Here is a 57,091-nt window from a genome sequence, read left to right as displayed (position 1 = left end):
CCGGATCATCAGGGCCGACCCCGATTCCACAGGAACTTCAGGAAGCGCCTGACCATTCTCGGTGAAATAGCGCTCGAAGCTATCGCGCAGCGGCGTGCCGCGCGGCGCAAGACAGAAAGGATAGCTTGCCATCTGGGCCGGCGTCGGCTTGCCGTTGCTGAGCGGATGGCCCTTGCGAGCAAAGATGGCGGGGGCATCGTCGAATAGAGGGCGCTGAACCAGGTCTTCCTCGATCAGCGGATCGCGCAGGGCGCCAACGATGACATCCAGCGAGCCATTGCGCAGGGGGTCGACCAGCTCGGCGCGGGACCCCTCGACGATCGTAAGCTTCACCTGAGGGCGGCGAGAGAGAAACCGCGCCACTGCCGCGGGCAGCACCCGGGCGCGCGAAAGCGGCATCGCTCCGATCGCGATCCGCCGGGTTTCGTAGCCCCGCAGCGCCTCCACTTCCGACAGGCCCGCCTCAAGTTCCACGCGGGCTAGGCGAAACTCCCGGGCGAGCTGATTCCCCGCCTCGGTCGGTATGACGAACTTGCCCCGTCGCACCACGAGCGGCCTGCGCAGTGCCAGCGCCAGATCGTTCACCGCGCGATGGATCGAGGGCAGCGACAATCCGGTCTCCTGCCCTGCCCCGGCATAACTTCCCGTCTCGGCCAGCGCGAGCAATGCACGCAAGCGCGACATCGTCACGTGCGGGCTCTGGATATGAGCAAGCGCAGCAAAGATGCGCGGGGTCAGCACATCGCCGGCGCGAGTCGGAATCATGCCGTCGTGCCGACGCTCGAACAGTGGCAGGCCAAGCATGGCCTCCAGGCGACTCAACGCCTGCGTTATGGCTGGCTGGCTGAGATTTACAGCCGCCGCTGCTGCATTGACTGTCCCGAGTTCCGCGATTTTCGCCACGGCGCGCAGGTGTCGAAGGTTGAGACTCCATATTTCCATTCAGACACTCTTAGCCAAAACCAATCGCTCGTCCAAAGTTTCTCTTTCCCTCTAGGCCAGGGGTCATTCATCTGTGCAGGGAAGCAGAGGAGTAGATTCATGACCGGTATTGTCGTCCAGAACATCGAACGCGCGGCCCCCGAGGTGATCGACGGCCTGGCCCAGTGCGGCGTCGCCACTGTTCACGAAGCGCAGGGACGCACCGGCCTTCTCGCCAGCTACATGCGCCCGATCTACGCAGGCGCCCGCATCGCCGGTTCGGCGGTAACGATCAGCGCCCCTCCGGGTGACAACTGGATGGTCCACGTCGCCATCGAACAGCTCAAGGAAGGCGACATCCTTCTGCTGGCCCCGACCAGCCCCTGCGAAGACGGCTATTTTGGAGACCTGCTGGCCACCAGCGCCATGGCGCGCGGCTGCCGCGGCCTCGTCATCGACGCAGGCGTGCGTGACGTGCGCGACCTTACCGAGATGGGTTTTCCGGTCTGGTCGAAGGCAGTCTACGCGCAGGGCACGGTCAAGAACACGCTCGGCTCGGTCAACGTCCCTGTCGTTTGCGCCAACGCGGCCGTGCAGCCGGGCGACGTGATCGTCGCCGACGATGACGGCGTCGTCGTCGTGCCGCGCGAAAAGGCCGCTGAAGTTCTCGAAAAGGCCCGTGCACGCGAAGCCAACGAAGGCGAAAAGCGTGAGAAGCTCGCCGCAGGCGTCCTCGGCCTCGACATGTACAAAATGCGCGAGCGCCTCGAGAAGGAAGGCCTCAAGTATGTCTGACGTCCAATCCAGCGTACCCGTCATGTGGATGCGCGGGGGGACATCCAAGGGCGGCTACTTCCTCAAGGATGACCTGCCCACAGATACGGCTGCGCGCGATGCATTCCTCCTCGGCGTCATGGGCTCACCCGATCCGCGCCAGATCGACGGCATGGGCGGCGCCGACCCTCTGACCAGCAAGGTCGCCGTCGTCAGCAAGTCCACCCGCGAAGGGATCGACGTCGATTACCTGTTCCTGCAGGTCTTCGTCGACCAGGCCATCGTCAGCGATGCGCAGAACTGCGGCAACATCCTCGCCGGGATCGGCCCCTTCGCGATCGAACGCGGCCTCGTCGATGCCAGCGGCGATGAAACCCGCGTTGCGATCTACATGGAAAACACCGGCCAGGTCGCCGTTGCCACCGTGCAGACGCCGGGCGGCCAGGTCTCCTACGCCGGAGACGCGGCGATTGACGGTGTGCCCGGCACCCACGCCCCCGTCCCGCTCGAATTTCGCGACACTGCCGGATCTTCGTGCGGCGCGCTCCTGCCCAGCGGCAATGCCGTCGACGTCGTCAACGGCGTGCCCGTAACGCTGATCGACAACGGCATGCCCTGCGTGGTGATGAAGGCTGAGGACGTCGGCATCACCGGCTACGAGGACCGCGACAGCCTCGATGCCAATACCGAGCTGAAAGCGAAGATCGAGGCGATCCGGCTTGCCGTGGGCGAGACGATGAACCTTGGCGACGTCAAGGAAAAGTCGGTCCCCAAGATGATGCTGGTTGCGCGTCCGAAGAACGGCGGCGCGATCACGGTTCGCAGTTTCATCCCGCACCGTGCCCACGCCACGATCGGTGTCCTGGGCGCGGTCTCGGTCGCCACCGCCTGCCTCATCGAAGGCTCGCCTGCGGCAGAGCTGGCCGAAATCCCTGAGGGTCTCCGCAAGACGCTCTCGGTCGAACACCCGACCGGTGAGATGTCCTGCGTCCTCGAAACCGACGAGGGTGGCAACGTCAAGACCGCTGCTCTCCTTCGAACTGCCCGCAAGCTGATGGACGGGATTGTCTATGTCTGATCGTATCGTTTCCTGGCACGGCGCGCCGAGCAAGCCTGGCTATACACCGCCGGCAGGCGCCGTCGACGCGCATTGCCACGTCTTTGGCCCGATGGCGCAGTTCCCGTTCAGCGCCAAGGCGAAATACCTTCCCGAAGATGCCGGGCCCGACAAGCTCTTTGCCCTGCGCGATCACCTCGGTTTCACGCGCAACGTGATCGTCCAGGCGAGCTGCCACGGCACGGACAATGCCGCCACGCTCGATGCCATTGCCAAGTCGCAGGGCAAGGCGCGCGGCGTTGCCGTCGTCGATCCGGCAATTTCCGAAGCCGATCTTGCCGCGCTGCACGAAGGCGGCATTCGCGGCATTCGGTTTAACTTCCTCAAGCGCCTCGTCGACGATGCGCCCAAGGACAAGTTCCTCGAAGTGGCCCGCCGCCTACCAAAGGGCTGGCACGTTGTAATCTACTTCGAGGCCGACATCCTCGAGGAACTGCGCCCGTTCATGAACGCGATCCCGGTCCCCCTCGTCGTCGACCACATGGGCCGTCCCGACGTGACCCAGGGGCCGGACGGAGCCGACATGAAGGCATTCCGCACTTTCCTTGAGAGCCGGAACGACATCTGGTTCAAGCCGACCTGTCCAGATCGCCTCGACGCGATCAAGGAAGGTGGCAAGGGCGACCCCTGGGACGCCTTCGCCCATGCCGTCGCGCCGCTGGTCGCCGACTATCAGGACCGCGTGATCTGGGGCACCGACTGGCCGCACCCGAACATGCAGGACGAGATCCCCGACGATGGCCACATCGTCGACATGATCCCGCGCATCGCGCCTACCGAAGAGCTGCAGCGCAAGCTCCTCGTCTCCAACCCGATGCGCCTCTACTGGCCCGAAGAACTGTAAGGCACCAGTATAACCGAGACAGACAGGCCCCGTCGGAGCGATCCGCCGGGGCCTTTCGTTTGATCGTCAACCGACGGTAAGCCGAAGCGCTTTCGGGCTTCGGAAGTTGGACGACGAAGTCCAGGCCAGCGTCTCGTCAAAGCGGCTGAAATCGGGGATTGCCGTCAGCAGTTCCTCAAAGGCAGCCTGCGTTGCAACGCGGGCGAGCATGGAGCCAAGGCACGAGTGAACCCCGCCGCCAAAACCCAGATGCCGCTTGGGCCGGCGCTCGATGTCATAGGTGTCCGGATTGACGAACATGCGCTCGTCACGGTTCGCCGAACCGTAGCACAGGATAACCGCATCGCCGGCCTTCATCGTCTGCCCATGCAGTTCGACGTCGCAGGTCAGCGTGCGCTTGAACCGCTGTGCCGAAGTGTTGAAGCGAAGCGATTCCTCCATTGCGTCAGCGATCAGCGACGGGTCGGCTACGAGGGCATGGCGGGCCTCGGGATAATCGGCAAGATTAAGCGCGAACATGCCGAAGAAACCGGAAAGCGACTCGATTCCCGCCATGATAAGCGTCGTCACCGTCAGCTGGACTTCCTTGTCGAGCAGCTTTTCGCCGTCGATTTCGGCTGTTATGAAATTCGACAGGAGATCGTCGCCAGGGCTCTTTTTGCGTTCGTGCACAAGGTCTTGCGCATAATCGGCCATCCACTCGAAAGCGGCGAGGTGTTCCGGCGCCTTTTGGCGCGTCACCGGGTCGGTCTGGACCATCAGCACTGCATTGCGCCGAACTTCATCGGCATTGTCCAACGGCAGGGCGAACAAGTGGAAGAGCAGGTCGACCGTTACTTTCGAGCCGAACTCGCCCACGAAGTCGAAGCTGTCGCAGCCATCCAGTGCCGCAAGATGCATCCGCGCCGAAGCCTTGGCAGGCGCGATCAGGTGATCGAGCGCCCGTTTGGTCACGGCTGACTGGATCAGACCGCGCAGACGGTCATGCCGCGGCGGATCGGAGCTACCCAGGGTCGACCCCGCGCGTCCCGGGAACTCGTCGACCAGATTGCCCTTTGCCGAACTGTAGACCCGCCAGTTGGACAAGGCGGCAAGGATATCATCGTAGCGCGAAAGCACCCATTTCCCGGCCTGCTCGCTCCAGAAGCAGGGATATTTGTCGCGCAGGACCTTGTAGGCCGGAAACGGGTCTGCATCGATGGCGGGCGAATAGGGATCGAATGTGAAACCCGGATTTTCAAGAACGGCCATATGCCTCTGCCTTCCCCTCAGTGTCAGACCGTTTCCAACAACATAGTCGCTGCGGCGGTATTGGAAATGGGAATGTGATAATTGCGATGGGCCTCATGGGCTCTGTCACCCAGCGCCCCGCGTGCGGCGATCCAGTTGAGGATTTCGACGCCCTGAGTTCCTGCCAGGCGCACGATGTCGCGCACGCTGTCCCGGGTGAGCGCGTCGGGATCGGCGGCAAGGTTGTCCATGCAGAAGCGATCGTATTCGGGGTTCATGAAGCCTGCACGCTCACCATCGAGCTGATGCGAGAGGCCGCCCGTACCTATGACCACGATCTTCTCGTCACCCTGCCAGTTCGCCAATGCCTTGTGGACGCTCCGTCCCAGCGCAAGGCAGCGCTTCGCTGACGGAAGCGGGAATTGCACCGTATTGATCGCAATCGGCACCAGCTTGACCGGCCAGGCATCGGCATCGGGCCAGGCCAGCTCGAAAGGTAGCGACAGCGCATGATCGACCAGCATCGTTTGGCAGGTCGTCACATCGAATTCGTCATCGACCAGCTGTTCGATGACATGCCAGCTGAGGTCGGGATTGCCGGAAAAGGCCTTGTAAACGGGCAGGCCCCAGCCTTCGTCCTCATTGCGGTATTCCCTCGCAGCGCCGACCGCGAATGTCGGCATCTTGTCGAGGAAGAAGTTGAGCCCGTGGTCGTTGTAGAAGCACACGGCCACATCGGGCTTCGTCTCGGCGAGCCACTCACGCACCGGCGGGAAGCCATCGAAGAAAGGCTTCCAGTATGGCGTTTCCTGGTCGCCGCGCACGATTGCCCCGCCAATCGATGGGACATGGCTCGTGAAGTATCCGCCCATGATCTTTGCCATGACCTTATTTCCTTTCCTGCAAAGGCTGCGCCTGGTCGAGCAGCATCTGCTTGAAGGCCTCGACCGTCATTCCTGTCTGCTGAGCGCCCACGTCCTGCACGTTGAAGCCGAATATTCCCGCAAGCTTGGCGAGATAGTAAATGTTCCCGCCCGCCTCGATCATCGCCAGTACATTGCGCGCGGCGACTGCCTCGCGCTGCTGCGGGGTCAGACCGAAACGATCGCAGTAACCGTCTTCATCTTCGAGGAAAGCAGCGCGGTTGCTGGCGTCATTAAACGAATAGCACATGGCGTTGAGCTGGTAGCCCCTGCCTGCAGCCTTGCCATCGAAAAGAGGCGTGCCCGGTATTGGCGCCTTGCTGCTTTCGCCAGAGCCAGCGAGTTTCCTCGTCCCATACATACCCTGCAACTCCATCAGACACTTTCGCGGTAGGGAGAGCTTGGCGCACCTTGGAGCCCGGCATATTGACCTGGATCAAGCAACCGGGGCGGCGACGTCAATGCTGCGTCATTGCGATGACAATTAGCTTAAAATTATATCATGAAAGGGAAGCATCGCCTCCTCCAACGAAAAAGGGGAGGCTCTCGCCTCCCCTTCGTCAATCCTCCGGTTGCGACCCAAAGGAGCTGCAGGATATGCCTTCAGACAGGCAGGCCCACGTAGTTCTCCGCAATCGATCGCTGGGCAGCTTCGCTCGAAGCGATGTAGTCGAGTTCGGCTACCTGCATACGGCGCTCGAACGGGCCATCTTCCGGGAAGCGATGCATGAGCCGCGTAAGAGACCAGCTGAAACGTTCCGACTTCCAGACGCGCGCGAGTGCCTTTTCCGAATAGCCTGAAATCGCGTCATTGTCGTTAGACTTGAAGAAGCCGAGCAGCGCTTCTGCCGCGTAATGGACGTCGCTGGCAGCCAGGTTCAGTCCCTTGGCGCCGGTGGGCGGAACGATGTGCGCGGCATCGCCGCACAGCAACAGACTTTCATGGCGCATGGGCTCGAATACGAAGGAGCGCAGCGGCGCGATCGACTTCTCGAGCGAAGGGCCGCGAACGATGTGGGCCGCCGCATCGGGACCGAGGCGGATCGCCAGTTCGTCCCAGACGCGATCGTCCGACCAGTCCTCGACCTTCTCGGTCAGGGGAACGTCGATGTAATAGCGGCTGCGCGTGTTGCTGCGCATCGAGGCTAGAGCAAAGCCGCGCTCGTGATTGGCGTAGATCAGCTCATGATTGCACGGGGGCACGTCGGCCAGGATACCGAGCCAACCGAAAGGATAGACACGCTCGAAGCTCTGTCCTGCCGAGGCCGGGATAGCCTGGCGCGAGGGGCCATGGAAACCGTCGCAGCCAACGATGAAACGCGCGTCGATCCGGTGTTCGCTGCCATCGCGATTGTAGGTCACAAACGGCGCGTCGCTATCGATATCGTGAAGCGCGACGTCGGCGGCCTCGTAAATCACTTCCAGCCCGCGCGGTTCGGATGCTTCCATCAGGTCGCGCGTCAACTCGGTCTGGCCGTAAACCATCACCTGCTTGCCGGTCAGCCGGGCGATATCGATGTGAATCAGTCGCTGACCGTCTGCGAGGTTGAAGCCGTCGTGCGGAAGACCCTCAGCCTTCATGCGCGCATCGAGGCCGAGGCGCTCCATGAGGCCGACAGTAACTTGCTCCAGCACGCCGGCACGGATGCGCGACAGCACGTAGGGGCCCGACTGCCGTTCGAGCACGACACAGTCGACGCCCTCGGCCTTGAGAAGATGACCCAGCAGCAGACCTGCGGGGCCCGCACCGATGATTGCAACCTGTTTACGCATGTGCCTTCGTCCTCAACCGGCGCACTCTGGCAAGGTGCGTCCAATACCTGCTGCAAGATGATCGATGCGGGGCTCGACAGGAAGGCACGGCGGGACCAATATGCCGGTACTTTCAGGACAGCCTTCATGCCCCCCAGCCCGATTCCCAACTTCCTGCTCTATGGTGAAGACACAGCCGAAACTCCGCCCGATTTCGCACATATCGAGACCATCGCGGCGCGAAGTGCCCTGTACGACTGGGAAATCGCGCCGCATCGTCACCTTCACAGCGTACAGGCATTGCTGGTATCGCAGGGACAGGTCGAGTTTCGCTGCGACGATCAGATACGGACATTAGTGGCGCCCTGTTTCATGGTCGTGCCGATCGGCAGCGTGCACGGCTTCCGATTCACGCCGGAAACCTCCGGCCATGTCCTGTCATTATCGCCCGGCTTCATTGCCCGCGCCGGCGATTCAGCCGATCCGATGCTGCGCATCCTTACTCGCGGTGCCAGCGGCACGATACCTGTCCCGGATGTGAAACGCGTCGACTGGCTCTGTCATGAGATGCTCGCAATCCAGTCCGACTGGCGCACGCCGCAGCCACTGTTCCTTGCGCTTGCAGAGGCGCTCGTGCGTTCATTACCGGCCGAGATCGAGGAAGCCGATGCGCTGCCGGCCGAAGACGAACGGCTTTCCGGCTTTCGCCAATTGGTCGAGCTCCACTTGCGCGAACACAGGAGCCTTGGCTGGTACGCCGAGCGCCTCGGTATCACCGGGAAGACCCTGACGCGCATATGCCGCAAGAGACTGGACTGCACGCCGGTCGAGCTGATCCACGCGCGCCTGGTTCTGGAAGCGCAGCGGCTGCTCTTCTTCAGCAATGCCAGCATTGTCGAAGTGGCCGACGAACTCGGCTTTTCCGATCCGTCCTATTTCTCCCGCTTCTACCGGCGCATGACCGGCAGGCGACCGCTGGCGGACAAGTCAGGCGGTCGCAGTGGACAAATCGACGAAGGCGCCGGCTAAAGCGCGTTACGCATGGCGATGGCGCCAAGAACTTTCGCACTTGGCTTTGGCGTGCGTTCGAAGGTCTTGCGATCGACCGAACACAGGCCGAACTTGGGCTTGTAGCCGAAGATCCACTCGAAGTTGTCCAGCAGCGACCAATGGACATAACCGAGCACTGGCACCCCTTCGTCCATCGCCAGCTTCAGGCCCTCGAGCGCGGCCGGGATAAAGCGGGCGCGCAGGGTATCGTCATTCGTGCCGACACCGTGCTCCGAAACGAGGATCGGTCGGCCCGTCGCCTCATGGACATAGCGCACGGCGCCGGCAAGCGAAGGCGCCCAGACTTCGGTTCCGGACCAGTTGCGTTCGCTATCCGCAGGCGCCGGCAGCCTGCCCTTCTCGCCCCAGATAGCCCGTTCATAATTCTGGACGCCAACGAAGTCGTCCGACTTGGCGAGTTCCAGCCATTTGCCGTAGGTTTCCAGACGGATGCGATCGCGCATGGATTGCTTTCCCGCGGCCTGGTCGTCGATGACCGAAAGGGTGAGACCGACAGGTAAGTCGGACACCGCGGCCTTGATGGCCATGCGCGCAGCCTTGTGACCCGCGTCAAGACCCGCCTCGATCGCAACGATATCTTCCTGCGCTGCGACATTGGCGCATACGAAGCGCTCGACGCCAAGCCGACTTGCGGCCGCCTTCAGCGTCGCGCTTTGCAGGTCCCAGACCTGAGCCGGCAAGATCGGGCGCAGGATCGAGAGAATGTTGGGCTCGTTCAGCGTCATTGCCATGGCAATGTCCGCGCCGATGGCGCGGGCGACCTTGTCACAATAGCGAGCGAACAGCTGCGGCGCATCCGGGTTCATCCAGCCTCCCTGGGCGCTGAACCATCGCGGAGCGGTAAAATGATTGAACGTCACGAGCGGCTTGAGCCCCCGCTCGTGGCAACCTGCGACGATAGCCTTGTAGTGATCGAGCATGGCCTGGGAGAAAAGGCCCTTTTCAGGCTCGATGCGCGCCCACTCGATGCCGAAGCGGTAGCTTGTGAGTCCAAGGCCTTTGACGATATCAAGATCCGTGTTCCACAGCTCGAGGCTGTTGCAGGCATCGCCGGAAGGCTCGGCGAAGATGGTCGGATGCTGGTTCTCGATAAACCACAGGTCACTGGCGGTATTGTTGCCTTCAATCTGATGCGGCGCCGTGGCGGCTCCCCAAAGAAAGGCTTCGGGGAAGCGGGAATTCACCGGGCGCGCAGAGCGGGCAAAGGCCGGCGCCGCACTGAGCATGGCACCAGCGGCAAGCAGACTGCGGCGGTCGAGGGCTGGAATTTTCGGCAAGGTCTGTTCCTCAGGCAATGTCAGCGAAAAATGCGAGCATTTCATCGGCCAGACGCCGGTCCGACGTCCCGATATGCATGGCCAGCGAGTAGTGATTATGGGCGCTTGCATAGTGGCTGCGCGGCAGCCTGCCGTGGCGCTCCAAACGTTCCTGCAAAAGCCCTGCCCATTCGGCCTGGAAACGTGGCGGGTCGAATTGCGCGCAGGCGATGAGCAGAGGCAGGTCGGTCGCGGCTAAAGCCCCCCGGGGCATACGCTGCGCATAAGCTGCCTGCGGCCCGTAATAGAGCTCATCACGCTCATCGAGCGAGGTGTAGCCATAGAGACCTGACAGGAGCACTGCACCGCGCACCAGCGACGCATGATTGCCGCGCAGCTTCACGAAGCCCGCCAGATGGACTGAGCCCGCAGATGTTCCGACAAGCAGAATTCGCTGTGAATCGCCGCCGAACCGGGTGGAATTGGCACGCAGCCAATCGACTGCTGCAGCCACATCCTCAGCCCCAGAAGGCCACATGTGCGCAGGCGCGAGGCGATAGTTCATCACCGCGCCGAGCATTCCGTTCATGGCAGCCCAGCGCCCGACATGGGCATTCGCCCAGCCGCTCTGCCCGCCCTTGTCGCCAAGCACGAAGCCCCCTCCATGGACGAATAGCACGACAGGCTTGAGCGGTGCCTCCGATATCGGGCCTTCGCGGTAGAGATCGAGGCGCTGACGCGGGTCGGGACCGTAGGCGCAATCGACAGCGACGGGCGCAAGCGCTTGTGCAATCTGTTCCTGCTCGGCACCGAACAGGCTTCGACATTGCGCGACCACCTGGGGCCCCATGGCATGACCGAGTTGCGCGATGGCAGCTGAAATCGAACTCACGTTCAAACCCTTTCCCCGACCCGATACCGCTTCAGCAATGTGCGCAAGGCAATGGTCGTCCCGGCAACACCAAGAGCGCCACCGTAGGCCAGCTTGATGGGCAGGGCGACAAACCACTCGATTTCCTTCCACGGCCCCGCAAGGCATACCGCGGCAAGCATCGCGGCACTGGTAATGCCAATTGCAAAGACAAGCGCCGCGGTGCGGCCGAGCCCGGTGGAGGTTGCCTGAAGCAGGCCTGACCTCTTCAATCGCGCCAATAGAAGCAGCGAAGGAACGATGGCGGACATCAGCGCGATCGCACTGGCCTGCGCGAAGAAATCGAGAGCAAAATTGTCCGGCCTGCCCATTTGCAGGGCGCGGCGCTCACTTCCGAAAACGAGCAAAAAGAATAGGCCGCTGAGCACGATATTGATCAGGGCGCTGATACGCTGCTCGCGCTTGATCTCGCGGTCCAATTCCAGCGAAGGTTCGTTTGAAGGTTTCAAGGCCTGCATCCGACGTCGAATGTCTGCAGGTCCAGTGCAAGGTCGACGGGACCACCATAGCCTACGGCTATCCCCTGGCGAATGCCCGACTCCGAAAGGGCAAGCGGTCCGGGTGGAATTGCGAAGTGCGTCAACACGACACGGCTCACTTTCGCGCTTCCTGCCATTGCACCGATGGCTTCGGGCTTGAGATGGTGGGTCGATAGATGCTCCTCCATGCCTTTGAGCATTTCAGGCGTGGCATCCTTTCGGCGCTCATGGATTTCCTGGAGCAGGCGATCGAGATCGATGACTTCGCTCACCAGCATGTCGGTGCGATCGGCCAGATTGGTCACGGCATCGCTGGGACCGGTATCGCCGGTGTAAGTGACGCTGCGCTGGCCAAGGACAAAACGAAAGCTCAGCGAAACATTATGGGGATCAGGCTTGCCACCATGATCGAAATGACTGTTCGCCGCGGCCCTGACCGAGGCTCCCGCTCCGAGATCGAGGCTCTGCCCATCTGCAATTTCAACAACGCGAACCGCATCGGCCGGTGAAGGCGGCAAAGTTCCGAGCCCGAAACCGATCTGTGCCGGCGTCGCCAGCGACGCAACGATCCCATCGACAATCGCGCGCGTACCCACCGGACCATAGACCGTCAGGACACCCGGATACTGGTTCATCCAGCGCAAGCCGATGACTGCCCCCAAGCCGCCGACATGGTCCCAGTGCGGATGGGAGATGAAGACGGCATCGATCGCGCCCAGCCCCACGCCGATGCGAGCCAGTTGGTCGACGGTACCATCGCCCGCATCGACGAGAATGCGCTGCCTGCCGATGGTCAGCAGGTTGGCCGGCTCCGAGCGTTCCGCCGTCGGCACCGGACCACCCGCTGTCCCCAGAGTCGTCCAGCGCAAGGCAGGGCATGCGCCTTGGGCCTGGGCCACGCTAGAACCGGCCATCAGCGCGACCGCTGCCATTGAAATCCATGCCATTCGGCTCTGTGCCTGCATCATGACCCTTCCGCTTGCTTTGGGGCCGGAAACTGATGAGGGCCGGTCCGCTGGAGCGATCCCGGCCCCAACCTTCAGAACTTCATCTGTGCCGAGACGCCGAGTGTACGACGTCCTTCACGGGTCATCCAGTTTACGTAGGCCCCCGCATCGGCGAACGGAAGAGCAATGATGGCCGAGTGGAAGCGCTGGTCGAGCAGATTGCGCGCGAAGACGCCGACCCGCCAATTGCCGTCCGGATGGCCGATCCCCGCGTTAAGGCCGATGGTGCCATAGCCGTTCTGGTAAGCGAACTTCTCGACCACGGCATATTGCACGCGGCTGCGGTAATAGAAGTTCGCAGACCAGTCGAACTGGAGCGTGTCACTGATGGGCAGGCGCACGTCAGCCCCGAAAGTGGCGCTGTACTTGGGCGCACCCGAGAGCGGCTCGCCCTTTGCCTGGACAAGGCTGGTCACCCCATCGTCGGCGAGATAGCAGCTATAGCCGGCCTTCACGACGTTCGGGCACGCGGTCACGTAGTCGGTGAACTTGGTGTCCGAATAAGTGAAGCCGCCATTGAAGGAGAGTTCCGGGGCGACGCGCCAGGATGCATCGACCTCGAAGCCCTTGGCCGTGAAACCACCCGCATTCTCGGTAATGAACTCGACGCCATTGAAGACCGAAGTCTGCAGGTTCCTGTACTTGTCGAAGAACAGGTTGGCGTTGAAGGTCACCGCGCGATCGAACAGCTGCGACTTCAGGCCGATCGTGATATCGCGAACCGTCTGCGGCTTGACGCTTGTCCTGGTTCCGGTGAGCCCCGAGAAGGTCACCGTCGGCCCCAGGTATCCGCGGGCAATCGTACCGAACAGCATGACGTCCGGATTGATCTTGAACTCTCCACCGAAGCGACCGGACCAGTCACCCTTCCTGGTACTGCCGCGCAGTTCGTCTGTTGCGGCATAAGGCGTAACGAAACCTGGAACGGCATAGTCGAAGTCCACCGAGAAGGGCGGATAGCTTGGATCGATGATCGAGAAGTACGAAGCCTTGACCCAGTCGTACTGGTAACGAAGTCCGCCGATCACCGCGAACCGGTCGCTTACGTGATATTTGCCGTCGAAGAATGCGGCCAGCGAGTCAGACCGGGTCTGCGTATTGCCCTGACCGCTCGAAATGTCGACGATCGGGGTCGCAGCAAGGCCATCGAGATCGATCGGCGTAAACGGGTAGGCAGGCCGCAGCTGTGCCCGGTTGAAGTCGTTGTCGTCACCCACCTTGCGCCGCGAGGCATAAACGCCCCCGGTGAATTCCAGCGCGCTGCCGGCCGGCGAACTGATGCGCAACTCCTGCGAGAGGAACGTCTGGTCTACGCCGGTCGGCTGCGCCGTGAAGATGGGCATGCTGGTCGCGTCGATGGCGAATTGCTGCGGCCCCTCGTCGAGACGACGCCATGCCGTCACGGAAGTCAGGCTGTAATCGCCGAGCCCCAGATTGATCTCGAGCGAAGCGCCGTAGTTCTGCTCGGAGCTATACCCGCCGTAGTCCTCTACCGACTTGCTGTTGTCGTAGCCGGGGGTTACGCCGAGCGCGGAAAGGCTGGCAAAGCGCGCGGCCATGAGCGGATTGAACGCGACATCATCCGGCAGGCGATTGAGGGTCCAGAGCTGGCCGGGCCCGGTGCGCTTGATCTTCGAATAATCGCCGATGAGGTAGATCGAAAAGTCGTCGCTGCCTTCGAGCAGAAACTTGGCCCGCGCACCGTAGCTTTCCTCGCCGCCCCACTTCTTGTCGAGGTAGACGTTCTTGATGAAGCCATCGTTTGAGCGGTAGAAGCCAAAGACCGCCAGTGCGGAATTCTGCGAGACCGGCAGATTGACGCTGCCATTCACGTTCCATTCGTTGAGCTCTCCGTAGCTGACGAAGGCCTTGCCCGAAAATGCCGTGGGATCGGGCCGCTTGGTGGTGATATTGATCACGCCCGACGATGCATTCTTGCCGAACTGCGTGCCTTGTGGCCCCTTGAGGACCTCAACGCGCTCAAGGTCGCCCAGCGAGTTGATCGGGTTTCCGAAAGGAATGACGACGTTATCGACGACGGTACCCACGTTCTGCTCCGAAGAGCTGGAGAAGCCCCCGGCGCTGCCTACGCCGCGCAGGCGGAACCCGGAATCATTGGGCGAAGTGCCGAACTGCACGCCGGAGAACTGGTACTGGATATCGGTGAGTTTCTGGAAACCGCTTTCCGCGAGTTGGTCGCCGGTAACGGCAGAAACAGCGATCGGCACATCCTGCAGGCGCTCGGCGCGGCGTGACGCCGTCACGATGATGTCACCGCCGGTCACACCCATATCGTCTGCCTGTGCCTCCTGGGCCATTGCCGGCACGCTCAGAACGCTCATGGCAATGCCTGAGAGGAGCATAACTTTCCTGTAGTCCATAAATGGAACTCCCTATAAATTATTGTTATTATGTCATAATGTCGTGATTCAGGCTTCGTCGGCGACCGGATTGGTGAGGGTACCGATCACGCCGATGGAGACCTCGACGGTGTCCCCGCCTTTCATGTAGAGCGGCGGCTTGCGCTTATCGCCGACACCGCCCGGGGTGCCGCTGGCGATAACATCCCCGGGCTGCAGCTCGGTAAAGGTCGAGCAGTACTCGATGACCGTGGCGATATCCCAGATCATGTCGGAAATCGGCTGGTCCTGAACCAGTTCGCCATTGAGCCGGGTCTGGACGCGCTGCGCGCCAAGGTCTTCGATCTGCGCAGCCGGAACCATCGCAGGGCCGAAGGCGCCGGTCGCGGGCCAGTTCTTGCCGGGCGTGAACTGAATGTTGTGTCGCTGCCAGTCGCGCACCGAGGCATCGTTGAAAATCGAATAACCGGCGACATGGCTCAGTGCATCCTCGCGCGCAATGCGGCGCCCGCCCTTGCCGATGATCACGGCCAGTTCACCCTCATAATCGAAGCGTTCGCTTTCGGGAGGACGCACCAAGGGCGCGTTTGCGGCAACCAGGGTATCGGCCCAGCGCGTGAAGATCGCCGGGTGTTCCTTCTGCTCGCGGCCGGTTTCGGCCACATGCGTCGCATAGTTCAATCCGACGCACAGGATCTTGCCCGGGTTGGGAATGACGGGCAGGAGCTTGACGGCGGTGTAATCGAATTCGCCGGAAACGCCCAGCTCGGCAAGATCGCCGTCAATCCAATCCTTGATCCATGCCGCCGTGCCCGGTGCACCGAGGTCGAGAACCCTGTCGCCTTGAAGGCGGCCAAAACTGGTCGTACCGTCGGGCCGTTCAAAACTGATATACGTGATCATTCGTTGTTCTCCCCTGCCGATGAGGTCCGCGGCGCCTGCGTTCCTGCTGGAAAGGGCCAGGCAGGTCGCGCCGAAAACCAGCGTGCGGCGGTTAATTTCCAAGCGGAGCGGCATCCCAGTCGCGGCGGAAGCGGAACCGCTCCTCGGCTGCGCGAAGACCGCCGAAGTCCTTGTCCGAGATGCCCCACTGGTCGATGCGGTTGGGCGGCCAGGTCCAGTCCTCGGGCGTGCCGACCTTGTAGTCATCGGGCACTTTTTCGACGGCGGTCGAAAACTCGATCACCGGACCGAAAGGCGCGATGTAATAGGCATAGACGTTCGCACCCGGTCCATGACGACCCGGTCCCCACGCCGGAGCGAGCTTGCTGTCGCGCAGTCGCCCGATGCCGCGCATGACCGCATCGATGTCAGCCATCTCGAAAGCGATGTGATTGAGCGAGCTGAAGCCTGCCCGGGCAAAGGCCGTCGAATGGTGGCTGTCGTTGCAACGCACGAAGACCATGCCCTTGGTCCGGTCCGATACGCGAAAGCCCAGCACATCCTCGACCGCGTGGCCAGTCGCTTCGGCATCGGCCGAATTGAAGACGACATGGGTGAGTTTGACGGGAAGGTCCCCGCCGTCGATCGGCTCCACTTCGGCGGAATCGACCAGGAAACGCAGGATCTCGCCTTCCGGCAATTCGACGAGAATTCCCTCGCCTTCGCCCGGGTCCTCGCTTCGGCTGGGCCGAGCCGGCCATCCGGTCTCGGCCACGCGTTTCTTGAGATCGCCGAGTTCATCGCCCGAGCACACGAAAGTGGTCGAGCGCACGAATTCTTCTTCCGACTTTTCAAAGGCAACGAGATAGGGAAACGAACCTGACCCACGCAGGTAATGCGTATCGCCGCGCACCTCTGCCGGGGCCATCCCCCAGATTTCGATCATGAATGCGGCGGCGCCGGACGGATCGGGCAGCGCCAGTTCGATGCTACGCAGTTTCACGAGATCGTCTCCCTGGAAAGTCCTGCTGCGGCTATGCCGGCATGGGCGCATTCGGCGTCGCATTCGCCGGTATCTCCGCTGATTCCGACTGCGCCGATCGCCATGCCAAGCGCATTGCGGATGACGACGCCGCCGGGCGAAAAGGCGATCTGCCCGCCGACAACATCGCTCACGCTGTGGAAGAACACCGGGTTGCTCCTGGCGCGTTCTGCAAGCACCGAGGTGTCGGCGTCCATGCCGATGGCGCCGCTCGCCTTGGCCCGCGCGATGTCGAAGCGAAACAGACTGGCCTTGTCTTCGCGAGCGAAAGCGACCGGATGCGCGCCTGCATCGAGGACGATAACCGCCAGCGGCTTCGCCTTGCGTCGCCGAGCCTCGGCGAGTGCACCGGCCATGATGGCCTGTGCCAGTTCAAGCGTCAGGGTCATGCGGTCAATTCCTGTTCTGCAAATAGCATCTGCCGCCGGGCAGCAAGCAAGGCTGCGAAGTCCCCAGTGGCTGTGCCGAACACATAGTGATCGGGTCTCACGAGGACCGCATCGACCCGTCGCGCATCAAGCCAGGACAGGATGGCCCCATTGTCGGGAAGATCGGCGGCGGCGAACACCGCAAGGCCCGGCTCTTCAACGACGAAGGGAACGCCGCGCACGAACAGGCGCCAACCCTGACCGGTAAATTCGTCCAACTTGCCGCCGTCCTCCAGGATCGGTTGCACGAAGCGTTCGCCCGCACCGGTCGTGCCCGTCAAGACAGCCCCGCGCTCAATCGCCGGGATCAGGTCGTGAGCGGTCTCTCCCTTGCGCTGCCTCGCCTTCTCGCGGATTTCGGCATCGCGTGCGGCCGCCCTTTCGCGGTCGAGCTCGCAGATGTAGCGCCCGGCATCGACTGCCGCGCCGATCACGGCGCGCACATGGGGGTCGCGCTCTTGCTGATAGGTATCGAGAAGGGCCGGATCGGCGCCGCGATTGACAATCGCATCCATTTTCCAGGCCAGGTTGGCGACATCGCGCAGCCCATGGCACATGCCTTGACCGAAGAACGGCGGCGTCTGGTGGGCCGCATCGCCGGCAAGGAAGACGGCCCCCATTTTCCACTGCTCGGCCACGAGGCCGTGGAAACGATAAGTCGCCGCACGCACGATGCGGTGAGGGACATCTGCCATCCACGCACCGACAAGCTCGCCGACTTTCTCCGGCTGCATCATCGCCGCATCGTCTTCGCCCGGCAGCAGCATGAATTCCCATCGGCGATGATTGCGCCTTCCGGGAACGACCGTCGCCGGACGGTCGGGATCGCACATCATCACCGAAAGGCGTTGCAGATCCGCATCGGCAGGAACGCCCGTGATTTCGGGGAACGTGACCGGGCCCTCGACTTCGGCGTCCACGACAAGCCAGGGTTCCTCGAACTTGAGGTCGTCAAGTCTAACGCCGAGCGCCTTGCGCACTGCGCTGCGCGAACCGTCGGTGCCGATTACCCAGCGCGACGTCACTTCCTCGATCTTGCCATGCAGTTCATAGAAAACGGTGACGGCGTCGCCGTTCTGGACCAGGTCGGTGAAGGTAGCGCCCAGCTTCATCTCCACATTTTTCAGGGCTGCAAAGCCATCCCGCAGATGCGCTTCAAGCTCGGGCTGGTAGAAGAAGTAATCGTTGGCCCATCCGAACGGGCGCGGCTTGCCGACCGTGCCCATGTAGCGGATCACGCCATGGTCGGCACCGACATGCAGGTGACCGTCAGTCGCCACCATGTCATTTTCGACACGGTCGATAACACCTGCAGACTGGAAGAGGCGCATCATCTCGTGGTCGAGATGGACTGCGCGCGGCAGCGGATAGTGCTCCAGTTCCTTCTCGAGCACGAGGACAGACAATCCCGCGCGGCCGAGAAGGTTCGCTGCCAGTGCGCCCACCGGGCCGCACCCCACGATAACGACATCAATGATCATGGGTTCAGCCAACTGCTTCCAGGTTGGCAGGTGCCTTGTAGAGGACACCGCCCTTCATGATCATCGCAAGGCGATCCTTGTCCTGAAGGATCGCGACATCCTGCGTCGGATCGCCATCCACAAGCAGGAGGTCGGCAAGATACCCTTCGCGGACGAGGCCAACATCGAGGCCCATGAGCTCGCCGCCGTATTGCGTTGCAGAACGCAGGGCTTCCGCCGGCGTGAAACCGAAATACTTGACGAAATGTTCGAGGTCACGGGCATTGCGGCCGTTGGGATTGAAGGGAAAGCCGTAATCGCCGCCGATCAGTACCCGTACGCCGCGCCTCTTCAGCTCGGGAACGAGCTTGCCTTCAAGCTCCATGCGCTGGGCTGCGCTGGCCTTCATGTGGGACATATCGACGTGTGGAGGCGGGCTGGCTTCCAGCGCCGCGACAGAGACGCCCGCACCCGGTGCATAGAAAAACCTGTCCTTCTCGGCCACCATGCGCTCGATGGTCGCCTCGTCGGCAAAGGAACAGTGATAGAGAATGCGCGCGCCAGCATCGAGCGCAAGTCCGATCGCTTCGGGCGAGTACGTGTGGCAAGCTATCCACAAGCCGGCCTCACGGGTCGCCTCGCCGGCGGCCATCATCTCCTCACGGGTATAAAGGACATCCATGGCCGATCCGGGCTTGAGAGCATCCTCGCCTGAGACCACGAGCTTGATCGACCTGACGCCTTCGTCCTTGCAGTAGGCGACGAAGCCTTTCATCGCATCTGGCCCACGGCCGTTGAAGACATCCCCGGTCTCGACGCCTTCAGCGCCCTCAGGGCTGCGCTCGAGCGTAGAGGGCACAAGGCGCGGCCCCGGCGTATCGCCTGCGGCGATGGCGGCGGCCAGCTCGGGTTCGACCTTGTCGCTCAGGGCGCCCGCCGAATAGAGGCTGGTGAAGCCATGATCGAGCAGCACGCGGGCGTTGCGCCATGCCGCGCCCTTGAGTTCTTCAGCGGGCAGGATGAACTGGTGATAGATCTTCTCGACCGAGGAGGCCCAGGTCAGGTGCGTATGCGCATCGACCATGCCCGGCATGAGCGTTTTGCCCAAGCCATCGATCACGACTTCAGCTGCCTCGCCGGACAGGGCATCCCCGCCCATCGCCACGCGCACGATACGCTCGCCTTCGACAAGGACGCTGCCGAGCTGCGACGCAGTGCCCGTGCCATCGAAAATGGAAACTCGGCGGATCAGGGTCCGCATCGCGCTCTCCCTCGGTTCTCTTCGGTTGAACGCGTTTTACCCAAGCCGGTGACCTAAAGTAAAATAATGATATTTATAATTGCCATAGTCACAGACTATATTTCTGCGGCAAGAGCCTGGACCATCGCTTCGGCAAGAGGAGACAGCTTTCTCCCGGAAATGCGCAAGACACCGACGCTGCGCTCGAACACCGCTTCCTTGATCGCAACGGCTCGAAGCGAGCCACTTGAAATTCCATCGAGAGCCACGGTGCGTGGGAGGACCGTTACCCGGTCTGTCTCCCGCACGATGGCGCGCGTGGTGAGGAGCGAATCGCAGCGAATGACCGTCCCGGGAACCGCTACACCCGCGGAAATGAAAAGCGCATCGACCTGGCGGCGAAAGGCACCTCTCGCCTCGGGCAGCACCCAGCGGCAGTGCTCGACGTCGCGCAGGGAAATTGCGTCGGGCATTTCCGCGTGCTGGGCCCCCACGATCAATGCGAAAGGATCGCGCGTGCACGTCGTTCCCAGAATATCGGGAGGAAGCCGTTCGATTTGGGTGGTGACGAAGGCCAGCTCGATCTCGCCCAAGCGTAACATCTCGAAGAGCTGCGCATCGGGCCGTTCGACGACGCTCAGGGCAAACTCACCGACAAGCTCTTCCACCCGCTTGATCGCGCCGGGCAACAATGTGAGCAGGGCACCAGGCGTGCCGCCGATCTGCAAAGGCCCGGCGATGCGCTGGCTGGCGTGCTGAACTTCGCTCGCGGTGTCCCTGAGCAGGATGGCCAGAGAATCGGCACGCCGACGCAGGGCAATGCCTTCCTCGGTCAATGTAATACCGCCGCGACCGCGCTCGAACAGGACTGTGCCAAGCCTGCTTTCGAGCAAGGCTATCGTGTTGGACACCGAAGGCTGCGAAATGTTGAGCAGCCGCGCAGCGCCGCTGATCGAACCGGCCTCGCACACCGCCCTGAATGTGAGCATGGCGCGTGGATCGATCTGGTGCTGACTTGAGCGCGGCGCGGGATCGGGGCTTGGCGTAACCATCCTTCGAGCTTTGATCCGCGCGCCCCGCCTTGGCAAGGCGTCGCTCGTCAATGCCCGCCCGTGGTTTCCTCGATCAGGCGTACGGGACCGATCAGGCCGGACGGGCGCAAAGGGGCATCCGCGCGATACGTCGGCATTGCGGTCCAGGTGATCTTCTGCGCGCCTTCCTGCTGGTCGCCGATCAGGCGATTGACCCAGGTATTGGCAACGCGGATTTCCAGGGTGTTCTGCCCCTTGCGAACGGCCTTGCCGATATCGAGGCGATAGGGCGCATGCCATGCCGTTCCGACGTCCACGCCGTTTACGGAGACCTGTGCAAGATCACCGACCCTGCCAAGGTCGAGCCACAGGGACCTGCCCTCTCCGTACTTTCCTGTTACCCTGAAATTACGGGAGTAAGTCGCTATTCCCGAAAAGTATTTCACGCCGGGATCGGCGCTCTTGTCGAGCGGTTCGAGTCGGGCAAGCTCGATGCTTGCCGGTGCTCCGCGGTCGGCCTGAAACGCGACTTGCCATGCACCGTCCAGCGTCGCAACAGCCCGTTCGCCCTGCCGGGCAAGCGTCACGCGATCCCTTGCAGCCGCCTTGCGGAAGACGACAAAGACCGCCTCGTCACCGTCCAAATGCAATGGCACTACGGTTTCGCCGCCGCTGATGCGGTAGCTGATCGGTTCGCTCTTGCCCGTCTCGGGATGCCAGAGTTCAGGCTGCTTGCCGGTGACACGGAAGTGCGCCTCGATGGACTGAGCCGCTTCCTGCTGATTGACGAGGTAGTAGATCTCTCCCTTCCCGTCACGGCGATGGACGAAGGGGATCTTCACCCCGGCGTCGGCACCGGTGAAAGTGAAATCGGGCGCAACGTCCATCGCCTGCAGCGCGCTTTCGATATCTTGCGAGGCTATCACGCGGCCTTTGCCGACGCGGGCATCGCCGCTTCCCGGCCAGAGCCTGGCGACCAGCGATGACCATTCGGTCAGATCGCCTTCCTGTGCGCTCGTGTTGCTCGGCGTCGCGATGGGCGCCTTGCCGACCACAGTCGCGCCGCCAACGACGAGTGCGGCCAGCTTTCGGAGCGCCGCCAAGGTCATGTGACTGGACGAGCCACCGAGATAGATGGTCTTGTAGCGAGCCCCGCTCGGTGCGACCAAATCTTCGCCATCGTTGGCAAGAAGTTCGGTCAAGGCATTGAAGTTAATATAATCGTAGGCATAGCGCACCGGAGCGTCAGCCACCGGTTCATCACCGTACAGCCCCGTCAACGGAGCTTCCTCGCCATAGAAATAGGCGACATCTGCCACATTGCGCCCCGTCTGCAGGAGCAACGAGCTGCGCGCAATATAGTCGACCCACGGCCGCGCCATTTCCGCCCAGCTCTCCTGCCTGTTGAAGTACTGGCCGAAGATGGCCAGCGAGAGCCCGGGCTTCTTGTCATCCACCGGCACATGGACCGACGTATGGATGACCGGTCGGTTCACCCCGGTCACGAATTCCAGATCGATGAAACGCTTCAGATCCTTTGGCGCAAAGGCCCAGGGCGCCATCGATGCGGTCATGGATTCCGCAGCGACGAGATTCTGTCCATAGAGGTGGGCAACCGAAGCGGCCCCCTTCATGTCGGCAATCAGTGTCTGCCGGGGACCTTCGTCGCGATTGAAGGTCCACAAGGCGGCCATGGGAATGTCGGCATGGCTGCGCATGGCCATGTCATCGCCAAGCATGGGACGGTGATCTTCCAGGGCCTCGCCATAGACCTTGAGATCATTTTCATGCGCTACATCGGCCACGGTCCCGTAGTGCTCGCTGGCAAGCAGATCCGCGAGGGTCCGGCGATAATCGTAGAGGAACCGGTCGGACTGCTCGCGCGTCCCGACGAGGGTGCCGGTAAGGGCCGGAAGCCAGGGCCGCGCATCGTAACCGCGCAGTCGCTGGAACTGCTCGAGCATTCTGGGCGTCCAGTTAGCCTCACCGACCTCGATCGAATCGGTGAGTAGAGCCCTGACCCCGCGCTTGCCGACCATATCGGGCCCGGCGGCATCCTTGTACATGCCGATGTAGTGCTCAAGATATTCGCGCACGGCTTCGCCATCGAACTTGTCGACTTCCAGTCCGGTCGCCTCGGGCGGAGCAGGATGGTTCGTGGTACCGAGCAGCGAATAGCCAAGCCGCAGGACACGCCAGTGCTGACCCGCCGGGAGCTTCGGCGCGGCCCAGTCGAGCGTACCGTCGGCCTTGAGCTTGTCGGTCAGGTCGATGACGCTGTCCGGATCGACGCCGGTTACATTGTCGTGCGGTCCAACAAGCGCATAGTAGTCGCGGCTCATCACGAAGCCGGCCTTGGTTTCATAACGGTCGACAAGCGCATCGCTGTGAAGTTCGAACTGGCCGACCATGATCGGTTGACCGGCCCTTTTGCTCGCAATGGCACCGAAGAGATCGTTTCCAGCGACTCCCGGCGCCGGTGAGCCTAACGCCGCGTCTGGCTGGCCTGGATTGAGAACAAGCCTGAAATGTGCCGCCTCGACGGGGGCGAAGCTTATCGTCGTCGGCACATTGCTCAGTTCGAGTGCCTTTATGGGCGTCCAGGTCTTGCCATCCTGGCTCGACTCCAGAGTTCCGGCAAAGGCCGCGCCGGCAAAGGGTATCCTGACATTGGGAACGAAGACCGTCGCCGAACGAACCGTGACCGGGCGCTGATAATCGAGCCTGAGCAACGGGGCCTTGCCGTCCACGCGCGCCAGGGTCACGCCCCCGGCGATGTCCGCGTCGACGAGCGCCTTGCCAGCAAGGACATTGCCTGCGCCGTCAAGCGCGCGTGGAACCGGCAGGGAAGCGATATCGGGAACCGGAAAAGCCAGCACCCCAACCTCGCCTGCGTATGAGACGCCGCCTGTCTCTGCGGGCACCCCAGATATGATCTCTTCGATGGTCACAGGCGGATGAAGGGTCTGGAAAGGGCCCGTGGTTCCCGGTGGCGATGCGAGCCTGCCGACGAAGCGCTGGCCACCTGCGAGGGTCGTTTCGCTCCAGACCAGCTTCTTCAGACCATCCTGCGGCTTGACCCAGGGCCCCCCGGTCTCCGACCAGCCCGGTGAAGCCGCGATCGCCAGTTCCAGATCGAGGCGATCGGCTTCGTGTGCGGCGAACCGAAAGGCGTCCTTCCATTCCGGTGTCATGTACACGAGGCGATGATCGACGATCTGCGGCGTCTGAAGGTTCGCATCGAAGTTCTGCAGACCACCAATACCGACGCGCTTCATCCATTCCAGATCCTTGCGGATCCCGTCTTTGGTGATGTTGCCGTTCATCCAGTGCCACCAGACGCGAGGTCGAGCGGAACTGGGCGGGTCCTTGAACGCCTGTTCCAGGGAGGGCTCCGGCCGTGTTGAAGGCGCGACCTCGGCGGCATCGTCTCTGCTCTCGGCATGAACGGGCAAGGTGCTCAGCGCAGTAGCGAGGCACAGAACGATACGAAGCGAAAGGCGCGGCATGAGGTCTCCCGGAAATCGGTTCTGGTATTGAGCTTGGAAACAGGGGCGCGACCTGCACAGGGCGCAGCGCCGACAGGACTGCTCGGGTTCAGACGATCCCTGCGCCCAGACCGACGGCCTTGCGCTCCTGCGCCTTGCGATCGCGCCAGCGGCTTTCACGATAAGTGCCCAGCATGTCGATCGCGCCACCATTCTCCAGCCTCGCCCTGGCCAGGATCGGCGAAACATCCACGTTATAGGCCCGGCGTAACGCCTGGAAGGCCATCATCGTGTCATTCGCTTCCTGGGCCATGTGCAGAGCCTCGCGATCGACGAGCAGTGCCTTGGCAAAGCAGGCAGCGATCGCCTCTGCGGATGAAAGCATGGATTCGATCGGATCGGTCACGTTGTGCGACTGGTCGATCATGTAGCTGGGATTGAAGCCCTCTCGCGGGTTCAGTTCGGCTTCGACCAACTCATTGAAGACGAGGAACAGCTGGTGCGGATTGATCGAACCGGAATCCAGATCGTCGTCCCCATACTTGCTGTCGTTGAAATGGAAACCGCCCAGCTTTCCGAAGCGGTGCAGGCGGGCAACGATCTGCTCGATGTTCACGTTGGGCGCATGGTGGCCCAAGTCGACAAGGCACTTGGCCTTGGGGCCCAGTTCCTGCGCCGCAAGCATCGAGGAGCCCCAGTCGCTGATCACGGTGGAATAGAACGCCGGCTCGAACATCTTGTGTTCAAGCAGCATCCGCCAGTCATCGGGCAGTGCGGCATAGACCTGCGCTGCCGCGTCAAGGTAGCGGTCGAGACTGCGCGCCAGGTCCTGCTGTCCGGGGAAATTGGTGCCGTCGCCGACCCAGACGGTAAGATCGGTAGAGCCGAGCTGGCGGCCGATCTCGATGCATTCGATGTTATGCTCGACAGCCTGCTGGCGCGTTGCGGCGACCGTCGAGGAGAGCGAGCCGGTTGCGTAACTCTGCGCCTGGCCGGGCTGGTCCTGGAAGGTATTCGAATTCACCGCATCGAAACCAAGGCCAAGGCTCGCCGCCTCTTCGCGCAGCGCGCCGTAGTCGGACACCTTGTCCCAGGGAAAATGGGGAGAAACCCGCGGGGTCAGGCGTGAAAGCTGGTTGATGACTGCGCAATCCTCGAGCTTCTCGTGGATATTGGTCGGCTCACCGGCAATCGGGAACTTGGCGAAGCGCGTGCCGCCACGTCCCGCCCCCCAGGTCGGCACCGCAACGGAAAAGTCGGCAACCCGCTCCTTGATCGCATCGATGGCGATGCCGGCCCGCTCAAGCTTGCGTCCGAGGCTTGCGTAATCGTCCTCCAGCGCTTCAAGGTCGCGCGCATTTGTCTCGGCGATCAGTTCGGCGGAAAGGGGCATGTTCATGGTTGTGCCTTCACTTCTAAAAGTCCCTGCATGTCCATCCATGCGAGGAACTCATCCATCATCAGTGTAGTGGTGGTACCGGGCGCCCCAAGACCGAAGCCGTGGCCGCCGGACTGGTAGGCGTGCAGTTCCACCGGACGCTTGGCCGCGTGCCAGGCGGAAACGATCGAGAAATCGCCATTGCCGAATAGAGGATCGTCCATCGCCAGCGCCGCGAACATCGGCGGCGCGTCTGCCGGAACGTCGACCTTGCCCATCGGCCCGTAAATGTAGCCGATGAAATCTGGCGCCTGCGTTCCCGGATCGGCGTCGGAAGCGGCCTTCAACACCGACCGCAGGGTTGTCATGGCCCCGGCGGAAAAACCGATCATGCCAACCCGCGAAGGATCGACGTGCCATTGCGCTGCATGGCCGCGCACCAGAGCCAGAGCTGCAAGCGCGTCATCGGTCGCCGGCGGATTGCTGATGTCGGGCGCATTGCCGGCGCCACTGGCTGCCTCGCTCATCAGCCTGCCCATTTCGGCCATGAAATCCGCGTCCGCTTTCGGCGTGGTCTTGAGGCGGTACTTCAGGACGAAGGCGGAAACGCCCTTGTCCGCAAGGGCACGGGCAACACGCCAGCCCTCGTTCTGCATCGCGAGCATCATGAAGCCGCCACCGGGCGCGACGATCACCGCCGTGCCGTTGGCCTTGCCCGGGGCGGGTAGGACCGGCGTCAGCGTCGGGTATGTGATGTTGCGCAGAACGGTCTCACGGCCCATGAACCGCGTCGCGATCTCATCGGAGGGAGCACCCGGCGTCGCATTCCCGTAAAGCGGGATGGCGGCGGCTCCTTCTGGGGCCTGCGCCGGTCCCTCGATCCGGGCGGCAGGCAGGGAACCTTGCGCCGAAGCCGGGGTGACCAGGCAAGCGGCCGCCAGCAGCGCGGCCTTCATCAGATAACGTCCGGACATGTGATCTCCCTCTCCCAATACGCTTCAAGTCATCGCGTGAACGCCTGTGCGTTACCCGCGTCAACATTGATCATATTTCCGGTCGACTTTGCCGACATGTCGCTGGCAAGGAAATAGACGGCTTCGGCAATGTCGGACGGCAGGACGTCACGCTTGAGCATCGAGCGCTGGCGGTAATGTTCCTCAAGTTCCTTGCCCGAATCAATACCATGGGCGCCTGCGCGCTCCTTGCGCCAGTCGCCGTCCCAGATCCGGCTGCCCTGGATCACCGCGTCGGGATTCACCACATTGACGCGAATCCCGTGCGACGCGCCTTCCAGAGCCAAGCAGCGGGCCAGGTGGTTGGCGGCCGCCTTCGCCGAAGCATAGGCACTGGCATTGGTGGCAGCAGCCACACCGTTCTTCGAACCGATGAACACGACCGAAGAACCGCCCTGCTCCTTCATGCCTTTCAACAGCGGCCAGGCCGCGCGCGAGCTCAGGAAATAGCCTTGGGCCAGGACGTCGTAATTGCGGTTCCACAAAGCGATGGTCGTTTCCTCGATCGGGGCCGAGGAAGCGATACCGGCATTGGCGACAAGGATATCGAGTCCGCCGAATTCGCGGGCACAGGCAGCGAACGCCTCGCTTACCTGCGCTTCATCCGTCACGTCGCAAACAACGGAGCGAACGACATCGCTGCCGAACTGGCGGGCAAAACCTTCGCGCACTTCACCAACAGCCTGTTCGTCACGGTCAGCCAGCATCACGCAGGCCCCGTCCGCCATCAGGCGCGCCGCGGTGGCCGCCCCGATGCCGCCGGCACCGCCTGTGACCAGAGCGATGCGGCCGACCAGCGGCTTGGGTGCAGGCATGCGCTGCAGCTTGGCTTCCTCGAGCAGCCAGTATTCGATGTCGAAGGCTTCCTGCTCGTCGAGCGCGATGTAATCGCCAATCGCCTCGGCTCCGCGCATGACGTTGATGGCATTGCCATAAAACTCACCGGCCAGGCGGGCGGTGGTCTTGTCGGTTGCGAATGTGATGCGGCCAAGACCCGGGACCAGCACGACAACCGGGTTGGAATCGCGCATCGCCGGTGAATTGGAACGCTTGCAGCGCTCGTAATAGGCGGCGTAGAGTTCCCGGTAATCGGCGACCTTCCCGGCCAGGTACGCATCATCCTGAAGGCGTGCGGGATCGAGCGTGAGCGGCGCAATCTTGGTCCGCAGGAAATGGTCCGGGCACGATGTGCCGAGCGCGGCCAAGCGTTCGAAATCGACCGAGTTCACGAATTCCAGCGCTTCGGCATCATCCGAAAAATGGCCGACCTTACGCCGCGCCCCGGTCATCAGGCCGCGTAGGCGAGGCATAAGGTCGGCAGCGATGGCCGCGCGTTCCGCCGAGGAGGAGAGAGTAGCGGAGGCGCCGCCGAAAGCCGGTCTTTCAGCAAGCCTGGAATTGAGGTACTTGGCCGCATCGGCGATGAGCGAGACGGTATGCTCGTAACAGGCCCGGGCGCTGTCGGCCCAGCAGATGATCCCGTGGCCGGCCAGCATCACGCCTTCGACCTGCGGGTTAGCCTTGACGAAATCGCGCAGTTGCACGCCAAGCGTGTAGCCCGGACGCTTCCAGGGCAGCCAGCCGATCTTGCCGCCCCAGATTTCCCGGGTGGCGGCCTCTCCCCCCGAAGAGGCCGCCAGCGCAATGATCGCATCCGGGTGGACGTGATCAACGTGCGCAAAGGGTAACAGCGAATGCAAAGGCGTATCGATCGAAGCCGCGCGCGAATTCAGATTGAAGGTGCAGTGAGGCAGGTAGCCGACCATCTTGTCGTCATCGTCCGGCCCGCCATAGTGCTTTTCGAGGCTGAGCAGCTTTTCCTGATAGAGCGTCGCGAAACCGTCGAGCTTCATCGAACCGATATCGCCGCCCGACCCCTTGACCCAGAGTACTTCGACCTGCTCACCCGTGAGCGGATCGGTCTCCACCAACTTGGCCGAGGTATTGCCGCCGCCAAAATTGGTGACGGTGAGATCCGAACCGAGAAGGTTGGACCGGTAGAGCAGAAGCTCTGCCGGAGCAAGCGATGCCGCGGCCGATTCGTCCCAGCGGCTTTCCGGGACAGCGAAAGGAATTGCGGCTACGGGCGATGGCGCGGTGATCGTATTCATGGCGCCCCACTTAACATTGCCCCTTTCCACAATCAATCTGATTCGATAGATACCAATCATATTCGATCACAATGCTCATAAGGGAGAGCATGTCAGGTACCGGTTCCTATATCGTCGTCGACATCGGCAAGACGCTCAGCAAGGTTACCTTGTGGACGCGCGAGGGTCGAATGCTGGATCGGCAGGTTCGCCCGAATGCTCCGTGCGAAGATGCTGGCTTGCGCCGTCTGGATGCCGCGGGGATTGCGGCATGGCTCAAGGCGACGCTCGCGACATTCTCTGCCCATCCCGTCGAAGCGATCATCCCGGTCGCCCATGGCGCCGGCTTCGTTGCACTGGGCAGCGAAGGAGCCCTGTTCCCGCCGCTCGACTATGAGCAGCCGATCCCGCAGGAGGTAATGGCGGACTACCGCCGCGAGCGCGATTCCTTCGCGCTGACCGGCAGCCCCGCCCTGCCCGACGGCCTCAATCTCGGCGCGCAGGTCTACTGGATGTCGCGCCTCTACCCTCAGGAGATGGCGGGAGCGACGCTTGTCCCCTGGTCGCAATACTGGGCCTGGTTCCTGACGGGCAAGGCGGTCAGCGAAGTGACCAGCCTTGGCTGCCACACCGACTTGTGGTGCCCCAGCGACGCTCGCTTCTCTCCCATGGCCGAACGCATGGGCTGGGCGCAGCGATTCGCGCCGGTGGTCAAGGCCAGCCAGGTGGTCGGACCGCTACGCGCCGACCTTGCCATCGAAACGGGGCTGGCAGCGGGCATCCAGGTCCATGCCGGACTGCACGATTCCAATGCCGCCCTGCTCGCCGCCCGCGGCTTCCCCCAGATCGCCCGGCAGGAAGCCACGATCCTGTCGACCGGCACCTGGTTCATCGCGATGCGCCTGGCCGCCGAAACCGTATCGATCGCGTCCCTGTCCGAAGCGCGCGACACGCTGGTCAATGTCGACGCCTATGGCTGGCCTGTACCTTCAGCCCGCTTCATGGGCGGGCGCGAGATCGAGACCGTCATCCAGCTCGACACGCGCAGGGTCGATATCAAGCCCGATCAATCCAAACTCATGGAAGCCGTGCCTGCGCTGCTCGAACGCGGAACCGTGATGATGCCCACCCTTACTCCGGGATTCGGCCCCTTCCCGCAGGGCAAGGCCTGCTGGCTCAACGCTCCGGTCGAATGGGCCGGCACCTGGTACGCGCGCCGCGCGGCCATCTGCCTTTATGCCGCCCTCGTGGCCGACACTTCGCTCGATCTCATCGGGTCGAAAAGCCGACTTCTCATCGAAGGACGCTTTGCCGAGGCGGAAGTCTTCGTACGGGCGCTTGCGGCACTGCGGCCAGATACCGAAGTGTTCGTCGCCAATGCGCACAACGATGTCTCTTTCGGAGCGCTGCGTTTGATCAATCCCCTGCTCAAGCCGGCCGCGGGGCTGCGCCGGGTTGAACCTCTCGAAGGAGACCTGCAAGCGTACCGGGCAAAATGGCGCGCAGCGGTAGCAAGGGGTGAAGCATGATCGTCGCATCGGTTCCCGACTTTCGCGAAGCGGCAAGGCGGCGCCTGCCCCGCTTCCTGTTCGAATACATTGACGGCGGCTCCTATGCCGAAGCAACCTTGCGCCGGAACGTCGAGGATCTGGCCGGACTGGCCCTGCGCCAGCGCGTGATGCGCGATGTTTCGCGGCTCGACCTGTCGACCGAGCTGTTCGGCCAGAAACTGGCCCTGCCGCTTGCCCTTGCGCCCATCGGCCTTGCCGGCCTCAATGCCCGGCGCGGGGAATGCCAAGCCGTACGCGCGGCCGAAAAGGCCGGCGTTCCCTTCACCCTCTCGACCGTCGGTGCCTGTCCGCTGGTTGAAGTCGCAGCGGCCGCCAGCAAGCCGTTCTGGTTCCAGCTCTACATGATCCGCGACCGGGCGTTCATGAAGGACCTGTTGGCGCAGGCTGTAGCAGGAGGCTGCTCGACGCTGGTCTTTACCGTCGACATGCCGGTACCTGGCAGTCGATATCGCGACTATCATACAGGGCTGGCCGGAGCATCGGGACTCAAGGGCGCGACATGGCGCGCGGCTCAGGCCTTGGCGCGACCAGGCTGGGCCTGGGATGTTGGCCTTCGGGGCCGCCCGCATACCCTGGGCAATGTCGCACCCGTCCTGCAGGGCAAGACCGGCATCGAGGATTTCTTCGCGTGGATGCGCGCCAACTTCGACCCTTCGATCAACTGGCGCGACCTCGATTTCATTCGATCCGAATGGAAGGGGCCGCTGGTCATCAAGGGCATTCTCGATCCCGAGGACGCGCGCGAAGCGGCAGAGCTGGGGGCCGACGGCATCGTCGTTTCCAACCACGGCGGCCGACAGCTCGACGGCGTGCTTTCAAGCGCGCGTGCCCTGCCTCCGATCGCAGAGGCCGTCGGCGACCGCCTGACCGTGCTTGCGGACGGCGGCATACGGTCGGGCCTCGACGTCGTGCGCATGCTGGCGCTAGGCGCGAAAGGCGTGCTGCTCGGGCGCGCATGGGCCTGGGCCCTCGCTGCAGGCGGAGAGGCGGCCATCACCAAGATGCTGGGCTTGATCGAAGCTGAAATGCGCGTCGCCATGGCGCTGACCGGAACGACGAAAATCGCAGAAATCGACGGCAGCGTTCTCGCATAAATGAGCGAAAGGGATCGAATCTGATGGGAGGCAACCCGGCGCTTGGCGTCCTGTTCCATTGGCTGGGGGGCTTTGCCTCCGCCAGCTTCTATGTTCCCTACAAACGCATCAAGCTGTGGTCATGGGAAGTCTTCTGGCTGGCAGGGGGGATCTTTTCCTGGGCCGTTGCGCCTTGGCTATTCGCTTCCCTGCGCACCAACGACCTGTTCGCAGTGCTTGTCCAGACACCGGGCAAGACTCTCTGGTGGTGCTGGTTCTGGGGCGCGATGTGGGGCTTCGGAGGCCTGACGTTCGGCCTGACCATGCGCTATCTCGGCCTATCGCTGGGCATGGCGGTGGCGCTGGGGCTGACGACCGTGATCGGGACGATGGGCCCACCCATCTTCCACGGAACCCTCGGTGAAATCGCCTCGCGCACCAGTGGGCAGCTGACACTTATGGGTATCCTCGTCACGCTTGCCGGCATCGTTGTCGTCGCGCGCGCGGGCCACAAGAAGGATGCGGAACTGGGCGGCGAAGCGAGCGAGGGCGTTGCCGAGTTCGACTTGCGCAAGGGTCTGCTGATCGCCGTCTTCTCAGGCGTGATGTCGGGTTGCTTTGCCTGGGGCCTCGACGCCGGCCAACCCATCCGGGACCTGACGCTTGCCGCCGGTACCGATCCGCTCAACCAGGGCCTGCCAGTTCTCTGCGTTGTCCTTGCAGGCGGGCTCACCACGAACGCCATCTGGTGCGCCATTCTCATTCGTCGCAATCGCAGCTTCGGGCAATACTTCGGCGCAGTCGCCGATCCCGGTGCGATTGCCGACCCGGGATCGGGTACCCCGCATGCCACCGGCGCCAAAGCTTTGAAGGCGCCGCTTCTGCTGAACTATTTTCTGGCCGCACTTGGCGGCACGCTCTGGTATTTCCAGTTCTTCTTCTACACCATGGGCGAAAGCCAGATGGGACGTTACGGCTTCTCGTCCTGGACCCTGCACATGGCATCGATCATCCTCTTCTCCACGCTCTGGGGTTTCGCCCTCAAGGAATGGAAGGGAGCGAGCACTCGCACGCGGACGATGGTCTGGCTCGGCATCGGACTGCTGGTCGGCTCAACGGTGATCATCGGACTCGGCAACATGCTGGACGCAAACGCGGCGACACACTGACAGTTGCGGAGCGGGGCGCGCAACATGTAACGGTCCCTTGCAGATCGCGCCTCGAATAGATCCGTGAGCAGGCATAGGCAGGGAAACACGATGCATTCGGCCGAACGCGAAAGACTCATTCTCAATGCCATAGGCGCAACGGGGCTCGTGACGTATCGCGAGCTGGAGTCCTGCCTCGATGCATCGCCAGCCACCATCCGGCGAGACCTGACGCGCCTCGAGGAAGAAGGTCGCATCGTTCGGGTACATGGCGGCGCAAAGCTGCCGGACGCGGAAAGCCCCGTGGATACGCATCGCCTGTCAGGCACGCCATTCGACCAATCGATTTCGCTCCACCTGCCGCAAAAAAAGGCCATTGGCCGTGCAGCGGCAGCCCTGTGTGCGAATGGCGAAGGGATCATGATCGACGGAGGCACAACGACGCTGCAGATGTGCCCGCACCTTGACGGCAAGGACACTCAGGTCCTCACCAATTCGCTGCACATCGTCAACGCATTGCTGCCGCAGGCCGGAACGCGCGTTCTCCTGCCATCGGGCACGGTCTTTCGCGAACAGAACATCGTTCTGGCTCCCGCGGGCGAAGACTCCATGCCGCGCTTCCATGCTCCCAAGCTGTTCATGGGCGCGGCATCGGTCGGGCCGCAGGGCGTGATGCAGGCCGACGTCATTCTGGTCGCAGCCGAGCGACGCCTGATCGATCGCGCCGAGCAGGTCATCCTGATGGTCGACAGTTCCAAGTTCCGCTCATCCTCCGGGGCCATCGTATGCGGTCTGGACGAAGTGGATGTGCTGATCACCGATCCCGGAATTCCCGATGAGATGCGCACCATTCTGGAAAAGCAGGGTCTTCGCCTGATTATCGCGCCGTTGGATTGACTTCCTCCCACAACGCGAATGGCGAGAAAAGCGGCGCTAGCCCGCGGTGAAACTCCCTCGCGTCCGGTTGGCGAAGGCGACCAGCGAGAGCATGACCGGCACTTCCACCAGCACCCCGACGACTGTCGCGAGCGCCGCTCCACTGCCGAGGCCGAAAAGCCCGATCGCGACGGCGACAGCCAATTCGAAGAAATTCGACGTTCCGATCAGCGCACAGGGCGCAGCAACTGCATGCGGGACTTTCCATAGTTTGGCCGCGCCATAGGCAATCATGAAGATGCCGTAGCTCTGTATCACGATTGGTGTTGCGATGAGCGCGATCAACAGCGGCCGGGACAGGATCGTCTGCGCCTGGAAGCCGAACAGGAGCAGGACGGTCAGTAGCAGGCCCAGGATCGAAAGCGGTTTCAGGCGCCCTGTGAATTCGCTCACCGCGCCTTCATCGCCACCATGCGTTGCCAGCAGGCGATGGCGAACCCAAGCCCCGGCGGCGAGCGGCACCACGACATAAAGCGCCACGGAGAGCAAAAGCGTGTTCCACGGCACCAGGATATCGGTCACCCCCAGCAGCAGCGCCACGATCGGTGCGAAGGCCACGATCATGACAAGGTCGTTCACCGCAACCTGCACAAGGGTGTAGGCAGGGTCGCCCCTCGTCAGCTGCGACCAGACGAAAACCATAGCCGTGCATGGCGCAGCGCCGAGCAGGATCAGGCCCGCAATATATTGCTGGGCATCGCTGGGCTGCAGGTAAGGGGCGAAAATGAATTCGAAGAACACCACGCCCAGCGCCGCCATTGTGAAAGGCTTGATCAGCCAATTCACGGCAAGAGTGATGATCAGGCCCTTGGGCTTCTCTCCCACGCGGCGCACCGCGGAAAAATCCACCGCGACCATCATCGGGAAGATCATCGCCCAGATCAGGACCGCAACGACGAGATTGACAGACGCATATTCGAACGAGGCAAGCGCGGCGAACAGGCGCGGTGCCGTGTTCCCCAGCAGAATACCGCCGACGATGGCCCCGCCGACCCAGACCGACAACCATTTCTCGAACAGGCCCAGTCCCGCCGCACGGGCCTCTGCTATCGCTGCGCTTTCACTCATTGGTGATCGGCGTCCCGGCCTATGGCGTGAAGAGTCTCGTGCAGAGCCATCTTTTCAAGGCTGGCAATCGGCAGTGCAAGCAGCAGGTCGATTCGCCGCTTGAGCATGCGGTAGGCTTCCAGAAACGCCGCGGCCTTTTCGGCATCGTGCCCCTGGACTGCGGCCGGATCGGGGATGCCCCAATGCGCGGTTATCGGCCTGCCGGGCCAGACAGGGCAGCTTTCCGCCGCAGCATTGTCACAAACGGTGAACACCAGATCGAATTCCGGTCCGTCGATGAACTCGCTCCAGCTCTTGGAGCGATAGCCATCAACCGGATACCCGAGCGTTTCCAGCGTATGGATCGCCCATGGATTGACCGTGCCCACCGGCTGACTGCCCGCGCTATAAGCCCGGAAATGCTCCTTGCCTTCGTGGTTGAGGATAGCTTCGGCGAGGATTGAGCGTGCCGAATTACCGGTGCAAAGGAACAGCACATTCAGTGGTGTGTGGCTCATGACACCCTCTAGCAGCAGGATGGGGACGAGGCAGGCGCGGCAACAACCTGCGGGACGCAGCAAGCGCTCTGGTCCGCCTTGCCGGAAACGAGACCGCCCAGATCTGGCGAACCGCCATATGTCGTGCTGTCGCCCTCGGTGAGGAAGGCTTCCCAGACGACGCCATCGGGATCTGCAATCCAGCTCTTTTCCGACCTCGCATAACAGCAAGTCGTCGCGCCTTCATCGAGGACAGGACCGTCCGCCGCCTCAATCCGCCCCTGGACCTCGGCAAGTTCCGCCCTGTCGTCGACTTGCATGCCGACATGCTCGATTCCCTTGGCCGCGCCGTCGCGATGCGAAATGGCAAAGTTGACGCAAGGATCCTCGAGCATCCACTTCGCGTAGTCGGGCTTCGTCACTGTCGGCGCGCTACCGAATAAGCTGCTGTAAAAGGCGATCGAGCGATCGATGTCGCTGACACCGACGTGAACGTGAAAACGCTTCATCAGGCCGTCCTCCTCTTCGCTTCGCTATTGCAGGTTGTTTCCTGACCGCAGGGAATACCGCCGCAGCAGTTTTCCGTGAGATATTCCATCAGGCCGTTCATCGCCGAATAGTCTGCCGAATAGATGATCGAGCGACTTTCACGTCTCTGGCTGACAAGCCCGGCATTGGCCAGTTGAGCAAGGTGGAAGCTCATCGAGGAGGCCGGCACCTCGAGTTTTTCCGCAAGCGCACCAGCGGCAATGCCTTCCTCACCGGCCTGCACCAGCAGCCTGAAGGCCGCCAGGCGATGCTCCTGGGCCAGCGCAGAAAGTGCGCGGATCACGATTTCGGCTTGCACTACATTCTCCGATGATTCGAGAACTATGGAAATATCAGATCCGCAGCACGCGGACAAGCGCCGATCCCCGCGCCACAAGTCCGGCACCTTTCCTGAGATCGCTCAGTCGCTAAACCCGAAGGGGCACTTCGCTTCCGATGCAGTGCGATTTCTCGCAAGGCACCTCCTGATCGAACTTCTTACGCACCCTTTGCGCGGTCGCGGTTCATGGCCTCGGACACGGCGATGGTCGTCATGTTGAGGACTGAGCGCGAGGTCATGCTGGGGGTCATGACGTGGATCGGGCGCGACAGACCCATCAGCATCGGCCCGACGGTCGGTGAGCTAGACGAAGCGCCGAGCGCGGTGAGCGTGATGTTCGCTGCATCGAGGTTGGGCATGACCAATAGATTCGCTGGCCCTTCGAAACGGGTATCCGGCACCAGCCTTTCACGCAGCGGCTGCGAGAGCGCGGCGTCGGCATGCATCTCGCCGTCGACTGCCAAATCGGGCGCCTTTTCGCGCAGCATGGCCAGCGCGGCCCGCATCTTGCGGGCACTGGGGCTGTGCGAGGCACCGAAGTTGGAGTGCGAGAGCAGGGCAACGCGCGGCTCCAGGCCGAAGTGCCGGATCTCCCTGCTTGCCAGCAAGGTCATTTCGGCGATCTGCTCGGGCGTCGGCTCGGGTACCATGTGCGTATCGGTGATGAACAGCGCACCGGCATCGAGGATCAGGCCTGAAAGCGCATAGACGCGCTGCGCACCCGGCGCGCGGTCGATGATCCGCAGCACGTATTCCATCTGCCCCCAGTATTCCGAGTTGCCGCCGACAAGGGCAGCATCGACCTGACCGGTACGCAGGAGCATCGCGGCGGTCACGGTAGGGCGACGATAGATATGGCGCACGATTTCGGGCGCCGGCACGCCCTTGCGGCCTGCAACATTGCGATAGGCCTCGACCAGCGGTTCGATGATCGCGTGATCGGTCTCCGGATCGATCACCTCGACATCGCGGTCGAGCTCAAAGCGCAGGCCGAGTTCAGGAAGGCGTCGTTCGAGAATGCGGCGGCGCGCCACGATGACCGGGCGGGCGATGCCGTCGTCCAGAACGTCCTGCACTGCGCGCAGGACACGCTCGTCCTCGCCTTCACCATAGGCGATACGCGTCTGCGATCCGCGTGCTGCCTCAAATACCGGCATCATCAGCTGCGCGGAACGGGTATTCTTCTGCGCCAGCGAGCGACGATAGACTTCAAGGTCGAGCGGACGGCGGGCCACGCCGCTGTCCATCGCCGCCTTGGCCACTGCCGGGGCGATCTCGGCGATCAGGCGCGGATCAAACGGCGTGGGAATGATGTATTCCGGCCCGAAGGCCAGCTTGCGTCCGCCATAAGCCTGCGCGACGCTTTCATGGGCGGGGAGACGGGCCAGCGAGGCAATCGCCTCGGCTGCGGCGACCTTCATCTCCTCGTTGATCGTCGTCGCCCCGACGTCCAGCGCGCCGCGGAAGATGTAAGGGAAGCACAGGACGTTGTTGACCTGGTTGGGAAAGTCGGAGCGGCCCGTGGCGATGATGGCATCGGGTCGCGAGGCGCGCGCGATGTCGGGCAGGATCTCCGGCTCGGGATTGGCCAGCGCGAAGATCAGCGGCTTGTCGGCCAGGAGCGGCAGCCATTCGGGCTTGAGCACGCCGGGCGCGGACAGGCCGAGAAACACATTCGCGCCGGGCAGAACTTCCGGCAGGGTACGCGCATCGGTCTGGCGGGCGTAGCGCGCCATGTTCGGCAACATGCCTTCGCGCCCTGCGTGGATCACGCCGTCCTTGTCGGTCAGCGTGACGTTCTCGGCGGGCAGGCCCATCGATACCAGCAGGTCGACGCAGGCGAGCGCGGCAGCTCCGGCGCCCGACGTCACCAGCTTGGCCTCGCCAAGGCTCTTGCCCTGCAGGACCAGCGCATTGCGCACCGCGGCAGCCACGACGATGGCAGTGCCGTGCTGATCGTCGTGGAAGACCGGAATGTTCATCCGCTCGCGCAATGCCGCCTCGATGGCGAAGCATTCCGGGGCCTTGATATCCTCAAGATTGATGCCGCCGAAGGTCGGCTCGAGCAAGGAGACGGCATCGACGAACCGGTCTGGGTCGGTCGTGTCGACTTCGATGTCGAAGACGTCGATATCCGCAAACTTCTTGAAGAGGACCGCCTTGCCTTCCATCACCGGCTTGGAAGCAAGCGCACCGATCGCTCCCAGGCCCAGCACTGCCGTACCGTTCGAGATGACCGCAACGAGATTGCCGCGCGCGGTGTAGTCAGCCGCCTTGTCCGGATCCGCGGCGATCTCCTCGCAAGGTGCTGCAACGCCGGGCGAATAGGCCAGGGCAAGGTCGCGCTGGTTGACCATGCGCTTGGTCGGCTCGATCCTCAGCTTTCCCGGCTGCGGGAAAAGGTGGTATTCGAGAGCCGCCTTGCGCAGGTTTTCGTCCATGGTGCGTTAGAACTCCGGTTCGCATGTCAAATGGTCTGCGCCTCCACAGACGAGAGTCGCGCACTTTTCAACCTCGAACCTTCCCGGAAGCACAGATAGTATCGGTTTTTGGCAGGTCCTGCCGCCTTTCGCACCACGACCGGTACAAGGCCGCAGGAATATCGGGCGTCAGCGAAGCTTGAAGTCGGCGACGAAGCCCAGATGATCCGAGAGAGAGAAGCCGCCTTCATCGACACCGAAAGGGATATCGAAACCAGTCAGTTGCAAATGCGCGCCCTTCCCCGCCCGGAAGTACTCCTTGTCCTTGGCGCGGTTGCGGACCAAGCCGAAGTCGGTGTCCGAGCGCGTATCGGCTCGCCCCCCGATCGTGGCAATGGCTTCCTGACTGCCGGGGAGAAGGCCGCCGTCACGCGATGCGGCGGCGAGGCGGTCGGTGTCATGTCCTAGATTGAAGTCGCCGCCGAAGATGACGTCGGATTCGGGATCGACCTGCTTCGCCACGAATTGTCGCAGCGCCCCGACCTGCCAGGCATAGGCCTCGTTCGCGCGCTGCGTGGAAACACCCGATGCATGACGGGAATTGAGATGGGTGTCGACGACCGTCACCGGCGTTTCGACGCCGGGAACCTTGATCCGCGCCAGCACGGCACCTTTGGTTGCAAGGCAGTCATACCCGGCGCAGGCGTCTTGCGGAAAGGCCATTTTCGCGGTCGCGACGATGGGATAGTCGGACAGGATCACCAGCCCGCTGTCCACCCATTTTCCTTCGCCCTCACCCTTGCCCCAATGAAGCCTGGCGCGGAAATCCTGATCCAGCGTCGGCGTCGGCACCGCCGATGAATCGCGCGGCTGGGGGCCGGTCACCATGTAGGCATAACCTCCGATGGCGCCCAGGGCCTTCGCTTCGGGAATGAACGCCTCCTGCAGCAGCACGACGTGGGGCTGCTTTCCCAGCGCGCGAAGGTGCCGGAACCGGCGACCGATCTCCATCAGTGCAGAGGAACGCCCCAAGGCAATCGGCCAGGGCAAGCCCTTCACGTTATAGGTCATGACGGAGAGTTCGGAAGGAAGCTCAACCGATATGGGCTGCCCGGCCGCGGGTGCGACTGCGGCAGGCGCTCCACCTGTCACATTGACAGCCAATACGCTGAACACCGCCGCTACGGCGGCGAGGCGAAGCATCCTCATCGATACGGTTCCCAATAGCTCTGGCACAAGGACGCCGCCGCTTGACCCGCTCCGCAGTCGCGGGACGAAACCCGTGCCGGCCAGAGGCGAAATCGTTCTTCGAAAAATTTATTTTGCTCGTGACTGAGGATTGCCGCGAAGCGCGCCGTCATGTGACCATGCGCATCGGTTTCCTGTTCAACCACGACCAGATCCATCAGATTGCCCACAGTCTGCCGATCGCAATGGCGCTCGCCGATGGCGGCTTCGAAGGCGAGATCGTGGTTGCCACCACAAATGCCGCATTGACCCGCGAAGTCATGCGCATCGGAGGCGATCGGATCGGCACGCGGATCGAGCATGTGCAGCTTGAACCCTGCGCCGCGACGCGCCGTCTCGACCGGCTGCTGGGCAAGGTCATCCCGGCACAGAAAATCCTGATCTACCGCGACAATCTCGACTTCTTCCGCAAGCTCGACGTCCTCGTCGTTGCTGAGAAGACCTCGCTCCTTCTAAAGACCCGGTACGGTCTTCGCGACCTTGCGATCATCCACACCCGGCATGGCGCGGGCGACCGGGCGATCGGCTTCGACAAGGCCAGTGCGGGCTTCGATCACGTCCTGTGTTCCGGGCCCAAGATCCGCGACCGCCTGATCCGGGAAGCCCAGGTTTCACCGGAGGCAATCACCATCGTCGGCTATCCGAAATTCGACCTTGCACGCGACAAGATGCCGCATCGCTTCATGCCGGACATGCAACAGACGGTGATCTACAACCCGCATCCTTCGCCCCACCTGTCCTCCTGGTACAAGCACGGGCACCGCGTTTTCGAGCACTTCATGGACAACGATCGCCTCGGCCTGATCTTTGCCCCGCACGTCATGCTCTTCCAGCGCAGTTTCGTGGTGACGATCGACAAGCTCACCATCGACCGGGCCGGAGAAATTCCGCAACGCTTCCTTCGCGGCGACAACATCCATGTCGATCTGGGCAGCCGCGCCTCCACCGACATGACTTATACCCTGGGGGCCGACCTCTATCTTGGCGACGCCAGCAGCCAGGTCTACGAGTTCCTCCTGCGGCCGCGCCCGTGTATCTTCCTCAATTCGCAGCAGCATGACTGGACCGGTGATCCCAACTTCCATCACTGGCGCGCCGGCGAAGTGATCGTCAGCCCCGACCAGCTTTCGGCAGCCCTATCCCGGGCCGAGGACCTGCACGAAACGCACTACCGGCGGATTCAGGAAGAGATGTTCGCTGAAAGCTTCGATCTGACCAACACGCCGTCCTCGGTCCGGGCCGCTATGGCCATCGTCGACTTTACGCATGGGCGCGAAAGATCCCGGCGTCATTTGCACCTCGTATCGGCCTGATCGCGGCAAGCGCATCAAGTCTCTGGTCATGGGCGCGCATTTGTTGCAAATGGGCCCCGCCTCACAGGGCGAAACTGACCAATTCCGGGATTCCTGCTTGCCTACCGAAGTCGAGCCGCACGTCGGCCGAATCCAACGTATTTTCAAGGGGCTTGGACTCGTCGTGGGGGGCAAGGCCGGGGCGGGCCTGATCAGCCTCATCTACCTCGTTCTGGCAACGCGCTTCCTCGGACCGACCGAGTACGGGGTGCTGGTGCTCGTTCATGCCTATGTCACCACGGTTTGCGGCATCGTGGAATTCCCCTCTTGGCAGGCCATCGTGCGCTACGGTGCAGAGGCCGATCGCGAAGGCGACAACCACCGGCTCGGCCGTCTGCTGCGCTTCGGCGCCGGGGTGGAACTTGCGGGCGGTGCCCTTGCGATCGTTTCTGCCATGGCACTGGCGCAGTTCGTCGGTCCGCATCTGGGCTGGCCACCCAAGGCCATGGCTTTCGCACAGGTCTATTCCTTCGCAGTGCTCGGTTCGGTCCGTTCGACCCCTTCAGGCTATCTCCAGTTGATCGGGCGGTTCGACCTGATCGGGCTCCATAACCTCGTCCAGCCCATCGTGCGCCTCGGCGGGGCCCTGATCGTGATTGCCTTCGGATGGGGCATCAAGTCGTTCCTGGTCGTCTGGCTGCTGGCCGCCCTTGCCGAATTCGCGGTCCTGTGGGCGATGGGTTTCTGGTTCGCCGCGCGCCGCCTGGGGGCGAGCCTGTGGAACCCGCAGGCCGGTGAAGTCGCGCTGGAAAACCCGGGGATCTGGCGCTTCCTGATCGCCAGCAATGCCGATGTCACACTCAGCGAACTGGCCGGCCGGATCGCGCCGCTGATCGTCGGCTGGATCATGGGGCCCGCCTCTGCAGGCCTCTTCGCTGTCGCCCAGCGCGCCACTGTCATCATTGCACAGCCCGCCCAGATCCTGGGCAACACTTCTTACGCCGAGCTGGCTCACATCGTAGCAGGCGGCGGCGGCGGCAAGCCGCTACGCCAAACCCTCGCCAAAGTGGTCGGGATCAGCCTCCTCGCCGCGCTCCCGGTCGTGGTGATCGTCGCGGCCTTCCCTGCCGCCATCGTCGGACTGCTTGCGGGCCCGGCCTTTGCCGCGGCGTCTACCTTGATGGTAGTCCTGGTTGCCGCGCGCGGGATCGCCCTCGTCGGGCCGCCCTGCACTTCGGCAATCTCCGCGCTGGGGCACCCGGCCCGATCGATGAGCGCCAATCTTTTTTCCAGCCTCGTGTTCCTTCCTGTGCTGCCCTGGCTGCTGCACCGCTACGGGCTGATGGGAGCAGGAATCCAGGCCGTGGGGCAGGCACTGCTGGCCAGCAGCCTGCTGGTCTTCTTCGTCTGGCACAGCAGCAGGAAGCTATGACGCGTCCGCGCATCGCCTATGTCATCAACTCCGTCGAGGGCGGCGGCGCGGCTCTTCCGGTTCCCGCGGTAACACAAGTCCTGCGCGACGCAGGTGCCGACGTTCGCGTCTTCGCCCTCACCCGTCGCGACGGCCGCGCCCTGCCGCCCATGATCACCGCCGGCCTAGAACCATCGGTGCGCGATGGTGGTGAAACCGACCACTTCGCCGCCGCCCGATGGCTCATGAAGGAAGTGCGCGGCTGGGGAGCGACCCACCTGTGGACTTCACTCAGCCGCGCGACGATCCTCGGGCTGATTGTCGGCCCCATGCTCGGCCTGCCGGTGGTTTCATGGCAGCATGCCGCGTTTCTCAAGCCATGGAACCGGCGGCTCATGCGACAGTTGCAGGGCCGCGCCCGGCTATGGGTGGCGGACTCGCAGTCGGTTGCAGAACTCACCGCAGAGCGCCTGAAAGTTCCAATCGGACGCCTCGAAACCTGGCCGATCTACTTCGCCGATCCCGCCATGCCCGAGGCCAGGGCATGGTCTCCGGGAGAACCGCTACGCCTGGGGAGCCTTGGCAGACTCCACCCGGTGAAGGGCTATGACGTGCTGATCGATGCCTTGGCGCGCCTGCGCATGCAGGGCTTCAAACCACCTGTGCCGGTGGAAATCGCCATCGCCGGTGACGGCGAGCAGACCGCGGCCCTCATGGCCCGGGCATCGCAAGCCGGAGTGACCAACTTCACGCTTGCTGGCTACACCAGCGACCCGCGCGGTTTCCTCGCCGGCCTGCACCTCTACCTGCAGCCTTCGCGTTCGGAGGGCTTCTGCATTGCTGCGCACGAAGCGCTGACGGCAGCTCTGCCGACTATCGCATCGAGTGTGGGAGAGCTGCCATTCTCCATCGCTCCTGCGCGCAATGGCTGGCTGGCCCCGCCCGGCGATGTCGACGCGCTTGCCTCAGCCCTTCACGAAGCCCTGTCCGATCCCGGCGCTCTTGCAGCGATGGGCAAGACGGCCCGCGCGGACATGTTCGACCGCTTTTCAAAGGAACGCTTTGAGGCCAGGGGACGCACTATCTGGCAGCGTATCCACCCATAAGGCGGCGCAAGTCGAGCGCCAGCCCGGCAAGCGAGCGATCGATCGTCTTCACGTCGAAAAGGGTAACGTCACCAGACGCTGTCAGCGTGTGCATACCCTCGCATGGGTGAGGCGAACCGGCGGGCACCCCCAGCGCTGCGCCTGCCTCGGCCTGAAAGCCACTCTCATCGAGCCGGTCGATCCACAAGGGACGGATCGCCGCGCCGTATGTGCGAAGGCAGTCCTGCACCGGCAGCATGATCCCCTCGCCAAGCAGCACCGGAGTTCCGCCGGGCCTTGAGGAGGCCCTGTCCCATCTGACGGGGTTGCCGGGATGCGGCGTCCAGGGCCCGCAAAGTCTTTCAGCCCAAGCGACATGGAGCGAGCCAAGCTTGTTGGCCTTGCCAGCTGCTGACGAATAAAACAGCCACCAGCGATCCTGATAGTGCAGGATCGAGGCGTCGACCGGGACACAATCCAGCGCGATTTCGCATTCCGCGCGCCAATCCTCGAGTTCGCCGTGGGCACGGTAGAGCGTCAGGCGGCCCGAGCGGTGCGCTTCCGGCAGCATCCAGGTCGCTCCTTCCCCGTCGAACACGAAAGGATAGGACAAATGCCACGACTCACTCAGAACGAGCTTGCGTTCGACGAGTTCGAAGCGCCCATCAAGGGTGAGCCTTTCGATAACCCCATGCCGGGTGCGATAGTCGTACTGCTCGGCGAAAATGTGCAAATTGTCGCCGGAGCGATAACCGAAAGGATCGGCAAGGAAAGTGAAGGCAGGCTCGGCATCGAGCCAGCGCACTTTCGCAGGATCGATGCCGGATTCCAGTACCGCCTGCACCGGCTGCATTGCGATCCCGCAAGTCCAGATATCCTTACGCCTTGGCATGGCGACACGCCTTAGCAGGGGCGCGCGTCTGCGCAATCCTGCAACCTCTCGCCAGACAGGTCATTACCAGTCCGGCGGGTTCGAAACCGTCGGCTGACCTACGCGCCCTAGCGCCCTCTGAACCTGGGCTCGCGTTTCTCGGCGAAGGCCTGGCACGCTTCCCTGAAGTCCTCGGTCCCGAGAGCAAGGCACTGGACGTGGTTCTCCAGTTCCAGTGCCGCATCAAGGCCGGGCGCATCGATGTTGGCACGCATGACCTGCTTGGTGTGCTTGATGGCATAGGGACTGTTTGCCGCAATCTGACCCGCGACATGCAGAGCAGCTTCCATCAACTCCACTTCGCCCGCCAGCCTCGTGGCCAGACCTATGGCATGGGCTTCGGCGGCATCCACCGCACGGCCGGTCAGCATCAGTTCGTAGGCGCGCCCTCCTCCGATCAGGCGCGGCAGGTGGTAACTGATGCCGCATTCCCCGCCACTGAGCGCCACCTTCACTGCGCCGACAAGAAACCTCGCACCCGGACCGGCGACCCGCACGTCCGCCGCCAGAGCAAGCCCCATACCGGCCCCCACCGCCGCGCCGTTGATCGCCGCGACCACCGGGAAACGGGCACCAGCGACATCCCTCATCAGATCTGCGAACTTCTCCTGAAGGTCCATGTTCTCGATCGGCCCCTGGGGCGCGTCATCGCCCAGCAGCACTTCCTTGAGATCGAGGCCCGCGCAGAACGCCTTGCCCCGCGCCGCAAGGATGACGACGCGTACATCTCGATCGTCATTCAATTCCGCAAGGGAGGAACGCAGGCGCGCGACCATTGGCAAGGTCAGCGCATTGGCTGCCTGCGGACGATCCAGACTGACGATGGCAATGCCATCTTCGCGCTTTTCGACCTCGATCACAGCCCAGCCTCCAGACCCTTGAGCCGGGTCAGGGGACCTGGAAGCCCCGGCACATCGACTTTCAATTCCAGAACGGCCCCTGCCTGGGGAACATTCGCATTGCCCCCGGTCGAAATGACGAGGCGCGACGGATCGCTTGCGCCAAAATCGATGCTGACGATGTGAGGATAGGGGAAACTCAGCGCCTTGAGGCAGATACGCTCGGGCGAATAATGCAGCAATCGTCCCGTGCTCCAGCAAGCTACCCAGAGATTGCCTTCAGCATCGACGACAAGACCGTCGCTGTCCTCGATTTCGATGAACAGTTCGCCATCGCCCGGCACGCCGTTAGCCGCGAGGGGATAGCGCCAGATTCCGCGCATGGTTTCTGAATGGTAGAGCCACTTCCCGCATGGACTCGCAGCAATCCCGTTCGAAGCGTAGACGTCGCGTCGCAGAACCGTGATCTCGCCGCTTGCCGCCATGTGAAAGAACTGGCCCGGCGAGGGTGCCTCCCCTTTTTCCAGGGCAGAGACGAAATCTATGGTTCCGGCATAGAAGCCGCCCCTGCCGTCACCCTCCATGTCGTTGACGGCGATGACGGGCTGCCCCTCGATACTGGAGACGAGCGAACGCGTTCGGCCAGTCTCCGCCTCGAGGGCCACGATACCGCCCCGCCCGCTGCACAAAACGAGGCCGGATTCGTCGAACAGTATCCCGCCAACCCACTGCCTGCCCGGCAGCATCTCTTCGACGTCAGAACCCCTTCGCCTGCGATAGACGCCCTTGCCGGTCAGGTCTGCAAACCAGATGTCCCCCTCCGGCGACACCCGGGGGCCTTCGACGAATTCGAAGCCCTGCGCGATCACTTCGAAATCGGTGACTTGTATTGTCTGCATGTCTCTCTCCCGAATGACCTTATCCCTGACCCGCAAGCCGCTTGCACTTCGCGAATGTGTCAGGTCGCCGCCTTTTCCCTCGACGCTGGTCAAGGCGGCTTTGCCCGGCTAGGTCCCATGCGTGACCTTGCACCGCGTATCCGACACCCCGTTTGGGTTCATCGCCTTTGAGCAGGACCCCGTCCGCTGGATGGAAAGCAGCGAGATTTTCACCAAGCCCCAGCAGCAGCGCAGCCGGGATTCGCTCAGCCGCATCGTGACCTCGGCCGTGACACTGTTCTCGGACTCCGGATTCGATGCCACGCGCGTATCCGATATTGCCAAGCATGCGCGCGTCCCGGTCGGAACCGTCTACCAGCATTTCGCCGACAAGGAGGCCTTGCTGACCGCGATAGTATCGGGATACCGAACTTGCCGGATGCGTGAGATCAGCGAACTTTGCACCTCTGCCGAAGCGCTTGCCGCAAGCCCAAGAGAGCTGATCGGATTGCACCTCGACATCGTCTTCAGTGCCTTCACCGTCGATTCCGGACTGCTGCGCCTGATCGAGCGCAGACGGCTGGAAGACCCGAACGTGCACAAGGACCAGAGCGGCGCCAACGAAATCGTCGCGAGCCTGATTGCCGACCGTCTCGTCGAGAAAATGCCCGAGCGCGATGCCGCGGAATTGCGCAGACAGGTACTTTACCTCCATTCGATCATCCGAGGCGCCGTGGTCTGGTCGGTCTTGCCGGCAGGTGGCGAACTGGGCGAGGGTCTGAAAGTAACCGATACGGCCTTTGCTGAAGAGGCGTTCAAGATGTCGCTGCGGTATCTGGGCATAGAGTAATAACGGCGCACCTCGCTTCCTGACTTGCTGCCGCTGCAGCGCAGGCAAAATTCCCGCTTCGCCCGAAATTCCATTCAAGAGGGCACACGCGCTGGATCGAGCTCGGGGCGCAGTTCTGACGGTAGAGTGAGCAGATCGACTCGACCGTACTGGCTTTCCGGCCCCACCCTATCCTTTTGCCTTGTTGACCCAAGCCGCCTCTACCCTCATTCTCCGCTTAAACAGAACATGAGTTCATATTCATTTTTGTAGCTTTACTCTTGGGAGAGGACAAGGCTCATGAACGATATCCAGAAAATCATGCGCGATCGCTATCCGGGCAATACTTGGGCCGACGTAGCAAAGCGTGACGGAGAATTGCCCGAGGTTCTCGCAAAACAGTCGAATCCGAAGCAGAACCTGCGCGACATACCATTCGCGCGTTACACCGATCCCGACTTCTTCGACCTCGAGATGGAGCGCATGTGGAAGCGCGTCTGGCAATTTGCCTGCCGCGAAGAGCATGTCGCGGAAGTCGGCGAATATTTCGTCTACGACATCGGTCGCATGTCGGTCCTCATCGTTCGCAGTGAAAGCGGGTTGAAGGCCTATTACAATTCCTGTCTCCACCGCGGGACCAAGCTCAAGGCGTCCGGCTCCTGCGGCTGGTCTGCCAATATCACCTGCCCGTTTCACAACTGGCAGTGGAACCTCGACGGCTCACTGAAAGCCATTCCCTGCGAATTCGAATTTCCCCAGGTCGAGCGCGAGCGAGCAGGTCTCGTCGAGGTCCAGGTTGCGAGCTGGAACGGGATGGTCTTCATCAACTTCGATCCCGAAGCCACGGCACTGGTCGACTACCTCGAGGTCCTGCCGGAGCACTTCAGGAACTGGGATCTCACCGGCTGGTATGTGGCAACCCATGTGCGCAAGCACCTGCCAGGCAACTGGAAGTTGTCAATGGAGGCCTTCATGGAGGCCTACCACACACCTTACGTTCACCCGGAGATGACGAACGTGGTGGGCGACCACAACATGCAGCACGACATCTTCTCCGACCACGTAAGCCGCGATTTGTGCGCGATGGCATCCCCCAGCCCTACCTCCAAGCAGCAGATGAGCCAGCAGGAACTGCTCGATACGATGCTGGTCGGCGACGGCAAGATGGTGGGTGATCGTGCGCAAGTGCCCGAAGGCAAGACCGCCCGCTGGGTTATGGCGCAGCAACTTCGCGAGCAGATGCTGGACAAGTACGGCCTCGACTACTCGCACCATTCCGTTCCGGAGATGATCGACTCGCTGAAGTATCACATCTTCCCGAACATTCTCATCTATCCGGCACCGGGCCTGTGCCTGGTCCAGCAGTTCAGACCGGACGGCTACGACCGCGACCGTTCCACCTTCGACCAGTATGTCCTGCATCCCAAACCGCGCGACGGAAACTATGAAGTCGCCGAAGTCGAAGTAATCGGCGAGGAAGAGAGCTTCACTGCCGTCGAGACCATGGACGCATTTCTGGCGAGCGTTCTCGATCAGGATACCGACATCATGCGCTGGCAGCGCGAAGGCATGTACGCCAGCGGCAAGGGCGCCGAGACCCTGTCGATCTATCAGGAATCGCGCATTCGCCATCTTCACGATACGCTCGACAAGTACCTGGAGGGCCGGAAATGAAAGAGCATCTCCAAGCCGTCCATCACGTCTCACTTTCGGTCCCCGACATAGACCTTGCCCGCAAATTCTACATCGACCTGCTGGGCGCGAAAGAGATCACCACGGCCGAGTGGGAACCGGGCAATGCATGGATCGACGCCATCGTGGGACTGGACCGCTCCTCGGCAAAGTCGTTCATGGCACGCCTGAAAAACATCAACATTGAAGTCTTCGAATATCTCCACCCCAAGTCACCGCCAGTCGATGCGAACCGCCCCGTCAACCTAAACGGCTACACCCACATCGGGTTGCAGGTGGACGACATCCAGGCGGTCTACGAAAAAATGGTCGAGGCGGGGCTGACCTTTCACACGCCGCCGGATCTCTCAACGATCTCGCTCGACGAGAACGGGAAGAAGGTCGGATACGCAGCCACTTACGGGCGCGACTACTTCGGCAACATTTTCGAAATCATGGAAATACATGAAAACGACAACGTCGAGCCGATCTGAGCCGGCGCGATAGCAGCAAATCGGGAGAGAAGAATGGACCTCGAGCTCAAGGGCAAGAAGGTAATCGTCAGCGCGGCCACCCGCGGCATCGGGCGCAAGATTGTCGAGCAGTTCCTCGACGAGGGCGCGATAGTCTCATTCTGCGGACGGCGTGCGCGTTCGGTGGAGAATAATCCCAGCGATGAAAGCGTGTTTGCCAACCCGCTCCACGGTGACGGCGTGGAAGATGCCGCGGCCGCCTTGTCCTCGCGCGGCGAGGTCTATGGATCAGTGGTGGACTGCGGTTACTACGACCAGGTCACCCAATGGGTGGAAAAGGCCGCCGCGGACATGGGCGGGATCGACATCGTCGTCTCGAACGCCAGCGCGCTGGGCGGCATACCGCGCAGCCGAAAGGGTTGGGATATCAATTACAACGTAGACCTGATGTCGGCCGTTGCAATGTTCGATACGGCGCTGCCGCACATGAAAGCCGCCGGCGGCGGCGCCTTCGTGCAGATGTCGACGATCACGGCTATAGAGAACCACGCGTTCGGGGAATCCGGCTTGAGTTATGGCGCGATGAAAGCGGCGCTGATCAACTACACGCACCAGCTTTCGATCGACTACATGAAAGACGGCATTCGCTGTAACTGCGTCTGCCCCGGACCGGTCTACATCCCAGATGGCAGCTGGGGTTTCCTCGAAAAGGAAATGCCCGAATATTACGAGGCGAACCGCACGAAACACCCGGCCGGCCGATTCGGCCGCCCCGACGAAATCGCCGATGCCGTCCTGTTCCTCGCCTCGGCTCGCGCTTCCTGGATTACCGGTGTGAACCTCACCGTCGACGGCGGCTTCACGCGAAACGTGAAGTACTGAATCCAAGTCGTCACCCGCTATTTTCATGGATATGCAAGTCGAAGCTCAAGTTGAAAAGCACGGGCACCTCACCCTATTTCCCGGTCGTCGCACCAGATTTCAGTAGCAATTCGCGGCCAACTGGCTTTCTTGCGACAAGTGGAAAGCCGGGATTGGATGAATTGTCCGCACGAATGCACGATACGCGCCCTGTCGACAGGTACGGCTCGCACGCTGTCCTTAGCCACGATGCAATTTCCATTGCCCGGGTCATCTGCATCCTCGGCGTGATCTACGTTCATGCCTGGACCGGGCTGGGCGGTCATGATCTCGAGCTGGCTCGCGGAACCGCGCAGGAGAACCTGCGCTGGTTCCTGATGGAAACCTTCGGACGCAGTGCAGTGCCCCTGCTCGGGCTGATTTCGGGTTGGCTGGTGGCCGGCTCGTCCAGAACGCGAAGCTGGACGGCGCATATCGAACGCAAGGCGCGCACGATCCTTGTGCCGATGATCGCATGGAACCTGATTGCGCTTGTTCTGGTCTGCGGAACGGCCTGGCTGTTCACCCTTCCCGCGCCGACGCCGCCTTCGGTGGGCTGGGTTGTCGAGGAAATCTTCATCCTCACCCGAAATCCCGACGTCAATGTGCAGATGCCGTTCCTGCGCGACCTGTTCGTGTGCATGGCCATGGCGCCGCTGCTAGTGCGCATGAACGGGCGGTCGCTTGGACTGGTCATCGCGCTGGCTGCAGCAGGCCAGGTGTTCGGATTGGGCGCGCCCGTAATCCTGCGCCCGGCCATTCTCGTATTTTTCGGCCTCGGGATTGTCGCAAGACGCGCCGGCCTCGCCGAACGCGCGGCGACGTGGCCACTCGGCCTGGCCATTGCCCCCTTCGCAGTCCTCCTGCCGGTTCAGCTCTGGTTGGCAGCGGCGCCCGACATGCCCCGTACTGGCATCTTGATCGCCAGCTTCGACCTTGCGATGCGCGTCACGGCGTCGCTGTTCTTCTGGCGTCTGGCATGGGCCCTTTCGAAGTCGCCCGCCCGCACACTGCTTTTGAAGATCGAGCCTTTCGCTTTCCTCATTTTCTGCGGCCACCTGATTTTCATGTGGCTGGCCGGCCCGCTCCTTGGTCAGGTCTTCGGAAAGCTAGGGGCGCCAGCATATCCGGTGTACCTGCTGCTGCAGCCACTCATGGTTCTCGCCTGCACCATCGCCATCGGACGGTTCCTGCAACGGTATGCGCCGGGCCTCGCCGGGATACTGAGCGGAGGGCGGCTCAAGACGCGCAAGCCGGCTGCTGCAACGCCCCTTCCTGCCGTGGCATCGCCAGAACCGGCAAGCCCCGCCCATACGGGGTGAAAGCCGACCTGCCTGATACGATGTTCAACCTGCAGGCTCACAATTCCCCGGCTTCGCCGAACACGATCGCCCGTTACCGCAATACCGAAGCCGCCTTTGCCATCACGCGCGCTTCGCAGCCCCTGCCCGCTAGCGACCTGCCCAACCTCCAATGGGCCTACAAGCCCGACAGCGAGGGACCCTCTATCGAAGTGGCTGCACTGGGAGCCGGCCGCAAGGGAACGCCGCGCCTTGCCCATCTGGCCCTCGGCTGGGACTTCTAGCACCGCAATCTCCTCTCGCATTCACGGCCTCGAGGCTGGTACAGCCGAGACATGACGGGCATTTCTGCAAATAGCCGGATAGGCATTATCGGCACGGGACGCGTCGCCCAGGCGTTGGCACTCGGCCTCGGCAAAGCCACCTCATCACCGCCGCTGATCTGGGGCCGCTCGGCCGCCGGGCGCGAGGAGGCCATTTCGCGGGTCGGACGAAAGGCGAGTGCCAGCGAGAACATGAGCGATCTCATCGAGGCATGCGACATCATCGCCATAGCCGTTTCCGACGATGCTGTCGCCCCCGTGGTCAAGCAGATGGCATCGCTCATCCCTGCCGAACACACGCCTTTCGTCTTCCATGTCAGCGGACGCAGCGGTGCATCCGTACTCGCCCCCCTGCGCGAGAAGGGCGCGCTCACCGCAGCTATTCACCCGGCCATGACCTTCACCGGAAATCCGCTCGAGGAAGTAACGCGAATGTCAGGCGCCTATTTCGCAATCACCGGATCGAGCGACAGCGCCTGGGAAACGGCAAGGCAGATCGTCGCCGGTCTGGGCGGTGTGACGGCCGAAATCACCGAGGACCTACGCGCGCTCTATCACGCAGGCTTGTGCCATGCAGCCAATCACCTCGTGACCCTGCTGTCCGGTTCCTCCCGGATCCTGTCTGCCGCGGGAGTCGAGGAACCCAACGCCATGTTGGCCCCGTTGGTCCGTGCGGCGCTGGAGAACAGCCTCGCGCGCGGGTTCGATGCGCTTTCCGGTCCGGTGCTGAGGGGAGACCGCGAAACGATCGGGCGGCACATGACGGCCCTTGCCGATCAATGCCCGCAGGTCCTGCCTGCCTATCGCGCCATGGCCCTTGCGACACTGAACGAACTGGAGGCGGAAGGAGCGCCAATTCCGCTTGGTGGGGTCCGCGCACAACTCAGCTGAAGCACAGCCCGCTCCCGTTCCGCGCAAGGCAAAAGGTCTTCGCTCGATTCCGTCTCGAGCTGGCCTGCCACAAGATACTCAATGCAGCTGCGGGCGGCGACCGTTACGGATGAGGCCGATTGCAGTCGAGATCGCTTCGCGCGGCGCAAGGCCCGAGGTGTCGATCAGTATGGCATCGCGGCACATTCGCAAGGGCGCCTGGGCGCGGCTCTCATCCCGAAAATCCCGAGCCGTGACTTCGGTAGCCAGTTCCTTGAGCTCGATCGGGTATTCCATTTCAAGCAGTTCATCGAAGCGGTGGCGCAGGCGTATGTCGGGGTTGGCGGTGACGAAGATCTTCGCATCGGCATCGGGTGCGATGACTGTGGCGATATCGCGGCCTTCAAGAATGGCGCCACCCTTCCTGTGGGCAAAGACCCACTGGCGTTGGAACAGCGCCTGCCGAACAGAGGGGAAAACCGCCACGCGACTGGCAAGGTCCGCCACCAGTTCCGAGCGCAAGTGCGGTTCACCCAGCAGACCCATGGGGAAATCGCAGGCCGCCAGCGCGTCGTCCTCGTCATCGACGCGGCCCCCATTCAGGATGACCTGCCGCGCAACGGCTCGGTAATGCAAACCGGTCTTGAGGTAAGGTACCTGGAAATGCCAGGCGAGCCCCCTGGCGATCGAACCCTTTCCCGATCCGATAGGACCATCAACGGCGATAAGCATGACTACTTCGCCTCCTGACTGTTCTTACACAATCAAGATGGGATCTTCAGCAGGCTTTGCAATGGCAACCCCTATCGGCGCGAGGCATCGCCCAGACTGCACGGTCAGGCTAGCCAGGAAACCTGCCTATCAGGATCTTCCGAGCGTTTGGGCCCATATTCGCATGTCGGCGGCAAGGCGCGCCAGTTCACTCTCGTCCTCGAATACCGAATGCCCTGCGGCATAGGCCTTCGAGGTACGCCTGCCCGGACCGATCCCGGCATGATCGAGCGCGAACAGGCCTGCCGCGATAGGCGTAGTAATGTCGTAGTATCCTCCAACTGTCATCAGCTTGAGGCTGGGCTTGGCCTCCATCGCCTTGGCCAGATAGGGCGCGAAGCGCACGGTCCTGTAGACTTCGCCCCTCCCCCAATTCCACTTGAAGTTGATGCCGAGGTTGAGCGTGCGATACGGACTCGGCAGCGCATAGCCGAGCCGATCTTCGATATACTCGGAAATGAGGCTGCCGGTCTCTGCGCCCAATGTCATCGACGGATCGTCGAAAGGGGGATGCATGTTGGACTCGGCGATGGCCCGCTTGGCCCGACCGTCGAGCTGGCCTGTGCGCAAGCCCTTGTCGGCCAGCAGTCCGAGCATGAACTCCTGCCTGTCGAGTTGCAGTCCGTCCCGTTCGAACTTCGCTGCGGGCAGGCCGATAAGGCTCGACATGCGCTGCGCGACCCGCGCACGTTCCGCAGGGTCAAGCGATGCGCCCGCTATCAGGGCCTTGGCATAGTCGCCTTCCGCAAAGGCCCGGGCCCGCGCGAACTGTTCTTGGATCGAACGCCCCTGGCGGTCGACGGCGCCATGATACCAGGCAACCGCGGCCAGGGTCGGCAGCAGAGTGACGTCCGAGACGATCGGCCCGTTACTGTCTCCGATCGAGAGGGACAGAAGCGCCACGCCATCAGGCAAGGGCAGGTCGGCTTTGCTCTGGGCATTGAGCATGGCGAGGGCCCGCGCGGTCCCGTAGCTCTCGCCCACGAGTGCGAAAGGAGAACCAGTGCGCCCGTTGGCCACGCGCCAACGCTGCACCACATCGGCTACGGCCCGAGCATCGCCATCGACGGAAAACAGGCTCGTCGCATCGACGCCCTTGATCGGCATGCTGGTTCCGGTGCCGGGCGGATCGATGAAGACGAGGTCGGCGACATCGAGCAGGCTGAAGGGGTTGTTCGCTAGGCGAGGCTTGGCGCCTTCCTTCTCGACGATACGCATGGGCCCGAAGGCCGAAAGGTGCAGCGGAGAGGACGAGGCTCCCGGGCCGCCGTTGAAGATAAACAGCACGGGACGTTCGGCCTTTTGCCCGACATTGTGCGCAACATAGGCATAGGTAACCAGGACAGCAGCCTTCTCGCCCTTGTCGTTGGCAACCGGGCTTTCCGTGACGATCGCATCGTAGCGTACCGACCGGCCACCGAATTCGCCCTGGTGGTGCGTCGTCACGACACGTGCGCTCGGCGCGTCGCGCTCCACCATTGCTTCCATGGCCTTGAGGAAGACGGGCGGCATCGGCAGGCTCTCGTCCTGCGCACTGACGGATGCCGATGAGATCATGGCAAGGCTCAGCGCAAGCACGCTCGCTCGCAGGGTCCTGAAATGCATAGGGCTGGTTATTCCGGTTTCTGAATGGGCAAGGCGTCGATGAGGCGTTCGATGTCGTCCATGGAATTGAACCAGGAAGGACAGACGCGAAAGCGATTGCGGCTCAACGTGATGTGCAAGCCCGCCTGCTCAAGCGGCTCGGACAGGCGCTTGTAGGCATCCTGCAGGACACAGGTGAACAAGGGGCTGCGGCATTCCGGAGGCGTTGCGACGCGATAGCCCTTGCGTGGCAGGGTTTCGTGAAGCCGCTGCAGCATCGGCTGTCGATGTGCCATGATCCGGTCCGTGCCCAGTTCGAGCAGCCGCGCCAACGACCAGTCGAGCTGGGCCATGACGCCGTGCGAGCGGGTTCCCATCGCGAACATGCCTTCGGCGTCGGCGCGCGGAGCCATGTCTGCGACATTGTCGCCCGCGCTGTCGTATGGGTAGACGTGCGAACTGAAACGCTCGAGCTGGTAATAACCGAAGCGCGGACGCTTGAGGTCCTTCAGGCGGTCGGGGCGAACATAGAGAAAGCCAAGCCCGAAATCGCCCATGAGCCACTTGTAGCTGGCACTGGCCGCGAAATCGACGCCGCTCTCCTGCACGTCGATGGGCACCGTGCCCGCGCCATGGATGATATCGGCATAGACCATGGCGCCATGGGCATGAGCGATTTCACAGATGCGGGCCAGGTCGTGTTCGAAGCCGTTGTAGGTCGACACGAGCGAAAGACTGACGAGGCGGGTACCGGGCCCGATTGCCCTTTCGTAGGCATCAGGATCGATCCGGCCGTCCACAGGCCTGATCCAGCGTACATCGACCCCTTGCGCGGCAAGCTGCTCATACAGCCAGAAAGAGCCGAAGAAGTGAAGCGTGTCGGTCACCACGCTGCCGCCTGCCGCGGGCAGATCCAGGGCTTCGACGACAAGTTGCTCGCCCGCCGTCGTACTCTGAACGAAAGCGAGATCTTCCGGCGCTGCATTGATCAATCGCGCGAAGGCGGTCTTGACCCGGCCTTCCACTTCTTCGGTCGGCCATGATCGCGTCTCGGTACGCGCGGTGAGGTAGGTATCGAGCGACGCCTTCGCGGGCAACGGCACCGGATGCATCGTGCCGGAATCGAGGTAGATCTTCTCCATCGGCGCAAACTCTCCGGAGCGCGCCAGCGAAGCGGTTGCCGATGTCAGGGGCGAAACGCTTGCAGCCGACAAGGCTTCACCCGCCAGCAAAGAACCAAGCGGCAACATTGCCGAGCCGCGCAGGACGTTCCTGCGGGACAGTTTGGATTGCTGCGAATCAGGGCGCTCGATCATTTCCACATCCTACGGAAAGATTTGCGCATAAGAATTGCGCATTTTGGCCCCCACCACTGTATTGGATAACCGAAAACCGGAGTGACGTGCGTACCTTAAGGTCCATTCGCGCATAAAATTGCCGTCCCACTGGCGCTAGTCTGGCGAGACAATCTGCTGCAAGGGATCAGCCATGCCCGTCAAATCATCTCGCATCCTGACCATGTCCCTGGCCTTGGGGGGCCTTGCAGCGTGTCAACACCTCGCGCCACTGCGAAGTGACGCTGGACAGGTGACGCCGTCATGCCCGGGCGATGCAACGCGAACCGAAAGCACCCTCGCGCTCGCAGACGGCCCGCTAGGATATACGGCCTGCGCCGGAACGATCCGCATCACCGACAGACAGGATGGGGCGCTGGCAGACCTGTTCTACACGGCCTATCTGCTCCCGCATGACAAGGCAGGGCAGCGGCCGATCGCCTTCGTCTGGAACGGTGGTCCCGGAGCGGATTCGCGGCTTCTGCAGTTCGACGCCCTTGGTCCCAGAACCTTGGAAAATGGCAGGATGATCGACAATGCCGACAGCCCCTTGCCCGCGGCCGATCTTGTATTTCTCGATCCCGCCGGAACCGGTTTCAGCCGCGCCAGTTCCGACGAAGCAGCCAGGACGCTCTATTCGACGACCGGTGACATCGCCGCGACCGCACAATTCATCCGTCGCTTCCTCGCATCCCAGGGTCGTACCGGCTCGCCACTCTATCTCGTTGGCGAGAGTTTCGGCACCTGGCGGGCTTCCGCCGTTGCCGAGGCGCTTGTGCAGGTCGGGCAACCGGTTGCCGGCGTCGCGCTGATCTCCGGCGGCATTCCCATGGGCGAGGAGCGGGACCGGGCCCTGATGCGAGCACTCACCCTGCCCAACCGCACGGCGACCGCCCTTGCCCTCGGCAAACTCGATGCGCGCTTGTCCGCCGATCCCGCCTCCGCCCTCGCCAGTTCCGAACAGTGGGCACGGGAAGTCTGGTACCCCGCCCTCGCCGCCCCGCAATCGCTAACCGCTCCGCAGCGGCAGGCAGTCGTGACCGGGCTTGCCCATTACATGGGCATTGCGCCGGG

51 protein-coding genes (2 of these 51 cut by a window edge) are annotated in these 57,091 nt (G+C 62.5%); 19 read left to right on the top strand and 32 right to left on the bottom strand.

Translation table 11 applies throughout. The features are described 5' to 3' along the window. Positions 1-942, bottom strand: the 5' portion of a protein-coding gene (locus tag PP1Y_RS05570) for a LysR family transcriptional regulator (RefSeq protein ID WP_013837105.1). The gene continues 213 nt to the left of window position 1, outside the view; only the first 942 of its 1,155 coding nucleotides appear in the window; its start codon is at positions 940-942; the stop codon falls past the left edge of the window. A gap of 99 nt (positions 943-1,041) precedes the next feature. On the opposite strand from PP1Y_RS05570, the gene ligK reads away from it, so the two are divergent. From ligK to PP1Y_RS05555, 3 genes are read left to right on the top strand one after another with little or no spacing between them, the layout of a single operon-like run. Continuing rightward, positions 1,042-1,716: a 4-carboxy-4-hydroxy-2-oxoadipate aldolase/oxaloacetate decarboxylase gene (ligK, locus tag PP1Y_RS05565; protein WP_013837104.1), complete on the top strand. Its 675-nt coding sequence runs from the start codon at positions 1,042-1,044 to the stop codon at positions 1,714-1,716. After that, positions 1,709-2,773, top strand: coding sequence for a 4-oxalomesaconate tautomerase (locus PP1Y_RS05560; RefSeq protein ID WP_013837103.1), 1,065 nt, complete (start codon positions 1,709-1,711; stop codon positions 2,771-2,773). The genes ligK and PP1Y_RS05560 overlap by 8 nt, the downstream gene beginning before the upstream one ends. Beyond that, complete coding sequence (locus tag PP1Y_RS05555; protein WP_013837102.1) at positions 2,766-3,656, top strand: amidohydrolase family protein; 891 nt, start codon at positions 2,766-2,768, stop codon at positions 3,654-3,656. The genes PP1Y_RS05560 and PP1Y_RS05555 overlap by 8 nt, the downstream gene beginning before the upstream one ends. Before the next feature lie 66 nt (positions 3,657-3,722). Here PP1Y_RS05555 and PP1Y_RS05550 read toward each other — a convergent pair whose 3' ends face one another. The 4 genes from PP1Y_RS05550 to pobA form a co-directional block, all read right to left on the bottom strand. Continuing rightward, the gene (locus PP1Y_RS05550; protein WP_013837101.1) at positions 3,723-4,907 is read right to left on the bottom strand and encodes a cytochrome P450; all 1,185 of its coding nucleotides are present in this window, start codon (positions 4,905-4,907) and stop codon (positions 3,723-3,725) included. Positions 4,908-4,930: 23 nt separating this feature from the next. Next, positions 4,931-5,770: a class III extradiol dioxygenase family protein gene (locus PP1Y_RS05545; RefSeq protein WP_013837100.1), complete on the bottom strand. Its 840-nt coding sequence runs from the start codon at positions 5,768-5,770 to the stop codon at positions 4,931-4,933. A gap of 4 nt (positions 5,771-5,774) precedes the next feature. Beyond that, positions 5,775-6,185: a protocatechuate 4,5-dioxygenase subunit alpha gene (locus PP1Y_RS05540; protein ID WP_148274853.1), complete on the bottom strand. Its 411-nt coding sequence runs from the start codon at positions 6,183-6,185 to the stop codon at positions 5,775-5,777. 227 nt (positions 6,186-6,412) lie between these two features. After that, positions 6,413-7,582, bottom strand: a complete 1,170-nt coding sequence (gene pobA / locus PP1Y_RS05535) for a 4-hydroxybenzoate 3-monooxygenase (RefSeq protein WP_013837098.1) — start codon at positions 7,580-7,582, stop codon at positions 6,413-6,415. 126 nt (positions 7,583-7,708) lie between these two features. On the opposite strand from pobA, the gene PP1Y_RS05530 reads away from it, so the two are divergent. Continuing rightward, positions 7,709-8,590 (top strand): helix-turn-helix domain-containing protein, encoded by an 882-nt coding sequence (locus tag PP1Y_RS05530; protein ID WP_013837097.1) that lies wholly within the window; start codon positions 7,709-7,711, stop codon positions 8,588-8,590. Here the strand turns inward: PP1Y_RS05530 and PP1Y_RS05525 are convergent. The 15 genes from PP1Y_RS05525 to PP1Y_RS05455 all read right to left on the bottom strand — a co-directional run bounded on the left by PP1Y_RS05525 (position 8,587) and on the right by PP1Y_RS05455 (position 28,738). Then, entirely contained in the window at positions 8,587-9,858 is a 1,272-nt protein-coding gene (locus PP1Y_RS05525; protein ID WP_013837096.1) for a family 1 glycosylhydrolase, read from the bottom strand. The two genes, PP1Y_RS05530 and PP1Y_RS05525, sit on opposite strands and share 4 nt — an antisense overlap. Before the next feature lie 61 nt (positions 9,859-9,919). Then, positions 9,920-10,780: an alpha/beta hydrolase gene (locus tag PP1Y_RS05520; RefSeq protein ID WP_041558433.1), complete on the bottom strand. Its 861-nt coding sequence runs from the start codon at positions 10,778-10,780 to the stop codon at positions 9,920-9,922. Positions 10,781-10,782: 2 nt separating this feature from the next. Continuing rightward, positions 10,783-11,238, bottom strand: coding sequence for a hypothetical protein (locus PP1Y_RS25710; RefSeq protein WP_148274851.1), 456 nt, complete (start codon positions 11,236-11,238; stop codon positions 10,783-10,785). Positions 11,239-11,264: 26 nt separating this feature from the next. Then, positions 11,265-12,245 (bottom strand): MBL fold metallo-hydrolase, encoded by a 981-nt coding sequence (locus tag PP1Y_RS05510; protein WP_158511835.1) that lies wholly within the window; start codon positions 12,243-12,245, stop codon positions 11,265-11,267. A 92-nt stretch (positions 12,246-12,337) separates the two neighbouring features. Then, positions 12,338-14,686, bottom strand: a complete 2,349-nt coding sequence (locus PP1Y_RS05505) for a TonB-dependent receptor (RefSeq protein ID WP_013837093.1) — start codon at positions 14,684-14,686, stop codon at positions 12,338-12,340. A 48-nt stretch (positions 14,687-14,734) separates the two neighbouring features. Continuing rightward, positions 14,735-15,568 carry a fumarylacetoacetate hydrolase family protein gene (locus PP1Y_RS05500; protein ID WP_013837092.1) on the bottom strand — a complete coding sequence of 278 codons (834 nt, stop codon included), beginning with the start codon at positions 15,566-15,568 and terminating at the stop codon, positions 14,735-14,737. Between the two features lie 91 nt (positions 15,569-15,659). Beyond that, a complete protein-coding gene (locus tag PP1Y_RS05495) occupies positions 15,660-16,550 on the bottom strand; it encodes a VOC family protein (RefSeq protein ID WP_041558430.1) in 891 nt (296 codons plus the stop codon). Further along, on the bottom strand, positions 16,547-16,978 hold the full coding sequence (locus PP1Y_RS05490; protein ID WP_013837090.1) for a heme-binding protein: 432 nt from the start codon (positions 16,976-16,978) through the stop codon (positions 16,547-16,549). Before PP1Y_RS05490 ends, PP1Y_RS05495 begins: the two co-directional genes overlap by 4 nt. Further along, on the bottom strand, positions 16,975-18,498 hold the full coding sequence (locus PP1Y_RS05485) for a bifunctional 3-(3-hydroxy-phenyl)propionate/3-hydroxycinnamic acid hydroxylase (protein ID WP_013837089.1): 1,524 nt from the start codon (positions 18,496-18,498) through the stop codon (positions 16,975-16,977). The genes PP1Y_RS05490 and PP1Y_RS05485 overlap by 4 nt, the downstream gene beginning before the upstream one ends. A 4-nt stretch (positions 18,499-18,502) precedes the next feature. Continuing rightward, entirely contained in the window at positions 18,503-19,738 is a 1,236-nt protein-coding gene (locus tag PP1Y_RS05480) for an amidohydrolase family protein (RefSeq protein WP_013837088.1), read from the bottom strand. A 95-nt stretch (positions 19,739-19,833) separates the two neighbouring features. Further along, on the bottom strand, positions 19,834-20,769 hold the full coding sequence (locus tag PP1Y_RS05475; RefSeq protein ID WP_013837087.1) for a LysR family transcriptional regulator: 936 nt from the start codon (positions 20,767-20,769) through the stop codon (positions 19,834-19,836). A gap of 47 nt (positions 20,770-20,816) precedes the next feature. Further along, complete coding sequence (locus PP1Y_RS05470) at positions 20,817-24,257, bottom strand: glycosyl hydrolase (RefSeq protein ID WP_013837086.1); 3,441 nt, start codon at positions 24,255-24,257, stop codon at positions 20,817-20,819. Positions 24,258-24,345: 88 nt separating this feature from the next. Beyond that, positions 24,346-25,635 (bottom strand): L-rhamnose catabolism isomerase, encoded by a 1,290-nt coding sequence (gene rhaI, locus PP1Y_RS05465; RefSeq protein WP_013837085.1) that lies wholly within the window; start codon positions 25,633-25,635, stop codon positions 24,346-24,348. After that, the gene (locus PP1Y_RS05460) at positions 25,632-26,570 is read right to left on the bottom strand and encodes an alpha/beta hydrolase (RefSeq protein ID WP_013837084.1); all 939 of its coding nucleotides are present in this window, start codon (positions 26,568-26,570) and stop codon (positions 25,632-25,634) included. Before PP1Y_RS05460 ends, rhaI begins: the two co-directional genes overlap by 4 nt. A gap of 47 nt (positions 26,571-26,617) precedes the next feature. Next, positions 26,618-28,738: a bifunctional rhamnulose-1-phosphate aldolase/short-chain dehydrogenase gene (locus PP1Y_RS05455; protein WP_013837083.1), complete on the bottom strand. Its 2,121-nt coding sequence runs from the start codon at positions 28,736-28,738 to the stop codon at positions 26,618-26,620. 89 nt (positions 28,739-28,827) lie between these two features. Here PP1Y_RS05455 and PP1Y_RS05450 point away from each other — a divergent pair, with 89 nt between their 5' ends. The 4 genes from PP1Y_RS05450 to PP1Y_RS05435 all read left to right on the top strand — a co-directional run bounded on the left by PP1Y_RS05450 (position 28,828) and on the right by PP1Y_RS05435 (position 33,406). Beyond that, positions 28,828-30,246 carry an FGGY-family carbohydrate kinase gene (locus tag PP1Y_RS05450; RefSeq protein ID WP_013837082.1) on the top strand — a complete coding sequence of 473 codons (1,419 nt, stop codon included), beginning with the start codon at positions 28,828-28,830 and terminating at the stop codon, positions 30,244-30,246. Then, positions 30,243-31,382 (top strand): FMN-dependent L-lactate dehydrogenase LldD, encoded by a 1,140-nt coding sequence (gene lldD / locus PP1Y_RS05445; RefSeq protein WP_013837081.1) that lies wholly within the window; start codon positions 30,243-30,245, stop codon positions 31,380-31,382. The genes PP1Y_RS05450 and lldD overlap by 4 nt, the downstream gene beginning before the upstream one ends. 23 nt (positions 31,383-31,405) lie before the next feature. Continuing rightward, the gene (gene rhaT / locus PP1Y_RS05440) at positions 31,406-32,530 is read left to right on the top strand and encodes an L-rhamnose/proton symporter RhaT (protein WP_013837080.1); all 1,125 of its coding nucleotides are present in this window, start codon (positions 31,406-31,408) and stop codon (positions 32,528-32,530) included. Between the two features lie 90 nt (positions 32,531-32,620). Further along, the gene (locus tag PP1Y_RS05435) at positions 32,621-33,406 is read left to right on the top strand and encodes a DeoR/GlpR family DNA-binding transcription regulator (RefSeq protein ID WP_013837079.1); all 786 of its coding nucleotides are present in this window, start codon (positions 32,621-32,623) and stop codon (positions 33,404-33,406) included. 36 nt (positions 33,407-33,442) lie between these two features. Here the strand turns inward: PP1Y_RS05435 and arsB are convergent, their stop codons facing one another. From arsB to PP1Y_RS05405, 6 genes are all read right to left on the bottom strand, one after another. Then, a complete protein-coding gene (gene arsB / locus PP1Y_RS05430; RefSeq protein ID WP_013837078.1) occupies positions 33,443-34,513 on the bottom strand; it encodes an ACR3 family arsenite efflux transporter in 1,071 nt (356 codons plus the stop codon). After that, positions 34,510-35,010 (bottom strand): arsenate reductase ArsC, encoded by a 501-nt coding sequence (locus PP1Y_RS05425; protein ID WP_013837077.1) that lies wholly within the window; start codon positions 35,008-35,010, stop codon positions 34,510-34,512. The genes arsB and PP1Y_RS05425 overlap by 4 nt, the downstream gene beginning before the upstream one ends. Before the next feature lie 8 nt (positions 35,011-35,018). Next, on the bottom strand, positions 35,019-35,498 hold the full coding sequence (locus PP1Y_RS05420) for an ArsI/CadI family heavy metal resistance metalloenzyme (protein ID WP_013837076.1): 480 nt from the start codon (positions 35,496-35,498) through the stop codon (positions 35,019-35,021). After that, complete coding sequence (locus PP1Y_RS05415) at positions 35,498-35,836, bottom strand: helix-turn-helix transcriptional regulator (protein ID WP_007014570.1); 339 nt, start codon at positions 35,834-35,836, stop codon at positions 35,498-35,500. Before PP1Y_RS05415 ends, PP1Y_RS05420 begins: the two co-directional genes overlap by 1 nt. A 179-nt stretch (positions 35,837-36,015) precedes the next feature. Next, complete coding sequence (locus tag PP1Y_RS05410; RefSeq protein WP_013837075.1) at positions 36,016-38,298, bottom strand: NADP-dependent malic enzyme; 2,283 nt, start codon at positions 38,296-38,298, stop codon at positions 36,016-36,018. 168 nt (positions 38,299-38,466) lie between these two features. Next, positions 38,467-39,486: an endonuclease/exonuclease/phosphatase family protein gene (locus PP1Y_RS05405; protein WP_041558429.1), complete on the bottom strand. Its 1,020-nt coding sequence runs from the start codon at positions 39,484-39,486 to the stop codon at positions 38,467-38,469. Positions 39,487-39,644: 158 nt separating this feature from the next. Here PP1Y_RS05405 and PP1Y_RS05400 point away from each other — a divergent pair, with 158 nt between their 5' ends. Genes PP1Y_RS05400 through PP1Y_RS05390 form a run of 3 tightly spaced genes read left to right on the top strand, consistent with a single transcriptional unit; the run spans position 39,645 to position 43,334 of the window. Beyond that, positions 39,645-40,838: a hypothetical protein gene (locus tag PP1Y_RS05400; RefSeq protein ID WP_013837073.1), complete on the top strand. Its 1,194-nt coding sequence runs from the start codon at positions 39,645-39,647 to the stop codon at positions 40,836-40,838. Positions 40,839-40,887: 49 nt separating this feature from the next. Beyond that, positions 40,888-42,249, top strand: coding sequence for a lipopolysaccharide biosynthesis protein (locus tag PP1Y_RS05395; protein WP_013837072.1), 1,362 nt, complete (start codon positions 40,888-40,890; stop codon positions 42,247-42,249). Then, on the top strand, positions 42,246-43,334 hold the full coding sequence (locus PP1Y_RS05390; protein WP_013837071.1) for a glycosyltransferase family 4 protein: 1,089 nt from the start codon (positions 42,246-42,248) through the stop codon (positions 43,332-43,334). Before PP1Y_RS05395 ends, PP1Y_RS05390 begins: the two co-directional genes overlap by 4 nt. On the opposite strand, the gene PP1Y_RS05385 is transcribed toward PP1Y_RS05390, so the two are convergent. The 3 genes from PP1Y_RS05385 to PP1Y_RS05375 form a co-directional block, all read right to left on the bottom strand. Next, positions 43,309-44,205, bottom strand: a complete 897-nt coding sequence (locus PP1Y_RS05385; RefSeq protein ID WP_013837070.1) for a hypothetical protein — start codon at positions 44,203-44,205, stop codon at positions 43,309-43,311. The two genes, PP1Y_RS05390 and PP1Y_RS05385, sit on opposite strands and share 26 nt — an antisense overlap. A gap of 107 nt (positions 44,206-44,312) precedes the next feature. Then, positions 44,313-45,104 (bottom strand): enoyl-CoA hydratase/isomerase family protein, encoded by a 792-nt coding sequence (locus PP1Y_RS05380; protein ID WP_013837069.1) that lies wholly within the window; start codon positions 45,102-45,104, stop codon positions 44,313-44,315. Beyond that, positions 45,101-45,982: an SMP-30/gluconolactonase/LRE family protein gene (locus tag PP1Y_RS05375; RefSeq protein ID WP_083835165.1), complete on the bottom strand. Its 882-nt coding sequence runs from the start codon at positions 45,980-45,982 to the stop codon at positions 45,101-45,103. Before PP1Y_RS05375 ends, PP1Y_RS05380 begins: the two co-directional genes overlap by 4 nt. A gap of 121 nt (positions 45,983-46,103) precedes the next feature. Between PP1Y_RS05375 and PP1Y_RS24610 the strand changes: the two genes are divergently transcribed. The 7 genes from PP1Y_RS24610 to PP1Y_RS05340 all read left to right on the top strand — a co-directional run bounded on the left by PP1Y_RS24610 (position 46,104) and on the right by PP1Y_RS05340 (position 52,349). Then, positions 46,104-46,811, top strand: coding sequence for a TetR/AcrR family transcriptional regulator (locus PP1Y_RS24610; protein WP_051009970.1), 708 nt, complete (start codon positions 46,104-46,106; stop codon positions 46,809-46,811). 279 nt (positions 46,812-47,090) lie between these two features. Further along, complete coding sequence (locus PP1Y_RS05365) at positions 47,091-48,464, top strand: aromatic ring-hydroxylating dioxygenase subunit alpha (protein WP_041558428.1); 1,374 nt, start codon at positions 47,091-47,093, stop codon at positions 48,462-48,464. Further along, positions 48,461-48,955 carry a VOC family protein gene (locus tag PP1Y_RS05360; RefSeq protein WP_013837065.1) on the top strand — a complete coding sequence of 165 codons (495 nt, stop codon included), beginning with the start codon at positions 48,461-48,463 and terminating at the stop codon, positions 48,953-48,955. The genes PP1Y_RS05365 and PP1Y_RS05360 overlap by 4 nt, the downstream gene beginning before the upstream one ends. 33 nt (positions 48,956-48,988) lie before the next feature. Next, a complete protein-coding gene (locus PP1Y_RS05355) occupies positions 48,989-49,816 on the top strand; it encodes an SDR family NAD(P)-dependent oxidoreductase (RefSeq protein ID WP_013837064.1) in 828 nt (275 codons plus the stop codon). A gap of 173 nt (positions 49,817-49,989) precedes the next feature. Then, on the top strand, positions 49,990-51,156 hold the full coding sequence (locus PP1Y_RS05350) for an acyltransferase (RefSeq protein WP_013837063.1): 1,167 nt from the start codon (positions 49,990-49,992) through the stop codon (positions 51,154-51,156). Then, positions 51,153-51,419, top strand: a complete 267-nt coding sequence (locus PP1Y_RS05345; protein ID WP_041558426.1) for a hypothetical protein — start codon at positions 51,153-51,155, stop codon at positions 51,417-51,419. The genes PP1Y_RS05350 and PP1Y_RS05345 overlap by 4 nt, the downstream gene beginning before the upstream one ends. A 51-nt stretch (positions 51,420-51,470) precedes the next feature. Beyond that, the gene (locus PP1Y_RS05340; protein ID WP_013837062.1) at positions 51,471-52,349 is read left to right on the top strand and encodes a Rossmann-like and DUF2520 domain-containing protein; all 879 of its coding nucleotides are present in this window, start codon (positions 51,471-51,473) and stop codon (positions 52,347-52,349) included. Positions 52,350-52,427: 78 nt separating this feature from the next. Here the strand turns inward: PP1Y_RS05340 and PP1Y_RS05335 are convergent, their stop codons facing one another. The 3 genes from PP1Y_RS05335 to PP1Y_RS05325 form a co-directional block, all read right to left on the bottom strand. Then, on the bottom strand, positions 52,428-53,060 hold the full coding sequence (locus PP1Y_RS05335) for a d(CMP) kinase (RefSeq protein WP_013837061.1): 633 nt from the start codon (positions 53,058-53,060) through the stop codon (positions 52,428-52,430). A gap of 129 nt (positions 53,061-53,189) precedes the next feature. Continuing rightward, on the bottom strand, positions 53,190-54,704 hold the full coding sequence (locus PP1Y_RS05330; protein WP_041558424.1) for a peptidase S10: 1,515 nt from the start codon (positions 54,702-54,704) through the stop codon (positions 53,190-53,192). Positions 54,705-54,712: 8 nt separating this feature from the next. Continuing rightward, positions 54,713-55,999 (bottom strand): aminotransferase class V-fold PLP-dependent enzyme, encoded by a 1,287-nt coding sequence (locus PP1Y_RS05325; RefSeq protein ID WP_041558422.1) that lies wholly within the window; start codon positions 55,997-55,999, stop codon positions 54,713-54,715. 271 nt (positions 56,000-56,270) lie between these two features. On the opposite strand from PP1Y_RS05325, the gene PP1Y_RS05320 reads away from it, so the two are divergent. Beyond that, positions 56,271-57,091 carry the 5' portion of a peptidase S10 gene (locus PP1Y_RS05320; RefSeq protein WP_232512289.1) on the top strand. 562 nt of this gene lie beyond the right edge of the window, so only the first 821 of its 1,383 coding nucleotides appear in the window; its start codon is at positions 56,271-56,273; its stop codon lies beyond the right edge, outside the window.

The sequence above is a fragment of the Novosphingobium sp. PP1Y genome, assembly GCF_000253255.1.
Lineage (GTDB): Bacteria > Pseudomonadota > Alphaproteobacteria > Sphingomonadales > Sphingomonadaceae > Novosphingobium.
This window is presented reverse-complemented; position numbering and strand designations above follow the sequence as displayed.

What these genes read in the sequence shown, in the direction of transcription:
- ligK (WP_013837104.1), top strand. Translation starts at nt 1,042, where the DNA reads ATGACCGGTATTGTCGTCCAGAACATCGAACGCGCGGCCCCCGAGGTG.
- PP1Y_RS05560 (WP_013837103.1), top strand. Translation starts at nt 1,709, where the DNA reads ATGTCTGACGTCCAATCCAGCGTACCCGTCATGTGGATGCGCGGGGGG.
- PP1Y_RS05555 (WP_013837102.1), top strand. Translation starts at nt 2,766, where the DNA reads ATGTCTGATCGTATCGTTTCCTGGCACGGCGCGCCGAGCAAGCCTGGC.
- PP1Y_RS05550 (WP_013837101.1), bottom strand. Translation starts at nt 4,907, where the DNA reads ATGGCCGTTCTTGAAAATCCGGGTTTCACATTCGATCCCTATTCGCCC.
- PP1Y_RS05545 (WP_013837100.1), bottom strand. Translation starts at nt 5,770, where the DNA reads ATGGCAAAGATCATGGGCGGATACTTCACGAGCCATGTCCCATCGATT.
- PP1Y_RS05540 (WP_148274853.1), bottom strand. Translation starts at nt 6,185, where the DNA reads ATGGAGTTGCAGGGTATGTATGGGACGAGGAAACTCGCTGGCTCTGGC.
- pobA (WP_013837098.1), bottom strand. Translation starts at nt 7,582, where the DNA reads ATGCGTAAACAGGTTGCAATCATCGGTGCGGGCCCCGCAGGTCTGCTG.
- PP1Y_RS05530 (WP_013837097.1), top strand. Translation starts at nt 7,709, where the DNA reads ATGCCCCCCAGCCCGATTCCCAACTTCCTGCTCTATGGTGAAGACACA.
- PP1Y_RS05525 (WP_013837096.1), bottom strand. Translation starts at nt 9,858, where the DNA reads ATGCTCAGTGCGGCGCCGGCCTTTGCCCGCTCTGCGCGCCCGGTGAAT.
- PP1Y_RS05510 (WP_158511835.1), bottom strand. Translation starts at nt 12,245, where the DNA reads ATGGCATGGATTTCAATGGCAGCGGTCGCGCTGATGGCCGGTTCTAGC.
- PP1Y_RS05505 (WP_013837093.1), bottom strand. Translation starts at nt 14,686, where the DNA reads ATGGACTACAGGAAAGTTATGCTCCTCTCAGGCATTGCCATGAGCGTT.
- PP1Y_RS05500 (WP_013837092.1), bottom strand. Translation starts at nt 15,568, where the DNA reads ATGATCACGTATATCAGTTTTGAACGGCCCGACGGTACGACCAGTTTT.
- PP1Y_RS05490 (WP_013837090.1), bottom strand. Translation starts at nt 16,978, where the DNA reads ATGACCCTGACGCTTGAACTGGCACAGGCCATCATGGCCGGTGCACTC.
- PP1Y_RS05485 (WP_013837089.1), bottom strand. Translation starts at nt 18,498, where the DNA reads ATGATCATTGATGTCGTTATCGTGGGGTGCGGCCCGGTGGGCGCACTG.
- PP1Y_RS05480 (WP_013837088.1), bottom strand. Translation starts at nt 19,738, where the DNA reads ATGCGGACCCTGATCCGCCGAGTTTCCATTTTCGATGGCACGGGCACT.
- PP1Y_RS05475 (WP_013837087.1), bottom strand. Translation starts at nt 20,769, where the DNA reads ATGGTTACGCCAAGCCCCGATCCCGCGCCGCGCTCAAGTCAGCACCAG.
- PP1Y_RS05470 (WP_013837086.1), bottom strand. Translation starts at nt 24,257, where the DNA reads ATGCCGCGCCTTTCGCTTCGTATCGTTCTGTGCCTCGCTACTGCGCTG.
- rhaI (WP_013837085.1), bottom strand. Translation starts at nt 25,635, where the DNA reads ATGAACATGCCCCTTTCCGCCGAACTGATCGCCGAGACAAATGCGCGC.
- PP1Y_RS05460 (WP_013837084.1), bottom strand. Translation starts at nt 26,570, where the DNA reads ATGAAGGCCGCGCTGCTGGCGGCCGCTTGCCTGGTCACCCCGGCTTCG.
- PP1Y_RS05455 (WP_013837083.1), bottom strand. Translation starts at nt 28,738, where the DNA reads ATGAATACGATCACCGCGCCATCGCCCGTAGCCGCAATTCCTTTCGCT.
- PP1Y_RS05450 (WP_013837082.1), top strand. Translation starts at nt 28,828, where the DNA reads ATGTCAGGTACCGGTTCCTATATCGTCGTCGACATCGGCAAGACGCTC.
- lldD (WP_013837081.1), top strand. Translation starts at nt 30,243, where the DNA reads ATGATCGTCGCATCGGTTCCCGACTTTCGCGAAGCGGCAAGGCGGCGC.
- rhaT (WP_013837080.1), top strand. Translation starts at nt 31,406, where the DNA reads ATGGGAGGCAACCCGGCGCTTGGCGTCCTGTTCCATTGGCTGGGGGGC.
- PP1Y_RS05435 (WP_013837079.1), top strand. Translation starts at nt 32,621, where the DNA reads ATGCATTCGGCCGAACGCGAAAGACTCATTCTCAATGCCATAGGCGCA.
- arsB (WP_013837078.1), bottom strand. Translation starts at nt 34,513, where the DNA reads ATGAGTGAAAGCGCAGCGATAGCAGAGGCCCGTGCGGCGGGACTGGGC.
- PP1Y_RS05425 (WP_013837077.1), bottom strand. Translation starts at nt 35,010, where the DNA reads ATGAGCCACACACCACTGAATGTGCTGTTCCTTTGCACCGGTAATTCG.
- PP1Y_RS05420 (WP_013837076.1), bottom strand. Translation starts at nt 35,498, where the DNA reads ATGAAGCGTTTTCACGTTCACGTCGGTGTCAGCGACATCGATCGCTCG.
- PP1Y_RS05410 (WP_013837075.1), bottom strand. Translation starts at nt 38,298, where the DNA reads ATGGACGAAAACCTGCGCAAGGCGGCTCTCGAATACCACCTTTTCCCG.
- PP1Y_RS05405 (WP_041558429.1), bottom strand. Translation starts at nt 39,486, where the DNA reads ATGAGGATGCTTCGCCTCGCCGCCGTAGCGGCGGTGTTCAGCGTATTG.
- PP1Y_RS05400 (WP_013837073.1), top strand. Translation starts at nt 39,645, where the DNA reads ATGCGCATCGGTTTCCTGTTCAACCACGACCAGATCCATCAGATTGCC.
- PP1Y_RS05395 (WP_013837072.1), top strand. Translation starts at nt 40,888, where the DNA reads ATGGGCCCCGCCTCACAGGGCGAAACTGACCAATTCCGGGATTCCTGC.
- PP1Y_RS05390 (WP_013837071.1), top strand. Translation starts at nt 42,246, where the DNA reads ATGACGCGTCCGCGCATCGCCTATGTCATCAACTCCGTCGAGGGCGGC.
- PP1Y_RS05385 (WP_013837070.1), bottom strand. Translation starts at nt 44,205, where the DNA reads ATGCCAAGGCGTAAGGATATCTGGACTTGCGGGATCGCAATGCAGCCG.
- PP1Y_RS05375 (WP_083835165.1), bottom strand. Translation starts at nt 45,982, where the DNA reads ATGCAGACAATACAAGTCACCGATTTCGAAGTGATCGCGCAGGGCTTC.
- PP1Y_RS05365 (WP_041558428.1), top strand. Translation starts at nt 47,091, where the DNA reads ATGAACGATATCCAGAAAATCATGCGCGATCGCTATCCGGGCAATACT.
- PP1Y_RS05360 (WP_013837065.1), top strand. Translation starts at nt 48,461, where the DNA reads ATGAAAGAGCATCTCCAAGCCGTCCATCACGTCTCACTTTCGGTCCCC.
- PP1Y_RS05355 (WP_013837064.1), top strand. Translation starts at nt 48,989, where the DNA reads ATGGACCTCGAGCTCAAGGGCAAGAAGGTAATCGTCAGCGCGGCCACC.
- PP1Y_RS05350 (WP_013837063.1), top strand. Translation starts at nt 49,990, where the DNA reads ATGCACGATACGCGCCCTGTCGACAGGTACGGCTCGCACGCTGTCCTT.
- PP1Y_RS05340 (WP_013837062.1), top strand. Translation starts at nt 51,471, where the DNA reads ATGACGGGCATTTCTGCAAATAGCCGGATAGGCATTATCGGCACGGGA.
- PP1Y_RS05335 (WP_013837061.1), bottom strand. Translation starts at nt 53,060, where the DNA reads ATGCTTATCGCCGTTGATGGTCCTATCGGATCGGGAAAGGGTTCGATC.
- PP1Y_RS05330 (WP_041558424.1), bottom strand. Translation starts at nt 54,704, where the DNA reads ATGCATTTCAGGACCCTGCGAGCGAGCGTGCTTGCGCTGAGCCTTGCC.
- PP1Y_RS05325 (WP_041558422.1), bottom strand. Translation starts at nt 55,999, where the DNA reads ATGATCGAGCGCCCTGATTCGCAGCAATCCAAACTGTCCCGCAGGAAC.